The 57,671-nt window shown below is 42.1% G+C and carries 51 protein-coding genes (2 of these 51 running past the window's edge); 45 read left to right on the top strand and 6 right to left on the bottom strand.

Annotated elements, in window-relative coordinates:
* The 23 genes from ABID27_RS05310 to ABID27_RS05200 form a co-directional block, all read left to right on the top strand.
* Positions 1 to 546, top strand: the 3' portion of a protein-coding gene (locus ABID27_RS05310) for a GNAT family N-acetyltransferase (protein ID WP_354280760.1). 315 nt of this gene lie to the left of the window's left edge; the window shows 546 of its 861 coding nt (coding positions 316-861); the start codon falls outside the window, past its left edge; the stop codon is at positions 544 to 546.
* Positions 547 to 571: 25 nt separating this feature from the next.
* Positions 572 to 850 (top strand): DUF1905 domain-containing protein, encoded by a 279-nt coding sequence (locus tag ABID27_RS05305; RefSeq protein WP_354280758.1) that lies wholly within the window; start codon positions 572 to 574, stop codon positions 848 to 850.
* 112 nt (positions 851 to 962) lie between these two features.
* Entirely contained in the window at positions 963 to 1,778 is an 816-nt protein-coding gene (locus tag ABID27_RS05300) for a formate/nitrite transporter family protein (RefSeq protein ID WP_253364218.1), read from the top strand.
* An 84-nt stretch (positions 1,779 to 1,862) separates the two neighbouring features.
* Entirely contained in the window at positions 1,863 to 2,768 is a 906-nt protein-coding gene (locus ABID27_RS05295) for a LysR family transcriptional regulator (protein ID WP_253364220.1), read from the top strand.
* 1 nt (position 2,769) lies between these two features.
* Positions 2,770 to 3,234, top strand: a complete 465-nt coding sequence (lspA, locus tag ABID27_RS05290; RefSeq protein ID WP_253364222.1) for a signal peptidase II — start codon at positions 2,770 to 2,772, stop codon at positions 3,232 to 3,234.
* The gene (locus ABID27_RS05285) at positions 3,218 to 4,108 is read left to right on the top strand and encodes an RluA family pseudouridine synthase (RefSeq protein WP_253364224.1); all 891 of its coding nucleotides are present in this window, start codon (positions 3,218 to 3,220) and stop codon (positions 4,106 to 4,108) included. Before lspA ends, ABID27_RS05285 begins: the two co-directional genes overlap by 17 nt.
* 141 nt (positions 4,109 to 4,249) lie before the next feature.
* Positions 4,250 to 4,822, top strand: a complete 573-nt coding sequence (locus ABID27_RS05280) for a TVP38/TMEM64 family protein (protein WP_253364517.1) — start codon at positions 4,250 to 4,252, stop codon at positions 4,820 to 4,822.
* Positions 4,823 to 4,900: 78 nt separating this feature from the next.
* Positions 4,901 to 5,236 carry a zinc ribbon domain-containing protein YjdM gene (locus ABID27_RS05275; protein ID WP_253364226.1) on the top strand — a complete coding sequence of 112 codons (336 nt, stop codon included), beginning with the start codon at positions 4,901 to 4,903 and terminating at the stop codon, positions 5,234 to 5,236.
* 40 nt (positions 5,237 to 5,276) lie between these two features.
* Positions 5,277 to 5,900: a Pr6Pr family membrane protein gene (locus ABID27_RS05270; RefSeq protein ID WP_354280754.1), complete on the top strand. Its 624-nt coding sequence runs from the start codon at positions 5,277 to 5,279 to the stop codon at positions 5,898 to 5,900.
* 211 nt (positions 5,901 to 6,111) lie between these two features.
* Entirely contained in the window at positions 6,112 to 6,636 is a 525-nt protein-coding gene (gene pyrR, locus ABID27_RS05265) for a bifunctional pyr operon transcriptional regulator/uracil phosphoribosyltransferase PyrR (RefSeq protein ID WP_253364230.1), read from the top strand.
* 39 nt (positions 6,637 to 6,675) lie between these two features.
* Complete coding sequence (locus tag ABID27_RS05260) at positions 6,676 to 7,602, top strand: aspartate carbamoyltransferase catalytic subunit (protein WP_354280751.1); 927 nt, start codon at positions 6,676 to 6,678, stop codon at positions 7,600 to 7,602.
* 49 nt (positions 7,603 to 7,651) lie between these two features.
* Positions 7,652 to 8,740 carry a carbamoyl phosphate synthase small subunit gene (locus tag ABID27_RS05255; RefSeq protein ID WP_354280749.1) on the top strand — a complete coding sequence of 363 codons (1,089 nt, stop codon included), beginning with the start codon at positions 7,652 to 7,654 and terminating at the stop codon, positions 8,738 to 8,740.
* Between the two features lie 183 nt (positions 8,741 to 8,923).
* Complete coding sequence (gene carB, locus ABID27_RS05250) at positions 8,924 to 12,100, top strand: carbamoyl-phosphate synthase large subunit (RefSeq protein WP_354280747.1); 3,177 nt, start codon at positions 8,924 to 8,926, stop codon at positions 12,098 to 12,100.
* Positions 12,101 to 12,223: 123 nt separating this feature from the next.
* Positions 12,224 to 14,758: a M1 family metallopeptidase gene (locus ABID27_RS05245; RefSeq protein WP_354280745.1), complete on the top strand. Its 2,535-nt coding sequence runs from the start codon at positions 12,224 to 12,226 to the stop codon at positions 14,756 to 14,758.
* A 77-nt stretch (positions 14,759 to 14,835) separates the two neighbouring features.
* On the top strand, positions 14,836 to 15,192 hold the full coding sequence (locus ABID27_RS05240) for a DUF1304 domain-containing protein (protein WP_253364239.1): 357 nt from the start codon (positions 14,836 to 14,838) through the stop codon (positions 15,190 to 15,192).
* Positions 15,193 to 15,279: 87 nt separating this feature from the next.
* Positions 15,280 to 16,126 (top strand): IS630 family transposase gene (locus tag ABID27_RS05235; protein WP_354280743.1). Its coding sequence is split into 2 segments (ribosomal slippage): positions 15,280 to 15,587 and positions 15,586 to 16,126, totalling 849 coding nucleotides; the frame shifts between segments, so codons are not numbered across the junction.
* Positions 16,127 to 16,261: 135 nt separating this feature from the next.
* The gene (locus ABID27_RS05230; protein WP_253364240.1) at positions 16,262 to 16,531 is read left to right on the top strand and encodes a DNA repair protein; all 270 of its coding nucleotides are present in this window, start codon (positions 16,262 to 16,264) and stop codon (positions 16,529 to 16,531) included.
* Positions 16,521 to 17,099 carry a signal peptidase I gene (gene lepB, locus ABID27_RS05225; RefSeq protein WP_253364241.1) on the top strand — a complete coding sequence of 193 codons (579 nt, stop codon included), beginning with the start codon at positions 16,521 to 16,523 and terminating at the stop codon, positions 17,097 to 17,099. Before ABID27_RS05230 ends, lepB (ABID27_RS05225) begins: the two co-directional genes overlap by 11 nt.
* An 807-nt stretch (positions 17,100 to 17,906) precedes the next feature.
* Complete coding sequence (locus ABID27_RS05220; RefSeq protein WP_354280912.1) at positions 17,907 to 21,353, top strand: InlB B-repeat-containing protein; 3,447 nt, start codon at positions 17,907 to 17,909, stop codon at positions 21,351 to 21,353.
* Between the two features lie 31 nt (positions 21,354 to 21,384).
* Positions 21,385 to 22,902 (top strand): SpaA isopeptide-forming pilin-related protein, encoded by a 1,518-nt coding sequence (locus tag ABID27_RS05215; protein WP_354280740.1) that lies wholly within the window; start codon positions 21,385 to 21,387, stop codon positions 22,900 to 22,902.
* 25 nt (positions 22,903 to 22,927) lie between these two features.
* Positions 22,928 to 23,809, top strand: a complete 882-nt coding sequence (locus tag ABID27_RS05210; RefSeq protein ID WP_354280738.1) for a class C sortase — start codon at positions 22,928 to 22,930, stop codon at positions 23,807 to 23,809.
* Complete coding sequence (locus ABID27_RS05205; RefSeq protein WP_253364245.1) at positions 23,806 to 24,441, top strand: hypothetical protein; 636 nt, start codon at positions 23,806 to 23,808, stop codon at positions 24,439 to 24,441. The genes ABID27_RS05210 and ABID27_RS05205 overlap by 4 nt, the downstream gene beginning before the upstream one ends.
* A 1-nt stretch (position 24,442) precedes the next feature.
* Complete coding sequence (locus tag ABID27_RS05200) at positions 24,443 to 25,030, top strand: sortase (RefSeq protein ID WP_354280736.1); 588 nt, start codon at positions 24,443 to 24,445, stop codon at positions 25,028 to 25,030.
* 39 nt (positions 25,031 to 25,069) lie between these two features.
* Here ABID27_RS05200 and ABID27_RS05195 read toward each other — a convergent pair whose 3' ends face one another.
* Positions 25,070 to 26,557, bottom strand: coding sequence for a DUF1846 domain-containing protein (locus ABID27_RS05195; RefSeq protein WP_354280910.1), 1,488 nt, complete (start codon positions 26,555 to 26,557; stop codon positions 25,070 to 25,072).
* A 430-nt stretch (positions 26,558 to 26,987) separates the two neighbouring features.
* On the opposite strand from ABID27_RS05195, the gene ABID27_RS05190 reads away from it, so the two are divergent.
* The 5 genes from ABID27_RS05190 to nox all read left to right on the top strand — a co-directional run bounded on the left by ABID27_RS05190 (position 26,988) and on the right by nox (position 32,096).
* Positions 26,988 to 27,431 (top strand): MarR family winged helix-turn-helix transcriptional regulator, encoded by a 444-nt coding sequence (locus tag ABID27_RS05190; RefSeq protein ID WP_253364520.1) that lies wholly within the window; start codon positions 26,988 to 26,990, stop codon positions 27,429 to 27,431.
* Positions 27,432 to 27,440: 9 nt separating this feature from the next.
* Positions 27,441 to 28,169: an ATP-binding cassette domain-containing protein gene (locus tag ABID27_RS05185; protein ID WP_253364248.1), complete on the top strand. Its 729-nt coding sequence runs from the start codon at positions 27,441 to 27,443 to the stop codon at positions 28,167 to 28,169.
* Complete coding sequence (locus ABID27_RS05180; RefSeq protein WP_354280734.1) at positions 28,162 to 29,688, top strand: ABC transporter permease/substrate-binding protein; 1,527 nt, start codon at positions 28,162 to 28,164, stop codon at positions 29,686 to 29,688. Before ABID27_RS05185 ends, ABID27_RS05180 begins: the two co-directional genes overlap by 8 nt.
* 12 nt (positions 29,689 to 29,700) lie before the next feature.
* On the top strand, positions 29,701 to 30,537 hold the full coding sequence (locus ABID27_RS05175) for an SDR family oxidoreductase (RefSeq protein ID WP_354280732.1): 837 nt from the start codon (positions 29,701 to 29,703) through the stop codon (positions 30,535 to 30,537).
* Between the two features lie 185 nt (positions 30,538 to 30,722).
* On the top strand, positions 30,723 to 32,096 hold the full coding sequence (gene nox / locus ABID27_RS05170; RefSeq protein WP_253364251.1) for a H2O-forming NADH oxidase: 1,374 nt from the start codon (positions 30,723 to 30,725) through the stop codon (positions 32,094 to 32,096).
* A 22-nt stretch (positions 32,097 to 32,118) separates the two neighbouring features.
* On the opposite strand, the gene ABID27_RS05165 is transcribed toward nox, so the two are convergent.
* Entirely contained in the window at positions 32,119 to 33,231 is a 1,113-nt protein-coding gene (locus tag ABID27_RS05165) for an NAD(P)/FAD-dependent oxidoreductase (RefSeq protein ID WP_354280729.1), read from the bottom strand.
* Between the two features lie 118 nt (positions 33,232 to 33,349).
* Between ABID27_RS05165 and ABID27_RS05160 the strand changes: the two genes are divergently transcribed.
* From ABID27_RS05160 to ABID27_RS05085, 16 genes are all read left to right on the top strand, one after another.
* The gene (locus tag ABID27_RS05160) at positions 33,350 to 33,787 is read left to right on the top strand and encodes a hypothetical protein (RefSeq protein WP_354280727.1); all 438 of its coding nucleotides are present in this window, start codon (positions 33,350 to 33,352) and stop codon (positions 33,785 to 33,787) included.
* Between the two features lie 121 nt (positions 33,788 to 33,908).
* A complete protein-coding gene (locus tag ABID27_RS05155; protein WP_354280725.1) occupies positions 33,909 to 34,487 on the top strand; it encodes a hypothetical protein in 579 nt (192 codons plus the stop codon).
* A gap of 196 nt (positions 34,488 to 34,683) precedes the next feature.
* Positions 34,684 to 37,980: an SPM autocatalytic domain-containing protein gene (locus ABID27_RS05150; protein ID WP_354280723.1), complete on the top strand. Its 3,297-nt coding sequence runs from the start codon at positions 34,684 to 34,686 to the stop codon at positions 37,978 to 37,980.
* A 69-nt stretch (positions 37,981 to 38,049) separates the two neighbouring features.
* Positions 38,050 to 38,841, top strand: coding sequence for a calcium-binding protein (locus ABID27_RS05145; RefSeq protein ID WP_354280721.1), 792 nt, complete (start codon positions 38,050 to 38,052; stop codon positions 38,839 to 38,841).
* A gap of 69 nt (positions 38,842 to 38,910) precedes the next feature.
* The gene (locus tag ABID27_RS05140) at positions 38,911 to 41,049 is read left to right on the top strand and encodes a peptidase domain-containing ABC transporter (protein ID WP_354280719.1); all 2,139 of its coding nucleotides are present in this window, start codon (positions 38,911 to 38,913) and stop codon (positions 41,047 to 41,049) included.
* Positions 41,039 to 42,148, top strand: a complete 1,110-nt coding sequence (locus ABID27_RS05135; protein ID WP_354280717.1) for a beta-barrel domain-containing protein — start codon at positions 41,039 to 41,041, stop codon at positions 42,146 to 42,148. The genes ABID27_RS05140 and ABID27_RS05135 overlap by 11 nt, the downstream gene beginning before the upstream one ends.
* 450 nt (positions 42,149 to 42,598) lie before the next feature.
* Positions 42,599 to 43,225 (top strand): GDSL-type esterase/lipase family protein, encoded by a 627-nt coding sequence (locus ABID27_RS05130; protein ID WP_354280715.1) that lies wholly within the window; start codon positions 42,599 to 42,601, stop codon positions 43,223 to 43,225.
* 56 nt (positions 43,226 to 43,281) lie between these two features.
* Positions 43,282 to 43,824 carry a signal peptidase I gene (lepB, locus tag ABID27_RS05125; RefSeq protein WP_354280713.1) on the top strand — a complete coding sequence of 181 codons (543 nt, stop codon included), beginning with the start codon at positions 43,282 to 43,284 and terminating at the stop codon, positions 43,822 to 43,824.
* A gap of 171 nt (positions 43,825 to 43,995) precedes the next feature.
* Positions 43,996 to 45,807: a glutamine--fructose-6-phosphate transaminase (isomerizing) gene (glmS, locus tag ABID27_RS05120; protein ID WP_253364263.1), complete on the top strand. Its 1,812-nt coding sequence runs from the start codon at positions 43,996 to 43,998 to the stop codon at positions 45,805 to 45,807.
* A gap of 96 nt (positions 45,808 to 45,903) precedes the next feature.
* Entirely contained in the window at positions 45,904 to 46,545 is a 642-nt protein-coding gene (locus ABID27_RS05115) for an amino acid ABC transporter permease (protein WP_354280711.1), read from the top strand.
* An 8-nt stretch (positions 46,546 to 46,553) separates the two neighbouring features.
* Positions 46,554 to 47,186, top strand: coding sequence for an amino acid ABC transporter ATP-binding protein (locus ABID27_RS05110; RefSeq protein WP_253364266.1), 633 nt, complete (start codon positions 46,554 to 46,556; stop codon positions 47,184 to 47,186).
* 10 nt (positions 47,187 to 47,196) lie between these two features.
* Positions 47,197 to 48,036, top strand: coding sequence for an amino acid ABC transporter substrate-binding protein (locus ABID27_RS05105; RefSeq protein ID WP_354280709.1), 840 nt, complete (start codon positions 47,197 to 47,199; stop codon positions 48,034 to 48,036).
* 316 nt (positions 48,037 to 48,352) lie between these two features.
* Entirely contained in the window at positions 48,353 to 50,098 is a 1,746-nt protein-coding gene (locus ABID27_RS05100) for a PTS mannitol transporter subunit IIBC (RefSeq protein WP_354280707.1), read from the top strand.
* A gap of 33 nt (positions 50,099 to 50,131) precedes the next feature.
* Positions 50,132 to 52,084 (top strand): BglG family transcription antiterminator, encoded by a 1,953-nt coding sequence (locus ABID27_RS05095; RefSeq protein ID WP_354280705.1) that lies wholly within the window; start codon positions 50,132 to 50,134, stop codon positions 52,082 to 52,084.
* A gap of 1 nt (position 52,085) precedes the next feature.
* A complete protein-coding gene (locus ABID27_RS05090) occupies positions 52,086 to 52,523 on the top strand; it encodes a PTS mannitol transporter subunit IIA (protein WP_253364270.1) in 438 nt (145 codons plus the stop codon).
* 15 nt (positions 52,524 to 52,538) lie between these two features.
* Positions 52,539 to 53,684 carry a mannitol-1-phosphate 5-dehydrogenase gene (locus tag ABID27_RS05085; protein ID WP_354280703.1) on the top strand — a complete coding sequence of 382 codons (1,146 nt, stop codon included), beginning with the start codon at positions 52,539 to 52,541 and terminating at the stop codon, positions 53,682 to 53,684.
* 29 nt (positions 53,685 to 53,713) lie between these two features.
* Here the strand turns inward: ABID27_RS05085 and ABID27_RS05080 are convergent, their stop codons facing one another.
* The 3 genes from ABID27_RS05080 to ABID27_RS05070 all read right to left on the bottom strand — a co-directional run bounded on the left by ABID27_RS05080 (position 53,714) and on the right by ABID27_RS05070 (position 56,450).
* Positions 53,714 to 54,910 (bottom strand): cation diffusion facilitator family transporter, encoded by a 1,197-nt coding sequence (locus ABID27_RS05080; protein ID WP_354280701.1) that lies wholly within the window; start codon positions 54,908 to 54,910, stop codon positions 53,714 to 53,716.
* An 89-nt stretch (positions 54,911 to 54,999) separates the two neighbouring features.
* Positions 55,000 to 56,136 carry a DUF4097 family beta strand repeat-containing protein gene (locus ABID27_RS05075; RefSeq protein ID WP_354280699.1) on the bottom strand — a complete coding sequence of 379 codons (1,137 nt, stop codon included), beginning with the start codon at positions 56,134 to 56,136 and terminating at the stop codon, positions 55,000 to 55,002.
* Entirely contained in the window at positions 56,133 to 56,450 is a 318-nt protein-coding gene (locus tag ABID27_RS05070; RefSeq protein WP_354280697.1) for a PadR family transcriptional regulator, read from the bottom strand. Before ABID27_RS05070 ends, ABID27_RS05075 begins: the two co-directional genes overlap by 4 nt.
* Positions 56,451 to 56,593: 143 nt before the next feature.
* Here ABID27_RS05070 and ABID27_RS05065 point away from each other — a divergent pair, with 143 nt between their 5' ends.
* A complete protein-coding gene (locus ABID27_RS05065; RefSeq protein ID WP_354280695.1) occupies positions 56,594 to 57,508 on the top strand; it encodes an AEC family transporter in 915 nt (304 codons plus the stop codon).
* Between the two features lie 23 nt (positions 57,509 to 57,531).
* Here ABID27_RS05065 and pepT read toward each other — a convergent pair whose 3' ends face one another.
* Positions 57,532 to 57,671, bottom strand: the 3' end of a protein-coding gene (pepT, locus tag ABID27_RS05060) for a peptidase T (RefSeq protein WP_354280693.1). 1,087 nt of this gene lie beyond the right edge of the window; 140 of the gene's 1,227 nt are visible here — the last part of the coding sequence; the start codon falls outside the window, past its right edge; its stop codon occupies positions 57,532 to 57,534.

Here is a 57,671-nt window from a genome sequence, read left to right as displayed (position 1 = left end):
GATTATTTTGCGACAGAATCCGTTTTTGTGGAGCGTCATCCAGACCTGATGAAGGCTTGGTCCTTGCTGCAGACTGAGGATATTGAGCTGCTTATGGAGAGACAGCGCCAGCCGTTTTCCATAGAAAAAAGAGAAGATATTGAGGTTTGTCTAGCCAGTCAAGAGCATGTGGCTGCCATTGCAGAAGTGAAAACACAGGCCTTTGGTGCGGGAGAAGGTGATGAGCGTCTGCGTTATGTGAGAGAGGCGCTAGCTGATCCAAACAGTTATCTCTACATTGCTGTGAAGGACCAAAAAGTCGTCGCGACTTGCACCGTAGATGTGTCGACAAATGAGGACTACATTTTTGGTCTAGCTGTGGAAGAAGCGGTGCGCCAGCAGGGAATTGGCTCCTATCTGGTCCAGTCTGTGGTCAATGACCGCATTAAAAATGGGCAAAAACGTGCTTTCCAACTCGCAGTTGATAAGGACAATGATGTAGCACGAACACTTTACGAAAAATTGGATTTCAAAGTAGTAACTGAAATTTGTTATTATACGGCTTGAATTAGATGCATGTAGACTGAAAGAGGTGAACTATGCGTGTCATACGGAAATTGTTGAAACATCGGATAATGGCGGTGCCTATCTCCGCCTGCCTTGGGATATCAGGAAAGAATTTGGGAAAGGCAGGCTAAAAGTAGAGGCAACCTTTGACGGTGTTCCTTATCACGGCAGTATTGTCAATATGGGCGTCAAGCATGCTGATGGCAATATTTGTTATATCATCGGCATTCCTAAAAAAATTCGAAAAGCCATCGGAAAATCGCATGAAGACATGGTACATGTTCGCATAGTGATAGCAGAGTAAACTTTTTTTGAAAAAAGAGACAAAAACTAAAAGTAAGCCTTTTCTTTTTTTGAAAATCTGATATACTAATACAGTACGTGATAAAAATCACAAATCTGTATGAGGTAAGAAAATGATAGACTATCCAGAATCCAGCAGTCCCTTGCTGACAAGCTTAGACAAGAGCATCAAGAAAAAGGCAGAGTTGATTGAGACCAACTACGGCGCCTATGCTGTACGTGCCATGCTAGCTACGCTTTATCTGACCCTAGGATATGCGATTTCAGTTGTTGTCATGGACAAGCTCAATCATTTGGTCGATGGCTGCGGAAAATTTGGCTACGCCTTCCTATTTGGCTGGGGCCTGACCATGATTGTCTATATGAATGCGGAACTCGGCACGTCCAATATGATGTACATGACAAGTGCTGTTCACCGCAAGGTGATTCCGACCAAAACGGCTTTGAAAATTCTCTTTAGCTGTATCGCCTTTAACTTCCTCGGAGCGGTGATTACCTGCTATTTCTTGTCGCTGACCAGTCCATTTCAGCCAGGTCATGTCGAGGCTCACAGTGCTATACTTGAAATGGCCACTCTGAAATTAAGCAAAACACCGCTGACACAATTTGTAGAAGGGATTTTTGCCAACATCGTGGTGAATATTTCCGTTCTTGCAGCCCTTCGCATGAAAGATGATGCTGGGAAAATCATAGCGACCATTTGTATCATTTTCATCTTCGCTTTTCTTGGTTATGAGCACGTCATTGCCAATTTCTCGACTTTCTCACTAGCCTATTTTGTCAATGGAGGACCGGTTGAAGGGATGACACTTCTGTCAGTCTTATCGAATTTCCTTTTCTCAGGACTTGGGAATTTTGTTGGCGGCGGTCTAGTTATGGGCCTGACCTATAGCTGGCTCAATCAAAAAAGTAAATTGTATTTGGATTAAATAAAAAAGTAAGAGACTTCCTGTAAGTCTCTTTTTTCAGTGCAATATGGTATAATGATGAAGAATGAAAAAAGGAAGAATGCTATGAATATTCAACAATTACGTTATGTTGTGGCCATTGCCAACAGCGGAACTTTTCGGGAGGCTGCTGAGAAAATGTTTGTCTCTCAACCCAGCTTGTCGATTTCAGTTCGTGATTTGGAAAAGGAGTTGGGCTTTAAGATTTTTAGTCGGACCAGCTCGGGTACTTTTTTGACACGTCGCGGCATGGAATTTTATGAAAAGGCCCAGCAATTGGTCAAGGGATTTGACAGTTTCGAACACCTCTATTTGCAGTCTGAGGAAGAGCGACCAGAGTTCTCGATTTCCAGTCAGCACTATGATTTCTTACCACCTTTGATGACAGAGTTTTCGGAAAATTTTCCTGAATACCGTAATTTTCGGATTTTTGAGTCTACAACGGTGCAGATTTTGGATGAGGTATCTCAAGGTCATAGTGAGTTGGGCATTATCTATCTCAATCCGCGTAATACCAAGGGAATTATGCAAAAGTTGACTAAGCTGCATTTGGATGTGGTGGAGATGATTCATTTCCAAACGCATATTTACATCCGCAAAGGTCATCCGCTAGCCAGCCGGAAAGAGATTAAATTAGAAGACTTGAAGGGTTTGCCAACGGTACGATTTACGCAAGAAAAAGAGGAATACCTCTACTATTCTGAAAATTTCTTTGATACATCGGATTCATCGGTGACCTATGATGTGACTGACCGAGCTACCTTGAATGGAATCCTGGAGCGGACAGACGCCTATGCTACGGGTTCTGGATTCTTAGACAGTGAAAGTGTGCACGGTATTACAGTTATCCCGCTTGTTGATGAAATGGAAAATCGTATGGTTTATGTCAAACGCGAAGATGCTGATTTGAGTCAATGTGCCCAAGATTTTGTGGCAGCCATGCAGGAATATTTTGATAAGAAGAAAGGGTAAGATGAGAAAATTTAGCTTTCCAGTTTTAATAGCTGGTTTGATTGGCCTCGATCAGCTGGTCAAATGGTGGACGGTAAGCAATGTTGAATTGGATACCAGCCGGGAATGGATTTCTGGTTTTATGAGTTTGGCTTACCTTAGAAATTATGGAGCAGCTTACTCAATGCTGCAAAATCAGCAATGGCTCTTTACCATCATTACGCTCGTTGTGATGACAGCAGCCATCTGGTATTTTATCAAGCAGATTGATGGCAGTCTCTGGCAACTGTTTGCCCTGTCTTTGATTATCGCAGGTGGTCTTGGAAATTTTATCGATCGCTTGAGATTGGGTTATGTGGTGGATATGTTTAAGACAGAGTTTATTGATTTCCCAGTCTTCAATGTAGCAGATGCTTGCTTGACAGTCGGAGTTGCGGTATTGTTTATTTGTATCCTAAAAGAGGAGGAATATGGAAGTAAAAATTAAAAATGGTGGTGTTCGTCTAGACAAGGCCTTGGCAGATGAGACAGAATTATCACGCCCCCTTGCCAACGAGCAAGTCAAACTTGGTCAAGTCTTGGTTAACGGTCAGGTAAAAAAAGCCAAGTACAGTGTTCAAGTAGGCGATATCATCACCTATCAATTACCAGAAATCGTAGAAGTAGACTATGTGGCAGAAGACATTCCTTTGGATATGGTCTATGAAGATGCAGATGTTGCAGTGGTCAATAAACCACAAGGCCTGGTTGTTCATCCATCTGCGGGGCATCCTTCTGGTACCTTGGTCAATGCGCTCTTGTATCATGTCAAAGACCTATCAGGTATCAATGGAGTTGCGCGTCCAGGAATTGTCCACCGGATTGATAAGGATACATCTGGCTTGCTCATGATTGCTAAAAACGATGAGGCACATACAGCTCTGGCAGAAGAATTGAAAGCTAAGAAGTCTTTGCGCAAATACCTTGCTATCGTTCATGGGAATCTACCAAATGACCGTGGCGTCATTGATGCACCCATTGGTCGTTCGGAGAAAGACCGCAAGAAGCAAGCAGTAACGGCTAAAGGAAAAGATGCGGTGACACGTTTTCAAGTAGTGGAACGCTTTGGAGATTATACCTTGGTGGAGCTCACCTTAGAGACAGGGCGTACCCATCAAATTCGTGTTCACATGGCTTATATTGGTCATCCAGTAGCAGGAGATGAGGTCTATGGCCCACGCAAGACATTGAAGGGGCATGGTCAATTTCTCCATGCACAGACGCTCGGTTTTACACATCCAAAAACAGGCGAGCTTGTGACCTTCACAGCACCAGCGCCAGCTATTTTCCAAGAAACACTAGAAAAATTAAGAAAAGATTAAAAGTCAGGTGTTCCCGTCTTTTTTCTATAAACTGTTTTATCTCAGCCTAAAGACCGAGGTTCTTGTCCTATAGCTATGGTACAATGACTGTAGAGGAAAGTAAGTATGTTAAAATCTGAAGAAAAATTAAAAAGAATTCGTATGGTCGTGAGGGGCATTGGCTGGATTATGCTGATTTTGACAACGCTCTTGGTCGTGCATCTCTTTTTCCAAGGCTACTTAACGGATGCTCAAAAATTGAAGTCTGTTGTCCATAAAGCGGGTATCTGGGGTCCATTGCTCTTTCTAGCTGTTCAGATTGTGCAGGTGGCTATTCCCATTCTGCCAGGTGGCGTGACAACTTTAGCAGGTGTGCTGATTTTTGGGAATTTTTGGGGCTTTGTATGGAATTATATCGGTATTTGTGCTGGTTCTGTTTTGGGCTTTCATATCGCTAAGACCTTTGGTCGTCCCATTTTACATGCCTTTTTCAGTCCCAAGACCATTGCCAGTTATGAAAAACACACCAATTCTGACAGTAAGTTTACCAAGTATTTTGCCTGGGCCATCTTTTTGCCGGTGGCGCCAGATGATTTGCTCTGCTATTTGGCAGGGACAACCAGCATGAGTTATAAGACTTTTACTTGGATTATTTTACTTGGAAAGCCCGCTTCCTTGTTGATTTACAGCTTGGGATTGACGACCGTACTTAAGCATTTCTTCGGAATCGTTTAGTATGAAACCATTGTCATCTTGCCCAAATATTCCCTTCATGCTATACTAGAGTCTGTATTATTTATTGAAGGAGATGACATGGAAACTTTACCAAATTGTGTAAAATGCCAATCAGAATATGTATATGAGGATGGGGCTCTCTTAGTTTGCCCTGAGTGTGCCTACGAATGGAACCCAGCTGAACTTGCTGAGGAAGATGCCATTCTTGCAATTGATGCAAATGGAAATCGTTTGGCAGATGGTGATACAGTGACATTGATCAAAGACTTGAAAGTCAAAGGTGCACCCAAAGACTTGAAACAAGGTACGCGCGTGAAAAATATTCGTATCGTTGAGGGTGACCACAACATCGATTGCAAGATTGATGGCTTTGGTGCCATGAAACTCAAATCAGAATTTGTCAAGAAAATTTAATCCAAAGAGACAAATGTCTCTTTCTTTTTAGGAGTATACTATGAGAATCAAACTATTATATTTGTCGAGATGTCTGCTAGCCTTATTGGCGGTTGTGGGAACGAGCATGGAGATTGCCAAGTACGGCATCGGCATGTTGATGTATTATACAGTACAGTCCAATTTATTAGTGGCGCTGTTTTCGCTCTATATGGTTTATGTCATGAGTCGAAAATTGGATATGCAGTCACCTAAATTTTTACGGATAAAAGCAGCGGTTACCATGTCTATCATGATTACCTTTGTCATTTATCATTTGCTGTTGGCGCCGATTGCGACAGATTTTTGGCGCGTTGAAAATATTCTCTGCCATTACATTGTACCGCTTTACTTTTTCGCGGATACCTTGTTCTTTGATAAGCAAAAGCAGTACAAGTGGTTTGACCCAATCTGGTGGACGTCGCTTCCCTTGCTTTATATGATTTTTGGCTTGGTCAACGGCCTCTTTATCAAGATTCCAATTCCTGATGCTAAAGACAGTCCCTTTGCCTATTTCTTCCTAAATGTGACCAAATACGGCTGGAATTTTGTATTGACCTACGCCGGCACCATCTTTGTCGTTTATTTAATCGCAGGATTTGTCTTACTAGGTATCAAATCCATTTCCTTTAAGAAAAGAGCCTGAGAACACGAATTATTTCCTGATTTTTAGGTAAATATTTGTCAGAAAAAAGAAGTTTTGCTATACTATAGTCAATGAATCCTTTAAGAACTGTCCCGTGAGACAGACAAGGAGTAGACGTAGAATAGGGAGACAGTCTGTCTGCCTACATTTTGCTGAAATCTCCTTGAAAAGGGAGATTTTTTTCTTGCCTAGCAAGAGTTTGGAGGAAGACATGAAAACCAAGGAAATTGTCGATGAAATGACAATGAAACGCGCCATCACGCGTATTACTTATGAGATTATCGAACGCAATAAACAGCTAGATAAGATCGTCCTGGCTGGAATTAAGACACGTGGTGTCTATATTGCTCGCCGCATTCAAGAACGCTTGAAACAGCTGGAAGGTATCGATGTTCCAATCGGTGAATTGGATACCAAGCCTTTCCGTGATGATGTCAAGATGGAAGAAGACACGACGCTGATGGAAGCGGATGTGAATGACCGCGACGTTATCCTTGTCGATGATGTACTTTATACTGGACGTACCATCCGTGCAGCCATTGATAATGTGGTTTCACTTGGGCGACCTGCTCGTGTAAGTTTGGCAGTCTTGGTAGACCGTGGTCACCGCGAATTGCCTATTCGAGCGGACTATGTTGGGAAAAATATTCCAACCAGTCGATTGGAAGAAATTGTTGTCCATGTCACAGAAGTGGATGGACAAGATCAGGTTCTTCTAGTAGAAGTAGCACAGTAAGTTTCAGTAGATTCATCAATAAAAAGGTAGGTGTTCGTCATGACAGTTACGAATGGTAAAGTTTCACTCAAGCATTTGGTTACAATGGAAACTCTCTCCAATGAGGAAGTTTTTGGCTTGATACAGCGTGGTCTAGCCTTCAAACGAGGACAAGCAGATTTCCAAACCGATCGGCAGTACTTTGCATCTAATCTCTTCTTTGAAAATTCAACTCGGACGCATAAGTCATTTGAAATGGCAGAGTTAAAACTTAGAATGGGAATGATTGACTTTGATGCCAAAACTAGCTCGGTCAATAAGGGAGAGACGCTTTACGATACCATTTTGACCATGAGTGCCTTGGGAGTGGATATCTGTGTGGTTCGCCATCCGGATGTGGACTATTATAAGCAGCTCATTGATAGTCCGACCATCCAGACTTCTATTGTTAATGGAGGAGACGGATCGGGGCAGCATCCCAGCCAGTCATTGCTTGACTTGATGACCATTTATGAAGAATTTGATGGCTTTGAGGGCTTGAAAGTGGTCATTGCAGGTGACATTACACACTCTCGTGTGGCCAAGTCAAATATGCAAATTCTCAAGCGTCTTGGAGCAGAGATTTACTTTGCCGGACCAAGCCAGTGGTATTCTGATGAGTTTGATGTCTATGGGCAGCACATTGCCATTGATGACATGATCGAAGAAGTAGATGTTATGATGCTCTTGCGTGTGCAGCATGAGCGTCATGATGGAAATGAAAGCTTTTCAAAAGAAGAATACAATCGTTGCTACGGACTGACAGATGACCGATACAAACGCTTGAAGAGTACAGCCATTGTGATGCACCCTGCGCCTGTCAACCGGGATGTGGAGATTGATGACCACTTGGTAGAGGCACCAAAATCGCGGATTGTCCGTCAGATGACAAATGGTGTCTTTGTCCGCATGGCTATTCTCGAAGCTGTTTTGAATGGCAAAGCCTAGCAAGAATCAACGTTAAAGAACTCCAGAGAGGGTTTACGAAAGGAAATACATGACCAAACGATTATTAATTTTAGAAGATGGGACCATTTTTGAAGGTCAGGCATTTGGCGCGGATATTGATGTGACGGGAGAAATCGTCTTCAATACAGGGATGACCGGCTACCAAGAATCCATTACAGACCAGTCTTACAATGGGCAGATTTTGACCTTTACCTATCCCTTAATAGGGAATTACGGTATCAATCGTGACGATTACGAGTCCATTAAGCCGACCTGCAAAGGGGTAGTGGTTGCTGAAAATGCCCGCAGAGCTAGCAACTGGAGGAACTACCTATCACTTGATGAATTTCTCAAGTCCAAAAATATTCCCGGGATTTCAGGGATTGATACACGGGCTTTGACGAAAATTATTCGCCAACACGGCACGATGAAAGCTACTATAGCAGATGAGGGCGACAGTATTGAGCACTTGAGCGACCAGCTCCGTGCAACGGTCCTTCCGACAAATAATATTGAGCAGGTGTCTACCAAGACGGCCTACCCAGCACCCGGTGTCGGTAAAAATATCGTCTTGGTTGACTTTGGGCTCAAGCACTCGATTTTACGTGAATTTTCTAAGCGAAACTGCAATGTGACTGTAGTGCCATTTGACACAAAAGCCGAGGAAATTCTCCACCTTAATCCAGACGGAGTGATGTTGTCGAACGGCCCTGGTAACCCTGAGGATGTGCCGGAAGCTTTGGAGATGATTCGTGGAATTCAGGGGCAAATTCCTATATTTGGGATTTGTATGGGACATCAATTGTTCAGTCTGGCAAATGGTGCGACAACCTACAAAATGAAATTTGGTCACCGTGGCTTCAACCATGCAGTCCGCGAAATTGCGACGGGGCGTGTTGATTTTACTAGCCAAAATCATGGGTACGCAGTTGATCGTGAGACCTTGCCTGAAGAGTTGATTGTCACACATGAAGAAATCAACGACAAGTCAGTCGAAGGGGTACGACACCGTTATCTACCAGCTTTTTCTGTGCAATTTCACCCAGATGCAGCACCTGGTCCGCACGATGCTTCCTATCTTTTCGATGAATTTCTCGAAATGATTGATGCCTTCCAACTGGAAAAAACACGTTTGTAGTATTTAATGTCACCCCGCGAGGTGACGAATAGGAAAGGAGAAAAAGAGGGGGCGTATTTAATTTTTGTAATTGAATACGGGCTACGAACTGTGACAAAAAGATAGATTTTCCTAGAATCAATGGATTCTTCGTCAAATCTCCTATTTTGTCTTTGTTCACTAGACGCCCTTTATATCTTAAACATGCCAAAACGTTCTGATATTCATAAAATTATGGTGATTGGGTCTGGTCCGATTATTATTGGTCAGGCTGCTGAGTTTGACTATGCGGGAACGCAAGCTTGTCTTGCTTTGAAGGAGGAGGGCTACAGTGTTGTTCTGGTCAATTCAAATCCCGCGACGATTATGACCGATAAGGAAATTGCAGATAAGGTTTATATTGAGCCGATTACGCTGGAGTTTGTGACGCGTATTTTGCGCAAAGAAAGACCGGATGCGCTTTTGCCAACGCTTGGTGGTCAAACAGGTCTCAACATGGCCATGGAATTGTCCAAAAATGGGATTTTGGATGAATTGGGCGTGGAGTTACTTGGAACCAAGTTGTCTGCTATTGATCAGGCCGAGGATCGTGACCTCTTCAAGCAGCTCATGGAGGAGCTTGAGCAACCGATTCCTGAATCTGAAATTGTCAATACCGTTGAGGAAGCTGTTGCTTTTGCGGCGACGATTGGTTATCCAGTCATTGTCCGTCCAGCCTTTACCCTTGGTGGTACGGGTGGCGGCATGTGTGCCAATGAGGATGAGTTACGAGAAATTGCTGAGAATGGGCTCAAGCTGTCACCGGTGACTCAGTGTTTGATTGAGCGTTCCATTGCAGGCTTTAAGGAAATCGAGTACGAGGTCATGCGTGATGCCGCGGACAATGCCCTCGTAGTTTGTAACATGGAAAACTTTGACCCTGTTGGGATTCACACAGGAGACTCCATCGTATTTGCTCCAATGCAAACTCTTTCAGACATTGAAAACCAAATGCTGCGCGATGCCAGTCTCAAAATCATTCGAGCTCTTAAAATCGAAGGTGGCTGTAACGTTCAGCTGGCGCTTGACCCGCATAGTTTTAAATACTATGTCATCGAAGTTAACCCACGGGTGTCTCGCTCATCAGCCCTTGCTTCCAAAGCGACAGGTTACCCAATTGCTAAATTGGCGGCGAAAATTGCTGTTGGATTGACTCTGGATGAGATGATTAACCCTGTTACAGGGACGACCTACGCCATGTTTGAGCCAGCGCTTGACTATGTCGTAGCTAAAATTCCGCGTTTCCCATTTGATAAGTTTGAAAACGGTGAGCGTCGTCTGGGGACCCAGATGAAAGCCACCGGCGAAGTTATGGCTATCGGGCGCAACATTGAAGAAAGTCTTCTCAAGGCTTGCCGTTCGCTTGAAATCGGTGTCCATCACAATGAAATGCCTGAGCTGATTCAGGTGACTGATGATGCCCTTCTTGAAAAAATTGTAAAAGCACAAGATGACCGTATCTTCTATCTTTCCGAAGCCATTCGCCGAGGATTTACCATTGAGGAATTAGCTGACTTAACAAAAGTTGATATTTTCTTCCTGGATAAATTGTTGCATATCTTTGAAATTGAGCAGGACTTGGCTAGCCATCCTAAGGACGTCTGGTCTTTGAAGGAAGCTAAACGAAATGGATTTTCTGACTGTAAAATTGCTGAATTGTGGCAGATGACGGCAAAAGAAGTACGCGTCTTCCGTCATGCTTACAAGATCTTACCAGTCTACAAAATGGTAGACACCTGCGCAGCTGAATTTGAATCAGCGACGCCTTATTTCTACTCGACCTACGAATGGGAAAATGAGTCTATCAAATCCGATAAAGAATCAGTTATCGTTCTTGGTTCTGGTCCAATCCGTATCGGCCAAGGTGTGGAGTTTGACTACGCGACCGTTCACTCAGTAAAAGCTATTCAGGCTGCGGGCTATGAAGCCATTATTATGAATTCAAATCCTGAGACAGTGTCGACAGACTTTTCCGTTTCAGATAAGCTCTACTTTGAACCATTGACGTTTGAAGATGTTATGAATGTCATCGAGTTGGAGCAGCCAAAAGGAGTTGTGGTCCAGTTTGGAGGACAAACAGCGATTAACTTGGCAGAAAGTTTATCTCAGGCAGGTGTGCAAATTCTTGGGACACAGGTTGCTGATCTTGACCGTGCTGAAGACCGTGACCTCTTTGAACAAGCTTTGAAAGCTCTAGACATTCCACAGCCACCAGGTTATACGGCGACTAATGAAGAAGAAGCCGTTGAAGCGGCTCGTAAGGTTGGCTTCCCAGTACTTGTGCGTCCATCCTATGTCCTCGGCGGACGGGCTATGGAAATCGTTGAGAATGAAGATGATCTTCGTTCCTACATGCGGACAGCGGTTAAGGCTAGCCCAGACCATCCAGTTCTCGTTGACTCTTATATCGTTGGCCGTGAGTGCGAAGTAGATGCTATTTCGGACGGAAAAGATGTTCTGATTCCTGGGATTATGGAGCATATCGAGCGCGCAGGCGTTCACTCAGGCGACTCCATGGCTGTTTACCCACCGCAAGGATTGTCCCAAAAAGTCAAAGATACCATTGCAGACTACACTAAGCGTTTGGCTATCGGTCTCAACTGTATCGGTATGATGAACATCCAGTTTGTCATAAAAGACGAAGTGGTCTATGTGATTGAGGTAAACCCACGTGCCAGTCGTACGGTACCATTCCTCTCAAAAGTGACCAATATCCCAATGGCGCAAGTTGCAACCAAGTTGATTTTGGGCGAGAGCTTGGCAGAGCAAGGTTATGAAGATGGTCTCTATCCTGAAAGCAATCTGGTCCATGTCAAGGCCCCTGTCTTCTCCTTCACCAAGCTGGCTAAGGTTGATAGCCTCCTAGGACCGGAAATGAAGTCGACAGGTGAGGTCATGGGAACAGACACAACGCTTGAAAAAGCCCTATACAAAGCCTTTGAAGCGACTTATTTCCATATGCCGGAATTTGGAAATGTCGTCTTTACCATTGCAGATGATACCAAGGAAGAGGCTTTGCAACTCGCAAAACGTTTTGATAGAATCGGCTATGCCATTTTTGCCACAAGTGGAACAGCAGCCTTCTTTGCAGAAAACGGCTTAGAGGCTTGCTTAGTTGGAAAAATCGCAGAAAGCGAAAATGACATCCCAAGCCTCGTTCGCTCAGGTCAAGTGCAAGCCATTGTCAATACCGTTGGAACCAAACGGACTGCTGACACGGATGGTCAAGTCATCCGAAGTTCGGCGATTGAACAAGGAGTTCCCCTCTTTACAGCCTTAGATACGGCTGAGGCAATGGTGCGCGTTCTAGAAGGACGTAGCTTTACTACACAAGCTATTTAAAATAGCAATTAGAACCCCAAGAAAAACGAGTCTTTTGACTTGTTTTTCTTTCACCTAATTTCTGAAAAAAATCTCTATCTGTGGTAGAATAAGAGAAGAATTTACGGAAATAAAGGAGAAATAATGAATTCTGTAGCTCGTTTAATTGAAGCATTTGTCCCAGAAAACTACAATCTTTTCTTGGATTTGAATCGTACTAATAAGACTTTTTCTGGTCTGGTTACCATTACTGGTCAAGCCTTGAAGGAAACTGTTGCCTTGCACCAACGTGATTTGTCGATTTCATCTGTCAAAGTTGCTGGTCAAGAAGTGAATTTCCAAGTGGATAATGAATTGGAAACTGTTGCATTTTCAGTAGCCAATCTTGGTGACACAGTCCTTGAAGTGGCCTTTTCTGGAAATATCACAGACAACATGGATGGTATCTATCCTTCTTACTACACACTTGATGGTGAGAAAAAAGAACTCTTGGGAACACAGTTTGAAAGCCATTTTGCTCGTCAAGCATTCCCATCTATTGATGAACCAGAGGCGAAAGCAACCTTTGATCTTAGCTTGAAATTTGACCAATCTGAAGGAGAAATCGCCCTTTCGAACATGCCAGAAATCCAAGTTGAGAACCGCAAGGAAACTGGTGTTTGGACATTTGACACGACACCACGCATGTCATCCTATCTCTTGGCATTTGTTTGTGGAGACTTGCAATGCAAAACGACACATACTAAAAATGGTACTTTGGTTGGTTCTTACTCAACCAAGGCTCATTCCATGGAAAGTCTTGATTTCTCATTGGAAATTGCAGTCAAGGCCATTGAGTTCTATGAAGATTACTTCGGTGTAGCCTACCCAATTCCACAGTCTCTCCATGTCGCTTTACCAGACTTCTCAGCTGGTGCCATGGAAAACTGGGGCCTTGTGACCTACCGTGAGGTCTACTTGGTTGTTGATGAAAATTCGACCTTGGCAAGCCGTCAGCAAGTGGCTCTTGTTATCGCTCACGAAGTGGCTCACCAATGGTTTGGTAATCTCGTTACTATGAAATGGTGGGATGACCTTTGGCTCAATGAATCATTTGCCAACATGATGGAGTACGTCTGTGTCAACAGCATCAAGCCTGAGTGGGAAATTTTTGACGATTTCCAAACGTCAGGTGTACCTTTGTCACTCAAACGAGATGCGACGGACGGTGTCCAATCCGTTCACGTTGCGGTTCATCACCCAGATGAAATCAATACACTCTTTGACCCTGCTATCGTTTATGCAAAAGGAAGCCGTCTCATGCACATGTTGCGCCGTTGGTTAGGGGATGCGGATTTTGCAAAAGGCTTGGGCGCTTACTTTGAAAAACACAAGTATGGCAATACTGTCGGAACAGACCTTTGGAATGCACTTGGAGAAGCTTCTGGCCGTGACGTTGCAGGCTTTATGGATTCATGGTTGGAACAACCAGGTTACCCAGTATTGACAGTCTCTGTAGAAAATGACACTCTGAAAATTCATCAAGAGCAATTCTTCATTGGTGAAAATGAAGACAAGGGTCGCATCTGGCAAGTACCGCTCAACAGCAATTGGACTGGTCTTCCAGACACATTGACAACTGAAACCTTGGAAATTCCAAACTACAGCGCTCTGGCTGCACAAAATGAAGGTGCCCTCCGTTTCAATACTGAAAATACAGCCCACTATATTACCAACTATCAAGGCGAGCTTTACCAAGCTATCGTTGACGAATTGGCAGGTTTAGACAAGGTATCTAAGTTGCAAATTCTCTTGGAACGCAATCTCTTGTCTCGTGGGGGTCGTGTGTCCGTAGCCAGTCTCTTGGACTTATTACCAAGTTTAGAAAAAGATACAGAAAATATCGTTCTCGTTGCCGTGGCAGATATCCTTGGTGCAGTTGAGACAGTTATTGATGAAGATTCTGAAGAGGAAAAAGCCTACAAAGAATTGGTCAAGTCAACTCTTCGTTACAACTACGAACGTCTTGGATTTGAAAAACGTGAGGGTGAAGCAGAAGAAGATGAAAAATCACGTCAAATGGTCTGGTCATGGATGATTTATGCAGGAGAACAATCTGCTATCGATGCAGCTGCAAACTTGTATAAAGAGTATGACGGCAAATTGTCATCATTACCAGCTGCCCTTCGTGCTCTCGTCCTTGGCAACCAAGTCAAAAACTTTGAAAGCAAGGAAGTGACAGACACTTACCTTCAAGAATACATTGCAACCAATGATGGGAACTACCAACGTCAACTCATGGCTGCCCTCTCAAATACCAAAAACCAAGAAACGGTTGAACAGCTCTTGGTTAATTGGCAAGATAAATATGTGGTGAAACCACAAGACTTGTCTATCTGGTATTTCAATTTCCTTGGTCATGACTTCACACAAGGAACTGTATGGGCTTGGGCACAGGAAAATTGGGATTGGATCAAGTCTGCTCTTGGAGGCGATATGAGCTTTGACAAGTTCGTCATTTACCCAGCTGGCGCATTCAAGACTACTGAGCGTTTGGCTGAGTACAAAGCCTTCTTTGAACCTCAATTGACAGATATGGCGATTAGCCGAAATATCAGCATGGGAATCAAAGAAATTGCAGCTCGTGTTGACTTCATCGAACGTGAAAAATCAGCTGTTAGCCAGGCTCTTCTCAAATAATATAGAAAAACCAGAATGATTTTCTGGTTTTTTTCTGAAAATTTTGCTACAATCTAGGGCGAGAAAAGGAGGACTTTATGTCTATTATTACAATTATTTTAGGAACTCTTGTCGCACTTGAATTTTTCTATATTTTTTACCTTGAAACGATTGCGACGACATCTACAGCAACTGCGCGTGTCTTCAATATGAGCCAGGAAGAGCTGCAAAATAAAAACGTTACAACTTTATTTAAAAATCAAGGTGTTTACAATCTCTTGATTGGTCTACTTATCTTGGTTGCGCTCTATATTTTCCCAAGCGTTACTTGGTTGGCGGTGTTGTTGGTCTACATCATTTTGGTGGCTATTTACGGCGGTATGACTAGCGATAAGATGATTATTTTGAAACAAGGTGGATTGGCTATTCTGACCTTGTTGACGCTTTTATTTTAGATTGATTTTCTAGCAAGATGTACTTGCTAGTTTTTTTATTTATATTATTTTGAATTTACAATAGTACAAATGTGTTATAATAGAATTATGGCATATTCAGTAGATTTTCGTAAAAAAGTTCTCGATTATTGTGAACGAACAGGTAATATTTCAGAGGTTGCGATTGTGTTTGGTCTTTCTCGCAACACTATTTATGGATGGAAAAAGTTGCGGAAGCAAACAGGAAAACTTGAGCATCAAGTCAAGGGGACCAAGCCTCGCAAAGTTAATCGCGAGCGGTTAAAGTCCTTTATCGAAGAGCATCCAGATGCCTATTTGGATGAGATTGCTTTGGAATTTGATTGTCATCCGAGTGCAATTCACTATGCACTTAAAGCCATGGGCTACACTCGAAAAAAAGAATTGTACCTACTATGAGCAGGACCCAGAAAAAGTAGCTGTTTTTCAAGCCGCTTTTGAAAAACTATGTCACTTACCCACAGTTTATATTGACGAAACAGGTTTTAATACCTACTTTTATCGAGAATATGGTCGTTCCCCTTGTGGTCGGATGATTGAGGGAAAGGTTTCAGGTAAGAAGTATCAACGTATTTCTCTGGTCGCAGGTCTAGTTGGCGATAGGATTATTGCTCCCATGACTTATGAATCCACCATGACAAGTGAGTTTTTTGAGGCCTGGTTTAAGGAGTTCTTGTTGCCTAACTTAGATAGCCCTTCTCTGATTATCATGGATAACGCAAGGTTTCATCGAATGAGGCAGCTAAGGATATTATGTGAGGACAGAGGACATATAGTATTACCTCTTCAACCCTATTCCCCAGAGCTGAATCCCATCGAGAAAATCTGGGCTCATATTAAAAAGCATCTTAGAAAGGTATTGTCAACTTGTAATACCTTTCTAGATGCTCTTTTGTCCTATTCTTGTTTCACTTGACTATATATTAAATTAAGAAAAGATAAATGTTTAAAAAACATGGTATTGTAAGGGTTTTTGAGAGCTTATTTGTTTGACTTTAATCTTTTTTAGTGTTAATATACCCAATCAAGTATACTAATTGAAATTAGGGAAATGAACACAAAAGAATTAAAATTTTTACGAAGAGCACAATTGTTAGAATTGATGCTGGAACAGCAAAATGTGATTGAAGAGCAGCAGGCTCGGATCAATGAATTAGAAAAAGAGCTCGCGAATCGTCATTTAAAAATGGAACAAGTAGGGTCCATTGCGGAGGCTTCTTTATCGCTGACAAGAATTTTTGAAGAGGCTCAAGCAGCTGCAGACTTGTATTTGGAAAATGTACGACGGATTGTTGAAGAGAAAGAAGAAAATGGAATCTGAAAAATTAACTTCAAGGGATGTTGCAAGAGAATTAGAGCGAGTTCGGTATCAATCCAGCTTTTGGATGATTGTGAGAAATACGCTCTTTACACTTCTTGCAGTTGTATCACTTGCAATATTGGTGGCAGTCTTATGGCTGCCTGTTTTGCGAATTTATGGTAATTCTATGAACAAGACCTTGCAGCAAGATGATATTGTTCTGACTGTCAAGGAATCAAGTGATAAGGTTGAAACGGGTGATGTTTTGGCTTTTTATTATAACAACAAAGTGTTAGTGAAGCGAGTCATTGCCAAGTCAGGAGATTGGGTGGATATTGACTCGGAAGGGACAGTCTATGTTAATCAGAAAGAATTGGCTGAACCTTATGTTGATAAAAAGTCTCTCGGAAATAGCAATATTACCTACCCCTATCAGGTACCGGATGATCAGATTTTTGTATTGGGAGATAATCGTGAAGTATCGATTGACTCACGGAATACGTCTATCGGGACTGTAACAGAAGAACAAGTGGTCGGAAAAATTGTTTTTAAAGTTTGGCCGCTGAAATCATTTGGGGCTATCAAATAAATGAAAGGATAAGTTTTGAAGGATATTTATAGAATTATTTATGATTCTATCCAATATGGTCGTCACAAAGGAAAATGGAAATTTTTCCTGTGGGCTACCATGTTACTCTTAACATTTACAACAACTTATTTCTTAATTCTGCCAGCCATTACCATTGAAGAGGATAAGGCTGAGGAGATTGCTCTAGTCGTTGAGTCATCTTCAACGACTGGAAGTGAGGAAACATCTTCATCAAGTGTTGAACAAAGTTCAAAGACAGAAACGAGTTCTAGTTCGGTAGAAACAGAGCAAGTGACTGTAACTACTGGTGGAGAATACTTGGAAGATACCCTCTATGATAAAACAGAAGCTTATACCGTTTCTGTTCGTGTTACGAAAGATGCAAGGATTCCTAAAAGTGCGACCTTAAAAGTAGAAGAGTTAAAAGAAGAAGCTCAAGACTTTAATGATTACAAGGGTCAAGTTGAGAATCAGATTGATACAAAAATTAAGAGTTTGAAGCTATACGATATTACCATTATAGTAGATGGACAGGAAGTCGAACCTGCATCTGCTGTGCAGGTGGAAATATCTTATAGCCAGCCGATAGAATCAAGGGACGAAGAGGTCAAAATTGTCCATTTTAAAGATGATGGACAAATTGAAGTTCTGAGATCAAAAGATACAGAAGAAACGAAAAATGCAAGGAGTGATATTGCCTTTAAAACAGACTCGTTCTCTATCTATGCGATTGTACAAGGTGATGTGACAGTTCCGCGTGCTACTTACCATTTTGAAAATGCAGATGGCACAGATTATACGTTTTTAATGTCATCTGGTAAGGCGGTGCATGAGCAGGTGCTGAAGAATGGTGAAAGTTTGAAAGGTGTCGGTATTCCGATTGTCAGTAGTAACCAGCACTTTAATGGCTGGTATCTCTATGATAAAACGACAGGTCGATTCGGTGATAGGATTGAATTTGATGTGCCGATACCTGTGACAGAGACAAAAGATATTTATGTTCGTCCTAGCTACGGTAAGATTGCTTATGTGACCTTATATGATAGTCCAGATGGTGGAGCCATTTTAGATCGCCATGAGTTTGTCTTGAATAGTAATGGTGATGGCCAGATAGATTTGACAACGCATGACGTGGAGGCTCCGACCTCAGATTTGAGTTTTGCGGGTTGGTCATTAACACCGCACGGAGCCATTATTGATGCCGAGCTTGCTAAAAATTATCCGATTACAGGCAATATCTCCCTTTATCCCGTCTTTAAACAGGCTAAAAAGATTGAATTTTTTACGGGAGATCTGGCTTCTGGTGCGACTTATATAGCACCGAGACGAGTCTTTGAGGGAGAAACAGCAGCAAGGGTAGAGCCTAAAGAAGAGCCGACGCGTCCAGGGTATACATTTGTAGGGTGGTATACTTCTGAAACAGGAGGCTATCTTTATAACTTTGATGAAGTTGTGACAAGTGATATCAAATTGTATGCTAGCTGGATTCCAGCCCAGACAAGCTATACTGTGGTTTATTGGCAACAATCCGCAAATGACTCCCAAAATGCCCCAGACAGTCAAAAGACATATGACTATCTGGGGCAGGAGACACGAGCAGGGACGACGGGTAGTTTAGTCTATACTACCGCCTACGATCGTGTGACCAAGGTTCCTAATGGTTTCCAATTGAATAACAGAAGAACAGAATATTCCAAGGTTGTTCAACCAGATGGCTCAACAGTATTGAATGTCTACTATGACCGAAAACTGATTACAATGAGGTTTACATTCCGAGATGGTACAAGAAAAATATTTACAGGTTTGTATGGAACTAGTTTAGCAGCAAATGGATATACTTGGCCTAGAACAAATTACGCTTGGAGCTATTATTCAGACAATGGTATAGGTGGTATGAGTTACTTAGGCGACTTTATTCTTCCTGATACAGTTGCGGAGCGAACTGGTACTGTTATTGAACTTTTTCCAGGTGGTGGAAAAACGCAAGAATATCGTTTCTTTAAACAGAACATTGATGGCAGCTATTCAAATGCTCCAAATGATATTGGTGCAGGAAGCAATGCACAGCGATTTACTTTCTCTGAAAAATATACAGGTTTCAAAGTAGCATATGCTCAGAGATACTATAATAGTGGTAGTGTATATGATTTATCTGCGAAGAGTGTCGCTTCTGGACAATGGGTATCATTGCTGGATTCGTATTATGGTAATTATCTAAATCTAGCCATTTGGTACGAACGCAAGTCCTTCAAGATTCATTATTTAGATCCTTTTACCAATCAGGAATTAAGTAATTTCCCAGAAAAATCAGCCTTGTATGAAGAGAATTTATCGAAATACGCGCCTGATACAACTACCATTAAGCCTGTTCCGAGCCTGCCTGGTTATGAATGGGATGGAAAGTGGTACAAAGACCAGGCTCGTACTACAGAGTTTGATTTTAATACAAAAATGCCTGACCATGATGTGAAAGTATATGCTGGTTGGCGCAATATAAAATATAAAGTCACTATCGAGCCAGATGGAGGAGCCTTATCAGCAGGTGAATCCACCTACTTCAATGTGAATTACGGTGAGAAAATTAGTGAATACTATGACATTAGCCGTGATTATGTTGAAGATCCAGATGGTGCTTACTATTATCGCTATGATACGCGGGCTAATGCAACTGCGGTAACAGAAACGCAACGTTATGCCCGTTATACGACAGACCCAACAGAGCCAAATGTAGATACAAGTAAGAAGTATCGCTTTGAGAAAGATGCATACAAATTAGTAGGATGGTATTATGTCAATAAAGACGGAACGGTTAGACCATATGACTTTTCGGGTTCGGTAACAACCGACATCACCCTTCGTGCAATTTGGCGGCGTGTCGGTGAGTACCATATCAAGTATTCAGACGATGCAGTTGGTTTGGATGGCAAGCCGGTCCTGAAAGACGGCGCACAGGTCAAAACGTCAGAATCACCGGTTGACACCAATAGTTATGATGACCAGTCTCACTCGGCTTTACTGAGTCGCCCGCAGATTCCAGAGGGCTATCGATTCCGAGGATGGTGGTATAACGGTAAGTTATACAATCCCTACGACTACATACCGGTATTAAGTAAACTAGCCAATACTAATAAGGATATTATGATTTATCCAGCACTGATTCCTATTGAAGCTATTACCTTAGAAGATACTTTTATTAAATTTAACGGTAATGGTGGTAAGCGAATTGGGGAGAGTGGTGTAGAAGTAGAAGAGACACAGCTCAGTCACTTAGAATTAAATACTAAGATGAATGTACCTGATACGACTTACTTTGTTCGTGAAGGTTATGACTTGGTGGGATGGAATACAGACAAGATTCAAGCTAACTTGAGAGTTGTGCAGTTCCAATCAAATGAAGAAATTGGGGTTGATAATCAAGCCAATGTCTCCAATACTCTGTATGCGGTATGGAAGCCGAAAAAATACACAGTGACCATTTCCAAGAAAGTAATTGGAGTGGAAAGTGATAAAAATAAAGACTTCACATTTGACCCTAGTGACAGTCTGCAAGCGGAAAATTTCTTCTTACAAGATGGACAGTCAAAAGCATTTACGGTTGAATATGGAACGACGATTAGTATTGATGAACAGGTTTATGCAGATTTTAATGTCGCTGAAACTATTACAGAGAAAAATCTAGCAGATCATTCAGCAGATAAGACCTATCCTGCTAATAATACACCATCACTTGTTGTTAAAGGTGATGTGGATATTGTCTTTACAAACACACGGAACAAACAAAAATTGCGCGTTCAAAAAGTGGATATTGAAAACTTTAACAATACACTTTCAGGGGCAATATTTGATGTGTATACCATTGATGAAAATGGAAATCGTTCTGCTACACCGTCCTATGAAAATATTACGTCTGACGGCAATGGTTACCTAGTTGGTAAGAGTACAAATTATTTGTCTATTCCAGTCGGTAAGTACGCGATTGTTGAAAAGAAAGCTCCAGATGGTTACTTACTTCCGCAAGAAGCAATGACTCTTCAAGTCACAAGTACAAGTGTCAGCTTCCTGCAAAATGGAAATGCTGCCGCGGTTACAACTGCGACATTAGAAGATGGAGAAATTTTCTTCCAATACAAGATTACCAACTCCAAAGGTACAGAATTGCCAAGCACTGGGGGAATGGGTGAACACATCTATCTTATTTTAGGCTTACTCCTAGTCTTACCAGCTAGCTATATTTTATACAAAAGAAAAACATAGTATTGATACACAATACTAGAAGAAGGAAACTATGAAAAAACAAATCTTAACCACTATGCTGTTGTCAACAATCGCACTCGGCAGCCTAGCACCAGCTGCAACTAGCACCGTACTTGCGGCGGATAATGGAACGATAACTATCGAAAGTACGCAAAAAGGAGCAGTATATTCTGCATACAAAATTTTTGATGCAACTGTGGCTGATCCAGCTATCAATAATGGTGCTATATCTTATACTGTTCCAGCAGATCGTGTAGATACGTATAAAGCAAGTGCCAATTTTGATACATTGTTTACCCTTACTACCAATGGTGGTGTAACTTATGTAACGAAAAAAGATAGTGCAACGGATTCACAAATCGCCGAGTGGGCTAAAAGTGTATCTGCGGGTCAAACACCAGCTAATACTGTTACAGAAGATGCAGCAGGTACGGCAGAGTTGTCAGTACCATACGGTTACTACTATGTCGGTACGACTGCAAACAATGGTGCAACTATTATGGTGACATCGGCTTCACCAAATGCAACTATTCGCGAAAAAAATAATGAACCTACATGGGGTGATGCGGATAACCAAGGTAAATCAGGTAAATCTGTAGACGATAAAGTAAAAGCGGTTGGAGAAACCGTTACCTATACGCTAAACTATACAAACGCAACATATTATACTAAAAGTAACAAGGTATACCAATATGTTGTCAAGGATGCCCTTCCAACAGGTGTTGATTTCAATGAAGGCTCTGTAAAAGTCGAAGTCAATGGACAGGTTCTTACAGAAGGAACAGGAAAAACAACTTATATCTTAAACCAATCCGATAATGGTTTTTCAGTGACAATTCCATGGGCAGCAACTCAAACTGCTACAACAGCTACAGGAGATGTAGTAGGAAATCAAACAACAGCTGCTACACTTGGGGATAAAGATGATTTTTACTATAATCCAATCTCAACTATCAAAGTAACTTATACAGCAACAATGTTGAAAGCTGCTTCAGAAGGCTCAACAGAAACAGATACCAATAAAAATACTGCTTATATCAATCCTAATGAATTGACAACTGATAAAGGTTCGTCAGCGACGGTTTATGATGGACAAATTACGATTGACAAAGTAGCAGCTGGTACAGATAAAAAACTGAAAGCTGCAAAATTTGTTTTGCGTAAAAAAGGTACAGAAGAGTATTTGAAGTTAGCAGATACTACTGAAAATGTGACTTGGGTAGGTCGTGATACAGCTCAAGTATTTACAACAGATACTCAAGGAGCAATCACTATTTCTGGTTTGGATGAGGGTGAGTATGAATTGCTTGAAACTGAAGCACCAGCTGGTTACAATCTTTTGAAAGAACCAGTTGCAGTCAAATTGGCATTTGATGAAAATACAGCAGATGGAGATACGCTTCTTGTCACTTCTAAAGTAGCCAACAAACAAGGTGCTGAGCTTCCATCAACTGGTGGTATGGGAACGAAGATTTTCTACACACTTGGTACCGTTCTTGTTATCGGTGGTAGTGTTGTCCTAATCGCGCGTCGTCGTGCAAGAAACTAATTAAATGATAGAAGAGGAGGGAATTGTGACAGAGAAAAAAACAAAGCGTTTGACGGATAAAGCAATTTCCTTCTTTTTGGTTGCCATTATCGTGGCAGGTGTGGTGTTGCTGAGCTATCCGTCTGTGGCAGATTATTGGAATTCTTTCCACCAGTCGCAGGCTATCATGGATTATCAGGAGAAGGTGACAACTTTAGATACTAGCCAGTACCAAAAGATGATAGCAGATGCTGAAGTTTATAATGCAGAAATGGCAAAAACTGGCATCAATTGGCACATGAACAAGGAGGAGCGGAGCCGGTACAATTCGCTTCTGTCCATTGATAATACGGGTAATATGGGCTATGTTTCTATTCCAAAAATCAAGGTCACACTGCCTATCTATCATGGAACGACCGAAGAGGTATTGCAAACGTCTATTGGGCATTTGGAGGGAACTAGTCTACCAATTGGTGGGAGTGGTACCCATTCCGTTTTGTCGGGTCATCGTGGCTTGCCGTCAGCGCGACTGTTTTCGGATTTGGATAAATTGCGAGTTGGAGATCGTTGGACCGTCCACATTCTCAATGAAACCTACACTTATGAAGTTGACCAGATTCGTGTGGTCTTGCCACAAGATTTGAGCAATATTCAGATTGAAGCTGGAAAAGATTACCAGACTCTATTGACCTGTACGCCTTACGGGGTCAATACGCATCGCTTGTTGGTGCGGGGGCACCGAGTGGCGAATGAAGATGGAGATGCCTTGGTTTTGGCTGATGCCATTCAGATTGAACCAATTTACATTGCGCCGTTTATCGCTATTCCTCTCATTCTATCCTTACTCATGCTCTTCCTATTCTCAACGAGACAGCAACAGAAACGCAAGCAATTAGTCGAAAAAATCAAAAAAGGAGAAGACAAATGACTGTCAAAAAATTAAGTTATTTAGCAGGAATCGTGTTCCTTCTTTCTTGTTTTTTTCAGCTAGCTGTATTTGCCAAGTCTCCAAGAGGAAGTATCACGATTAGTCAATCTTATGAAGGCGAGGTGAGAGCTGGTGGTGATTTGAAATTGTATCAAGTTGCCAGTCTGCAGGAAGGAAATATGGTTTCAACGCCAGTATTTGCCGATGTTGCAGCTACTATGGACTTAAGCGCAAGCAGTATCGCTGTCAACAATCGCAACTACAGTCAACAATTAAAGCAACTTGCCCTCGCTAGCAGCCCGCTGCAAGAAGTAGCAGACATCCCGCTTTCAGGAGCGAAGTTTGAAGATTTGGAAGCAGGAGTTTATCTCATTATCCAGACTAAATCAGAGGATGGATTTGAACCACTCAGTCCAGTTTTAGTGGCCTTGCCAACAGATGATAATTACATTTTGTCAGCGACCGAGAAAATGAGCTTGAAAAAAGAGACAACTCCTTCGACTGTGATTGATGACAGCAAGGTTAAGAAACAGACGGAGCTTCCCTTTACAGGTCAATTGTGGTGGCCGATTCCGGTCTTGTTTGTGGTGGGGATGGCTTGCATCTATGCTTCTCGAAAGAAAAGAGGCTAGCATGCAGAAGAGAGACTTAAGAAGTCGGTTGCTTTTAGCTCTGGGCTTGCTTTGTATCCTGCTTTCTATGACATGGTTGGCGTGGAATTTGGTTGAAAATTATCAAGTGAAACAGGCTTCAGATCATGTATTATCTAGTTTGAAATTAGTAGAGAAACGGGATTTTGATGCGACAGATGAAGAGCTTCCTGTTGAAAAGATTAACCAGACCAATTATATGGGTGTCCTGTCCATTCCAGATAAGAATCTCTATCTTCCTATCGCAGCGGACTATAGTTTTGAGCAGATATCAAAGAACCCAACGCGGTACATGGGGTCTTACCTGACAAATGATTTGGTCGTGTGTGGTCATGACAATGCGGTCCATTTTTTAGCCTTGCAAACGATTGCTATAGGCACAAAAATAAGTTTAGAAACAGTGAACGGTGAGAAGATTCAGTACATGGTGACCAATCGAGAGGTTATCGAGCCGACAGCTGTAGACAAGGTGTCGAAGGGAACTGGTCAAGATGATGACTGGGATTTGAGTCTCTTTACCTGTACACAAAGTGGGCTAGCGCGTGTCTTGGTACGTTGCAAACGAATTTAAATAGAAAATAAAAGAACTGGAACTTTCGTTCCAGCTCTTTTATTTTCTATACAATTTGTCTTGTTCGTAGACTGGGTCAAAGGTCACGTGGATGCCCAGTTTACGGAAGACATTTTTATCTTCTTCAGGTAGGGTCACGGTCGAATGGACTTCGCTTCCTTTGAGGTTGGCCAGTTGGTTCATAGCCAATTGAGCTTCCTCGTTATTCATGGCAGTGATGGCAAGAGCCATGAGAATTTCGTTTGAGTGGAGGCGTGGATTTTTGCTTCCAAGGTGTCCAATTTTGAGATTTTGGATTGGTTTGACATATTCAGGTTCAATCAAGTGAGTCGCCTTGTCAATATTGGCTAATTTCTTGATGGCGTTAATGATGACAGCGGCAGATGGTCCGAAGAGTTCGGATGTTTTACCCGTTACAATTTCGCCAGTTGGCAATTCGAGTGCAAGGGCAGGATGATCAGTTGTTTCTTCTTTTTCGCGCGCCACAACGGTCACTTTGCGATCGGCAGGTGTTACGTTGATGTCATTCATGAGCAGTTTAATCTTCTTAACAGCAGTTTCAGGTACACGTTCTGCCTTGAAGTCAACGAGGGTTTGGTAGTAACGGCGGATGATTTCTTGCTTAGATGCTTCGATAGCTGCTTCGTCGTCCACGATGGCAAATCCAACCATATTGACACCCATATCAGTCGGTGATGCATAAGGAGACTTGCCAAGGATACGCTCCAACATCCGTTTTAATACTGGGAAAATCTCGATGTCACGGTTGTAGTTGACAGTTGTTTTACCGTAGGCTTCTAAGTGGAATGGGTCAATCATGTTGACGTCGTCCAAGTCAGCCGTTGCAGCTTCATAGGCCAAGTTGACAGGGTGATGCAATGGTAAATTCCAAACTGGGAATGTTTCAAATTTGGCATAGCCAGAAGTCACCCCGTTGATTTGGTCATGGTAGAGGTTGGACATACAAGTCGCCAATTTACCTGAACCAGGTCCGGGTGCCGTCACGACAACGAGCTTGTGGCTGGTTTTGATGTAATCATTTTTTCCGAGACCATTTGGAGAAATGATATTGTCCATATCGGTAGGATAGCCGTCGATTGGATAGTGGAGGTAAGATGGGATACCGTTTTTCTCTAATTGCTTACGGAAGGCATCTGCCGCAGGCTGACCGCTGTATTGGGTAATGACAACTGAACCGACAAAGATGTCCAAGTCTTTGAATTTATCAATCAGACGGAAAACTTCTTGGTCATAAGAGATACCAAGGTCGCCACGTGATTTTGAATGCTCGATATTGCTTGCGTTAATGGCAATGACAATCTCGACTTGCTCTTTCAATTCTTGGAGTAGTTTAATCTTGTTATCAGGCTCATATCCTGGCAAGACGCGCGCAGCATGGAAGTCTTCCAGCATTTTTCCACCAAATTCAAGATAGAGTTTGCCTTCAAATTGATTGATACGCTCTAAAATGTGGTCACGCTGCAGATTGAGGTATTTTTCTGAGTCGAATGCGATTTTTTTTGTCATTGGGAAATAGCTTTCTGTTTTCTTGGTAGTTTGAGCAGTTGCTTGAGTAGCCATTGTTTCTTTGTCAAAAATTTCTGGCTTCAATCCTAAAATTTTACAAATCTTAAAGACGGTGTCTGCTTTGGCATTTAAGATACCACGTTCAAGGATAGAGCGGATGGTTGTGTAGGGAATGTCGTTTTCAATCGAAAAGGCACGTACACTGCCGTATTTTGCTTCAATTAGCTTTTTTAATTCTAGTTCGGTCATGATGTCCTCCTTGCTAACTAGTATACTATACGAAAAATCATTTGTAAAATAAAAAAACAAAAAATGTATACGAAAAAATGTAAATAAGTTACTTTCGTAGCAATTTGTTGAATAAAATAGTTCCATATGGTAGTATATGTTTCAAGTTGTAATTCTATATAGAAATAAATGGTGGCATATGATTGAAAAAAGTAATGGTGGCTATTTAAACATGCGAGTGCATTTGCTTAATGGTCGGCTTTTCCAAAGTCTGCTCAACAAGGAGCCGGGTGTTCTGTATCGCAGTGAGCAAGGCAAGATTTTATCGGCTCTCTGGTCTAGTCAGGGGAGTATGACGGCTACGGATATTGCCCTAAAGACGGGGTTGGCTAATAATACGCTAACCAGCATGCTAAAACGGCTGGAGGAACAAAGCTTGATTGCTTTTGAGAGCCATCCTCTCGATAAGCGGAAAAAATTCGTTAGCTTGACAGACTTGGGCTGGTCTCAGGAGAAAATTGGCGACAAGGTCAGTCGGGAATTGGCGGATATTTTCTATAAGGGCTTCTCGGAGGAAGAAATGGGAGAATTCGAGGCTTATCTGGAGCGAATTTTAGAAAATTTACAGGCAGCTTCTGTGAAATAAGGAGAAGAAATGATTGAATTTAAAGATGTAAAAAAGACCTATGGCGAGGGAGATATTCTCAAATCTATTCAGTTGCAGATTCAGTCTGGAGAATTTATGGTTTTGGTTGGGCCGAGTGGTTCAGGGAAGACAACCTTGCTGAAAATGGTCAATCGGTTGATTGAACCAAGCGCGGGCCAGATATTCTTAGATGGCCAGGAATTAACTAGTCTGCCTTTACGAGCTCTCCGTTTGTCTATCGGTTATGTTTTGCAGCAGATTGCTCTTTTTCCAAATCTCACGGTGGCCGAAAACATTCTCTTGATTCCAGAGATGAAAAAATGGAAGAAAGGCCAAGCTCAGGAGCGGATGGAAGTCTTGATGGAGAAAGTTGGGCTACCGTTTTCTGAATATGGTCACCGCTATCCCAAAGAATTATCTGGTGGTGAGCAGCAACGAATTGGCATTTTACGGGCGATTATTGCACAGCCAAAGATCTTGCTCATGGACGAACCCTTTTCTGCCTTGGACGCTATTTCCCGTAAGCAATTACAGCTGTTGACCAAGGAATTGCATGAGGAATTTGGCATGACGACCATTTTTGTGACGCACGACACGGATGAGGCTTTGCTTTTGGCTGATAAGATTGCTGTTCTTCATGAGGGAGAGATTGTGCAACTGGCTAGTCCGACAGTTATTTTAGAAAGTCCTGTCAATGACTTTGTGAGAGATTTATTTGGAGGAGGTCAGGATGACTAGTCTCGTATCAACTTTTGAAAATCGATTTGGCGACTGGGTCACAGCACTTGGTCAGCATTTGCAACTTTCGCTGGTGACGCTTTTAATCGCCATTGTACTGGCATTGCCACTTGCAATCTTGCTCAGTCCGCATCGAAAAGCAGCAGAAGCTATCTTGCAAATTGCTGGAATGATTCAAACCATTCCTTCGCTGGCGATTTTAGGACTGCTGATTCCAATGATGGGAATCGGAACCTTGCCAGCCTTGACTGCCTTGGTCTTGTATGCTGTTTTTCCTATTTTACAAAACACTTTGACCGGTCTAGCAGGGATGGACCCTAGTTTGACGGAAGCAGGGGTGGCATTTGGGATGACCAAGTGGGAACGATTGAAGAAATTCGAGTTGCCCCTGGCCATGCCTGTGATTATGTCCGGCATTCGAACAGCGGCGGTATTGATTATCGGGACGGCGACTCTGGCTGCCTTGATTGGGGCTGGCGGACTGGGTTCTTTCATTTTGCTGGGAATTGACCGCAACAATACGAGCTTGATTTTAATCGGAGCCTTGTCTTCAGCCGTTTTGGCAGTGGGTTTTAATTTCCTTTTAAAATTTTTAGAAAAGGCACGTTCTCGGACGATTTTTGCTAGTTTTGCAGTCTTGATTCTGGGTCTGTCTGTCTCTTACGCGCCAGCCTTTTTCCCAAAAATGCAAGAAAAGGAAATCATTACTGTTGCTGGTAAATTGGGTCCTGAACCCGAAATTCTCATCAATATGTACAAGCTCTTGATTGAGCAAGATAGTAGTAAGTTAAAGGTTGACCTGAAGCCGAATTTTGGCAAGACGACTTTCCTGTACGAAGCATTGAAGTCAGGGAAGATTGATCTTTATCCAGAGTTTACGGGGACAGTCACGGCATCTTTGCTACAGCCTGCACCGTCTGTCTCAAATGATGCGGAACAAGTCTATGAAGCAGCCCGTGACGGTATTCTCAAGCAAGATAAGTTAGTGTTGCTCGAACCGATGCGCTATCAAAATACTTATGCTATCGTTGTTCCTCGGAAAATTGCAGAGCAATATGGGCTCAAGACGATTTCGGATTTGAAAGCTGTCGAGCAAGAATTAAAGGCAGGCTTTACCTTGGAATTTAACGACCGCGAAGATGGCAACAAAGGCCTGCAATCCTTGTATGGGCTCCAGTTATCTGTTTCCACTATGGAACCTGCTCTCCGATATCAAGCTATTCAGTCAGGAGATATCCAGATTACAGATGCATACTCGACCGATGCAGAAATCGCCAAATATGACTTGGTCGTATTGAAAGATGACAAAAAGCTCTTTCCACCTTACCAAGGTGCGCCACTTTTATCCCAATCTTTGTTGAAAAAGCATCCAGAATTGAAAAAGATTCTGAATCAATTGGCGGGTCAGATTAGCGAAGAAGAAATGAGCCAAATGAATTATCAAGTTGGTGTAGAAGGTAAATCCGCTAAAAATGTAGCGCGTGCCTATTTAGAAAAGAAAGGACTACTGGAAAAGTAGTGGTAGATTGATATGACAACTATTGCAATTACAGGCGTGACAGGTCATTTAGGTGGCTATGTCGCTAAAAAAATCTCAGAAGCAGGAATTGTTGCGCGTCACTTGGCACGCAGTCCAGAGCGTGCGATTCGTTTTGCTAATGCAGAATTGGTTCAGGCTTTTTACGAATACAGCCCGCAAGCCGTCCAGGCTTTGACAGGTGTAGAGGCCCTGTTTATGGTTTCTGGGAAAGAACACCCAAACCGTCTCCAACAGCATTCTGACCTCATTGATGCCGCTAAGGAAGCTGGGGTCAAGCATATCATCTATACTTCCTTTTATAGTGCTAGTGATGAGGTGACCTTTACCCTCTCACGCGACCATGCAAAGACGGAAAATTATATCAAGGAAAATGGTTTTACTTACACATTTTTGCGGGATAATTTCTACATGGACTTTTTTGTCGAACTATGTCAGGAGTATGGGGAGGTCCGTGGACCTGCAGGACAAGGCAAGGTTTCAGCTGTCGTGCGCCAAGATGTTGCAGACGTGGTAGTGGAAATCCTGAAACACCCTGCAAAATGGGAAAATCAGACACTGGACATGACTGGTCCAGAAAATCTAAGCATGGCAGAACTTGTTCAGGTTGTCGGGCAAGCCTGGGGAAAGAAAATCAATTATATTGATGAGACGGTTGAAGAAGCCTACCAATCGCGTAAGGTCTGGCCAGCTGAAGACTGGGAATACGATAGCTGGGTTTCGACCTACACAGCCATTAAAGCTAGCGAGCAAGAAGGCCTTTCGTCAGATATTGAAAAGGTATTGGGCCGACCAGCGACCTCATTGGTAGAATTTTTAAAAACAAGATAAGGAAAAAATAGGACTATCGCAAGTTCTGTTTTTTGGTATGAATCTGATTAGTTGAAGTTTCGAATTTTTGTCGATATTTCCTCAAATAAATATTTTGTGAAATAATGAGCATATTTTTTGTAATCGGTAACAGAGTCAGTTATAATGTATGGTATAAAATAATATTTTGAAAGCGAGATTTTTCTATGGCAAAAATCGTTGTTGTTGGTGCAAACCACGCCGGTACTTCAAGTATCAATACACTTTTGGATAACTACGGTGCACAAAATGAAGTAGTTGTCTTTGACCAAAACTCAAACATCTCTTTCTTGGGTTGTGGTATGGCTCTTTGGATTGGTAACCAAATTTCTGGTTCAGAAGGTCTTTTCTACGCAAACAAAGAAATGCTTGAAGCAAAAGGCGCTCGTATCTACATGAACTCACCAGTTCAAGCAATCGACTACGATGCAAAAACAGTTACTGCCCTGGTAGACGGTAAAGAACACGTAGAAAGCTATGACAAGTTGATCTTGGCTACAGGTTCACAACCAATCTTGCCACCAATCGCTGGTGCAGAAATCAAAGAAGGCTCACTTGAGTTTGAAGCAACACTTGAAAACCTTCAATTCGTTAAATTGTTCCAAAATGCACAACAAGTTATTGATAAATTGGAAGACAAATCAAACGACATCAAACGCGTAGCAGTTGTTGGTGCGGGTTACATCGGTGTTGAATTAGCAGAAGCTTTCCAACGTCATGGTAAAGAAGTCATCTTGATCGACGTTGTAGATACTTGCTTGGCTGGTTACTATGACCGCGAGCTTTCAGACATGATGAGCAAAAACATGGCTGACCACGGTATCGAGTTGGCATTTGGTGAAACAGTTAAAGCTATCGAAGGCGACGGTAAAGTTGAACGCATCGTAACTGACAAAACAAGCCGCGATGTTGATATGGTCGTTCTTGCAGTAGGTTTCCGTCCAAATACATCTCTTGGTGCTGGTAAATTGGAAACATTCCGCAACGGCGCTTACCTTGTAAACAAAAAACAAGAAACAAGCATCAAAGACGTGTACGCAGTTGGTGACTGTGCGACAGTATTTGACAATGCTATTAACGATGTGAATTACATCGCTCTTGCATCAAACGCTCTTCGTTCAGGTGTAGTAGCTGGTCACAATGCTGCTGGTGTTGAAGTTGAATCACTTGGTGTACAAGGATCAAACGGTATCTCAATCTATGGCCTTAACATGGTTTCAACTGGTTTGACAGAAGAAAAAGCAAAACGCTTTGGCTTCAATCCAGTTGTTGTTGAATCAACTGACCTTCAAAAAGCTGCCTTCATCGAAGAAGCAAACCACGAAGTAACAGTGAAAATCGTTTATGATAAAGATACTCGTAAAGTTCTTGGTGCACAAATGGTATCACGTGAAGACATGTCTATGGGTATCCACATGTTCTCATTGGCAATCCAAGAAGGCGTAACAATCGACCGCTTGGCGCTCCTTGACTTGTTCTTCTTGCCACACTTCAACCAACCATTGAACTACATCGCAAAAGCTGCCATCTCAGCTAAATAATCATCAAAAAAATCGACTAGTTTTAGTCGATTTTTTTGATATATTTACTGGGTGAGTAGGGACTACGGTCGAAATGGGGATTTTTGTCGAGGATTTCTTGGGCAATTTGCCAACCGATAAAAGGACCAGATGTAAGTCCTGAAGAACCTAGACCGCTAGCGACCCATATGTGTTCTTGGTCAGAAAGGTTGCCGTAAAATGGGGAGTAGTCTGATGTGTAGGCGCGTATTCCCACCCGTCTAGCGCTAATAGGCAACTCAGCTAGTTCAGGGATGAATTGGCTAGCCGTTTCTTTCATTTTTTCAATCTTGTCATCATCCAGCGTCAAGTCAAAGCCCATATCGTCTTCGTGGCTCGCACCGATGACCAGTTTTCCATTTTCAAAAGGCAGGATATCAATCTCGCCGTGCAACATGCAACCAGACCACTCATCAGTAGTAAAGTCTGTTTCGATTTCCAGCAGTTGACCTTTCTGTGGACGGACATCCACAGTATAGTCTAGCGGAGTAAGAAGTTGTGGTAACCAAGCTCCCACAGCTAGGATGATTTGGTCGGTCTTCAGCACTTGCTGGTTGATAGAGATAGTCTGCTCATCCATCAACTCGGCTTTCCCATGGAGTAGTCTTCCACCATTTTGCAGAAAGGCTTCTTGTAAATGATCTAGCAAAAGATTGCCGTCCACACGGCCACCCCCACTTGCTAAAATAGCACCTTGCTCCGTTGATAGTTGAGGAATGATTTGTGTTACGGATTGTCCAGTGAATAGGTTAAGCTCCCCAATCATGGGAGCTTTTTCTCTTCTTTCAAGAGCTATATTTTCTAATTTTTTCAGGAGCTTTTCCTTGTTTTTAAAGACCAGTGTCCCAGTCTGCTTGTAAGCAGGGTTCGAAAATCCAACCTCTTGCAAATCCGACATTAGTTGCGGATAAAATGCCGCTCCGCTAGCGGTCAAATGATACCAATCTTGATTGCGACGTTGCGACAGCCAAGGGCAGATAATTCCAGCGGCAGCACGTGTCGCCGTACCAGTACCTTCATCAATCAAGGTCACCTGACAATCTTTTTCTTGTGATAGATAGAACGCGGCTGTCGAACCAACAATTCCCCCTCCGATAATGACTATTTCTCTTTTCATAGGAATATTATAGCATAAAATAGAGAATTTTTTTATCTGCTTGTACATGATACAATAAAGAGAAGAGAAAAATAGCACAAAAAAACAAAAGCATAAGAAAAATGAAAGAAGTTTCAAAATGGAATTTAAATTAAAAATGTGGGTAACCCAAGAAGAACAAGACTATATCAATGGAGTAGTTGGCTATTTTTTGGAAAAAGAGAAGGATTACTTAATTTATTCTGAAACCGAGAGGATTTATCGCCTAATTATCCAATTTTATAACCCAAATCCTGATTGTCCTCAAGATGAGATCCACATTATTCTTTATAAGGGAGCTATTATCAAATTAACCTATAGCTATTATAAAGAAGGTGATGTTATTTCAATCTATTACATATCAATAATAGTACCTTTTGAGGTTCAGGATGAAGAAGATAAGATTATTGAAATAATAAAGGATACGGAAGATGCTATAGAGGCTGATGAAGATGGCACACCAAGTCAGGACACTATCACTTACCCGAATGGTTTCCCACTAACCTACAGTGATGAGATCACAATTCCAGTGATTTGAGTGATGAGGTAGACGAATGTATAAAACAAAAGCGGAGATTATTGCATGGGTAGAAAATTATCCTAATCCAAAAGCAAATTTAGAACAGTTCGCCCTAGATTTTGCGGATCAGATCCGCCAGATGTCATTTGACTTGCCTGAGGGGAATAGGGTTATCTTCTATTCGGGAGGCTTCACCGGAGCAGATTCTTCTTCTGCAGGTCACATGTTTCAATCGGTTAGTAGACACATTCAGGCCAGTCAGGGAAGGCTAGCTTTTATCAACAATGTCGCAGAAAACATCTTAAATGATTTAGAATTAGATAAAGTTATTCGAGATAGGATAAAAAGCGATACTGCAAGATTACTCCACGGCGATTGGACCGACAACACTCGACAAAAGACGGTTTTCGGAGACAAGGCCTTGTCTTTGGATGATGTGATTTCAGAAATGCTGGTGCAAAAGCATGCCAAGGGGGATGTGGCTGTGGTGATGGGTGGCAATGCCCATGCCAATAGCGTCTTCGCCCAGACGGAGCTTCCGACACTGATGGCTAATGAGCGAGTTACTCATATTAATGGCATCCCTAAAGAGGAGTTGGCTGGTCTTTCCAGCGACTTGGAGCGCTTCAATCGCATTAAGGCGGAATCAGTAGCACAGTTGTCAAAGGCAGGTTGGGGATCAAGAGTTTTTACGGGTCAAGGATGGATATTTCAGTGATATTTTCAACTATGAAACTTTTGCAGATTCCAAAAAAGTGACAGACTCCTTCGACTCTAGGGTTCGGCATCAAAATCCTGCCTGGCTTACAGATGTGGAGTTGGGTAAGTTATATAATCTAGATATTCGCAAGACAAGGCCAGAGGCTTTGCAGAAACTTCGGACCCGACATTACAATGATGCTCTAAATACAGCTATGAAGGTCGAATCAAAGGCGTTGCATGCAAGTGATACCAAGCTGGTCATTTATCCTGATGGAAGTATGGATTTGGCCTCTACCAAAAGTGCGAATAGCCGTTTACCTGAGGTCACAGTTGGCCAGCTACAAAAGTATCAGGCTGACCCAGACTTAGTCGAGAATGAAGCCTTTAGAAAACTAACTGCCCCTGAGCAAATCACGACTGAGCGGACCTATAAGCAATACACGCAGTTACTCAAGCATATCGACGATATGCCCCTGGATGAAACTGCGAAAAATATCTATGCGACAGCTACAGGTATCAGCCTAGATCAACTATCTAAGACAGATGAGCGCCTCATCAAGATCGGGGAGTCCTTAACCCTCAAGAAGGGCAACGCCTACGACAAACTCATGGAGTTCGCCAAAAACCATGAACGTCTGACCAATACCTCCAACACTTTACTACGTGGTATGGATATCGGATTTAATGTTTTGGAAGCGGGATTGGTCTTACACGATGTTTACAAGCATCTCCATAAAGGTGACACCAAGGGAGCAATAGGAGCGGCCATTGGTGGGAGTGTTGAGTGGGGTATCACCAATAAATTGGGAGCTGCCCTTACCCTTAAGCTGGCAGGTTTAGGAGCTGTTATCGCAGGTGGTAGCGTGGTTGGTCTCGTCGCAACGACCCTGGTAGCAGGGCTGATTGGATATGGTATTGCATCTTATATCGGAAGTAAGGCAGATGAGTTAATCCAGCAGTTGTTTGCCTCATCGGAGCTTGTCGCTGCACCGGTTGATCCACTGATTTTAGATATGGCTGGCAATGGTTTCCATCCGACAACCCTGGGTCAAGGAGCTCATTTTGATTTGGATCAGAATGGATTTGCAGAAAAGATGAACTGGATATCAGGTGATGATGCCATGTTAGTAATTGACAAAAATGAAAACGGCATCATAGATGATGGAAACGAAGTCTTTGGTGATCAGACCCGTCTCAAGGACGGTCAGTATGCTAAGAATGGCTTTGAAGCCCTGAGAGAGTATGATAGTAACCAGGATGGCCTTATTTCAAGTGAGGATGTGGACTTTGGCAAACTCCTCATTTGGCAGGATAACGGAAATGCCCAGACAGAAGACGGCGAACTGGTTAGTCTAAAAGAGGCGGGTATTCAGTCTATTCAACTAGAATATAGTCAATTTGGAGAAGAGTCTGACACAGGAGTAACATTTGGAAATACTGCAACCTTTACCAAGGTTGATGGTAGTCAGTTGAACATCGCAGAATACTGGGTGAAGACAGAGACCCACAATACGATTGAACACAATAAAGGTAGCCTAGTGGGAGATGATGCCCAACTTCCAAATACAGCATCCCATGGTGCCCTTCCGTCATTGCATACCGCAATTGCTATGGATACTAGTGGTCAGTTACGAGATATGCTGGCAACCTTTAAGGTGACCGAAGATGCCAAGACTCGGAAGCAACAGATTGAGTCCATCCTGCAAATCATCGCAGGTGCTACTGATATCGCAGACAATAGCCGCGGTAGTCGATTTAGTGCGAAGAAGTTGAAAGTCGTAGAAGCCTTTATGGGCAGAAAGTTCATCGGTCAGAATGGCGCGGAACCCAATGCAAATGCTGCGAAACAACTGGAAACAGCTTATCAAGAAATCCTTCAAATGTATTACCATGATTTAATGCTTCAAACGAGAGTGCAGGAAGTACTCGTTATGATAGACCAAAACGAAAAAATGATTCGTCTTGATCAAGTAAAAGAAGCTCTAGCGACAGTAATGGATGAATCCGAAACTGTACAAAAAATAGGTGAATATGCAGGAACTCTTCATTACCTTAGTAGGTATGGAGTAAAAGGGTGGGAAGAATTTAGAGATTACTATAGTTCTCAATCAGCTATTTACAGTAAGCAAATAGCCCTTTCGACTAATCAGGCAATTGTGGGGGATGACAGTGGAGAAGCGCTGACCGTAACTGCAGAAAAATCACTTATTTACGCAGGCGCTGGCAACGACACCCTCAACGGCTCCAATGGTGCCGATACTCTCTATGGCGAAGACGGCGATGATACTATCAATGGCGGTTCAGGCAATGATACTATCATTGGTGGTGCAGGAGATGATACCTTAAAAGGTGGCGATGATAAGGATGACCACGATGTCTATCTCTTCGGTCGCGGTCACGGTAAGGATTATCTCTATGACGAGTATGGTACGAGCACTATTCGGTTTACCGATGACATCGTGGCTTCCGACTTCCTCGTTCGTCGAGATGGTCAGCACATTGTCTTGATGAATCAGGTTAGTGGAGACCAGTTAACGATCGCTTATTTCGCTAGTCATTCCACACACCGTAGAGTGATTCTAGAATTCTCAGATGGAACTGTGCATACAATTGATAATCAAGATTCTATCTTCCGCAACTTAACAGGAACGGCTGCGGATGAAACGATAGACCTGTTCCTATCTGATGGAGGGACCATCCGAGCAGGCGCCGGCAACGACACCCTCAACGGCTCCAATGGTGCCGATACTCTCTATGGCGAAGACGGCGATGATACTATCAATGGCGGTTCAGGCAATGATACTATCATTGGTGGTGCAGGAGATGATACCTTAAAAGGTGGCGATGATAAGGATGACCACGATGTCTATCTCTTCGGTCGCGGTCACGGTAAGGATTATCTCTATGACGAGTATGGTACGAGCACTATTCGGTTTACCGATGACATCGTGGCTTCCGACTTCCTCGTTCGTCGAGATGGTCAGCACATTGTCTTGATGAATCAGGTTAGTGGAGACCAGTTAACGATCGCTTATTTCGCTAGTCATTCCACACACCGTAGAGTGATTCTAGAGTTCTCAGATGGAACTGTGCATACAATTGATAATCAAGATTCTATCTTTCGCAACTTAACAGGAACGGCTGCGGATGAAACGATAGACCTGATCCTATCTGACGGAGGGACCATCCGAGCAGGCGCTGGCAACGACACCCTCAACGGCTCCAATGGTGCCGATACTCTCTATGGCGAAGACGGCGATGATACCATCAATGGCGGTTCAGGCAATGATACTATCATTGGTGGTGCAGGCGACGACACTCTCAAAGGTGGCGATGATAAGGATGACCACGATGTCTATCTCTTCGGTCGCGGTCATGGTAAGGATTATCTCTATGACGAGTATGGTACGAGCACTATTCGGTTTACCGATGACATCGTGGCTTCCGACTTCCTCGTTCGTCGAAATGGTCAGCACATTGTCTTGATGAATCAGGTTAGTGGAGACTAGTTAACGATCGCTTATTTCGCTAGTCATTCCACACACCGTAGAGTGATTCTAGAGTTCTCAGATGGAACTGTGCATACAATTGATAATCAAGATTCTATCTTCCGCAACTTAACAGGGACGGCTGCGGATGAAACGATAGACCTGATCCTATCTGACGGAGGGACCATCCGAGCAGGCGCTGGCAACGACACCCTCAACGGCTCCAATGGTGCCGATACTCTCTATGGTGAAGATGGTAACGACACCATTAATGGAGGCTCAGGTAATGATACTATCATTGGTGGTGCAGGAGATGATAACCTGTATGGTGGAGACGGAGATGATATCTATGTCTTCGGTCGTGGTCACGGTAAGGACCGGATTTCAGATAGCTCAGGTCATACGACCGTATCCTTCCAAAGTGGGATTAGCGCAGATGCTCTTCGTGTCTCTCGGGAGGGATCCGACTTGGTACTTAGTAGCTCGGAAACGGATAGCATTCGCTTGTCCAACTACCATTCCTCCTCATCTGCTCGTGATGTGTCAATGCTCTTTGCGGACCAGAGCACAGCTGTGATCAATCAGACAGATTGGACCCTAAATGTGACACCAGCATCTTTGGAGGCAAAGGCGTTCTCTGTTGAAGACCAAGTACGGGGAGCTAGGGCAGTGCTAGAAGATGCAGGAAACACTGAGATAGTGGCTGACGGTATGGCGCCTACAGACTTGTCAGTAGCTGATCAAGAGGCGGCCTACAAAGCTCAACTAGCTACTCAACTCCTATCAAGCCTACCTGATAGGAATGCAGCACCAGATACTCTGAACTCAAATCTTATAGCAACTGAGGAACTCTATACAGAGCAGTTTACATTGGGGGCGTAGAAGTACAATAATGAAGAAAAATGGATGAGTGGGGAAAGTCTCCTTGCTCATCCAAATGATGGGAGAACAATGACAAAGAATGAATATTCAGAACTAACCGCATTTTTAATTTTTTCAAAACTCAAGGACATCAGTACGAACCAAGTTGAGCTGACGGAATTGGCGGAACAATTTCAAACGAGGGGGGAAGTTTTGCTCCTTCAAATCGGTAGGTACTACGGGTTAAAATGTAAGTTAGCAAGGGTGACACCGAAAAAATGGAAGAAAAAAACTGTCTCAACCCTACCTTACCTAGCCAAAGGCAAAGATGGAGATTTCTTTTTAATGTTGGCCTATCGAGAAGAATCTGTTGTCGCCCTTTTTCCAGCAGAGACAACTCCTAGGGTATTGTCCCAGGAAGAGTTATGGGAGATTTGGGAGGGAGACGGCATTTGGATGGTTAAAAAGGGAGAAAGCGCTAGTGAGCAGGCACGATTTAGCTTCCGATGGTTCATTCCTACTATTTTAAAATTTAAAAAGGAATTTGTTCAAGTTCTTTTAGCAGTCTTTCTTGTGCAGTGTTTGGGACTATTGACTCCTATTATGACACAAGTCATCATTGATAAAGTTTTGTCGCATCGGACACTTGCTACACTCTATGTTTTAGCTTTGGGAATTGGTCTAGTCTACCTTTTTGAGCTTATCTTGTCTCTAGCCAAGAACTATCTTTTTACACATACAACCAATAGAATTGATGTCTTACTGAGCTCGAAGTTATTTGCACATTTATTTTCACTCCCCTTATCCTATTTCGAAAGTAGACGGGCTGGTGAGACAGTTGCAAGGGTTCAGGAGTTAAATCACATCCGACAATTTCTAACAGGTACTCCTTTATCAACTTTAATTGATGGTCTTTTTATCACGGTGTATTTGGTAGTGCTCTTTTTGTATAGTACTTCGCTATCTTGGGTAGTTGTTGCGTCGGTTCCCTTTTATATCATCCTGTCACTGATTGTAACACCACTTTTTAGGAAACGGTTAGATGAGAAATTTTATGCAGGAGCCCAGACTTCCTCCTTTCTTGTAGAGTCCATTCAAGGGGTACAAACGGTGAAATCGTTCGCTTTAGAGCCTAAGTTTGAAAGCAAATGGGGAGAACTACAGGCAGACTATGTCAAAGCCAGTTACAAGACAGCCATGTTAGCAGGGACATCAGGCACAATCGCCCAATATATACAGAAAATGTGTGACTTAATTGTTCTATATATTGGAGCACAGATGGTAATGGCAGGACAATTTTCAGTTGGTCAACTTGTCGCATTTCGTATGCTTTCTAGTCGCATTAGTGGTCCAGTATTGCGTTTGGTCCAACTATGGCAAGAGTACCAACAAGCCTCACTATCTGTGACACGTATAGGAGATATTTTTAATTCTCCTAGAGAAGTTGAGGCAAGTTCCGCAAAAGGTCAAGTACTGAGACTCCAAGGAAGTATTGAGTTTGATCACATCACTTTTCGTTATCGTCTGAATACACCAGAAATCTTGCGGCAACTAAGTTTTTCCATAGAACCTGGTCGTATGATTGGAGTTGTTGGTCGGAGCGGTTCTGGCAAGAGCACTATTGCAAAGTTGATTCAAGGCCTTTATCGACCGGAGATGGGCAGAGTACGGATTGATGGTATGGACACCTCTTTATTAGATCCAAAACAATTGCGTAAGCAAATCGGAGTTGTCTTACAGGAAAATTTTATTTTTAATGGAACAGTGAGAGATAACATTGCCATCCACTATCCCACAGCTAGTGTAGAAGAGGTTATTTTAGCAGCAAAACGTGCCGGAGCCCATGATTTTATCTTGGCTTTGCCAAATGGCTACGATACGATAGTCGGAGAAAAGGGGCAAGGCTTATCGGGTGGTCAAAAACAACGCTTAGCCATTGCACGTGCAATTATTGCAGATCCACCTATTTTGATTTTTGATGAGGCAACCTCGGCTCTTGATTATGAATCAGAAAGTATTATCCAACAAAATCTCAAGGCTATCTGTCAAGGTCGAACAGTAATCATGATTGCGCATCGACTATCCACCTTACGTGATGTGGATGCGATTATGGTGATTGATAATGGTAGAATAGATGCTTTTGGCTGTCACGAAGATTTGCTGAAGCAAAAAGGGCTTTATGCTTCTCTATATGAGAAGCAGGTGAAAGGAGAGGTTGATGCTGGATAATAAGAAAGAAAGTATGCTGAGTCGCTATATTCAACGAACGAGCCAGATGAAAGAAGAACGGTTGCGCTATGATTTTATGCCCTCTTTACTTGAAATTATAGAGCGGCCTAGCCACATCGCAGGAAGTGTAATTGTTTTGACAATCTTCACTTTAGTTATTGTAACTGGAATCTGGGCATCAGTTTCGCGTATTGATATAGTTGTCAGGGGGACAGGAACCGTACAGCCTAGCAAAGAGTCTTCAAAACTTTACTCGCAATCCACTGGATTTATTGACTTGGTTCATGTCAAAGAAGGTGACCGTGTGGTAAAAGGACAGACAATTTTGAGTTTGGATCAGACGGTTATTTCTACTCAAGTCCAGCAGATACAGCAGGAAGTCTCACAACTTGAGACGCAAATAAGCGTCTATCAACAGCTGATAAGCGATGTTTTTCAAACGCTAGACTTATCCAGCTATAAAGAAGGAGAGCGTTCTAGCATTGATGCTATTATTAGTGAACAGACTTATTACCAAGAGTTATGGAGACGGGAGGGGGAAACAATTCGTAATCAGTACGCGGCAATGATACGAGAAAAAATTCTCACTTTCGAAAACAAACTAAGTCTTTCGAAAGTGTCTTTAGAACAAGCAAAATACCAAATGGAGCACTTAATTTTGAAAGCTCCTATTAATGGTAGGGTCCTCTCATTGGCCCAACACCATACAGGAGAGTTGCTAACTCAATCTTCGCCAGTTGCAGTCTTGCTGCCTGATGATGTTCCGTATACATTTACCGGATATTTATCTGATAAGGATATGGCTGATGTGGCTGTTGGTGATGCTGTTGAAATTAAGCTATCTGCTTATCCTTATGCTGACTACGGCTCCATAGCGGGTCAGATTAGTAGTATTGGCTCAACAGCTATAAAAGTAGAAGGTCATGGGATGGTCTATGAAATCGTGATTGATCCGATAATGAAAAAACTCCCAAAGGGTGTTCAGTTGAAATCAGGATTATCAGGGAGTTTTGAAATCAAACAGGGAAGTAGAACTGTACTAGAATACTTTTTGGATCCCATCGTAGGAGGATTAGATGATAGCTTAAAAGAAAAATAAGTTATTAAATATAATTAGTTTTGAAAAGTAGAAGTCCTTCACAATAAACAAAACAGGAATAACTTGACCTCTCTTATCAAGAGAATAAATGCTCCGACTTGTTTGAGACAGACGAAAATTTGATAAATAAAACTTGATAAATTCAATTATTGCTTACAACTTGTTTGAATCTATGTCTGTTTTCAAGCATGTCTATTACTTTTTTTATAAAATGAACGTAATACCAATAAGAACCTGTATTTAAAACCCGGTATTTTTGATTAAAATTTTTTCTTAATCATTATCATCATAATGGGAGTCAATGTTCTTCTAAAAAATATATTTATCATCAAAAAATGCTTTCCTATCTTAGATGAATTTCACTTATAGATTTCCCAAAATAAAAATTCGCTCATTTAGAACTGATTTTGCTATAATGAAGTCATCGTTTTATTTTTTAAGGAGAGAGAAATGACAGATGTGATGTATCCAGATGTCCTTGTCAAGGGAGCTGGAGCCATAAAGGTTGCGACAGTTGGTGATAGTTTAACTTACGGATATGGCTTGGAAAATCGGGAACAAGATGCCTACCCATCTATTTTAGCGGATTTGCTAGGAAGTCATTATCAAGTTAGCAATTTTGGGCTTAGCGGTCGTTCCTTGCAATCAACAGCTGATTTTCCTTATTTTAATGAAAAAAATGCACAACTTTCTTTAGAAAGCGATGCGGATATTGTTATCATTATGATTGGCAGTAATGACAGTCGAGGTCCCTATTGGAATAAGGAAAGATTTGTCAGCGAGTACCGAAAAATGGTAGAGCGTTACATAAACTTACCAAGTCATCCAGATGTTTTTTTGGTCGTGCCACCCTTTGTGCCAACCAGTCGATTTGGGCTGAATAACGTCATTATCAGAGATGAATTGCAAGAGATTATTCCGAAAATTGCCCAAGAATTTGACCTACCCTTTATCAATCTTTATCCCTTAACGGATGGGAAAGAAGCCTATTATAGTGATGGTCTGCACCTCACACCCTTGGGAAATCAGCTAGTGGCACAGACAGTGTTTTCTCATTTATTAGGGGAAAAGGCCTGAGATTTTTCTCGAAGATTATGCTATAATGTTAGGAAAGGAAATGTTTAGGAGAGATTATGGTAAAGCGAGATTTGATAACGCAGATTGTAGTAGGACTATTGTTGGTAGTGGGATTCGTGGTGTTGCGCGTGTGGTTTTTTGAACCAGTCACAATCAATGGTCAAATGGACAATCAATACTTGAAAAAAGATAGTGTCGTACTGGCTTCAAAAAATTCAGATATTACTTATGGAGATTTTGTTCTCTATCAAGTTGATGGAAAAGAGTATGTCGGACGCATTGTTGCGGCGCAAGGCGATACCGTCACTTATATGGACGATGTCCTTTATCGCAACAATAAAATCATTGACGAAAACTATCTAAAGAGAACCAATAAATCGGAATACTATACAGAAGATATGACCATTGCAACATTGACGCAAGGTGAGCATGTCTCTGTCCCTAAAAATGAATATCTTTTGCTCAATGACAATCGTGCAGACAAGCGAGATAGTCGCCAATTTGGCTTAATTGCCAAAAAAGATATTATCGGGCAAGTCTTTTTCCGTATCAGCCCACTCAAGCAATTTGGATTTATCGATACAGGACTGGCAGAGTAATGCTAGTCTTTTTTAGATATCTATTTGCAAAAATAGACTATACCAATTTATTTCTTGACAAGTAAAAAAACTTGTAATATACTGTAATCGTTCGGGTCTAAAGAGTTTTAAATGAACTAGACCAATTTAAAAAAAGAAACGAAAGCAACCTCAAGGTTGAAGGTAATAAATATGTGTGGGATTGTTGGTGTTGTAGGAAATACAAATGCAACGGAAATTTTGATTCAGGGACTTGAAAAGCTGGAGTATCGTGGATATGATTCTGCGGGTATCTTCGTAACAGGAGCTGGTACAGGTCGTTTGGTCAAGTCAGTTGGACGTATTGCTGATTTGTCAGAAAAAGTTGGTCAACATACAGAAGATACGATTGGTATCGGCCACACACGTTGGGCAACTCACGGCAAACCGACCGAAGACAATGCGCATCCGCACACATCTGCAACAGGACGTCTTGTTCTCGTTCATAACGGTGTGATTGAAAACTACTTGGATATCAAAAATACCTACCTTGCAGGTCACAGCCTTAAAGGTCAAACAGATACTGAAATTGCTGTGCATTTGATCGGTCAATTTGTAGAAGATGGCTTGTCAGTTTTAGAAGCCTTCAAAAAAGCTCTTCATATCATCCAAGGTTCATATGCTTTTGCCTTGATTGATGCAGAAGATGCAGAGACAATTTACGTCGCTAAAAATAAATCACCACTCTTGATTGGTCTTGGCCAAGGTTACAACATGGTCTGCTCAGATGCCATGGCTATGATCCGTGAGACTAGCGAATATATGGAAATCCACGATAAAGAATTGGTTATCGTGAAAAAAGACAGTGTTCAAGTGATGGACTACGATGGAAATGCTATTGAGCGTGGTAGCTACACTGCTGAACTTGACTTGTCTGATATTGGTAAAGGGACTTATCCTTTCTACATGCTCAAAGAAATTGATGAGCAGCCAACTGTTATGCGTAAGTTGATTTCGACATATGCTGATGAAGAAGGCAATATGACAGTTGATGCGGACATTATCAAGGCAGTTCAAGACGCAGACCGCATTTACATCTTGGCAGCAGGTACTTCTTACAATGCTGGTTTTGCTTCTAAAAACATGCTAGAAGCCTTGACAGATACACCAGTTGAGTTGGGTGTTGCTTCAGAGTGGGGGTACCACATGCCACTGCTCAGCAAAAAACCACTTTTCATCCTCTTGACCCAATCAGGTGAAACGGCTGATAGCCGTCAAGTATTGGTAAAAGCAAATGAAATGGGTATTCCAAGTTTGACCATTACCAATGTACCTGGATCAACTCTTTCTCGTGAAGCAACTTACACCATGCTCCTTCATGCAGGACCAGAAATTGCCGTGGCTTCAACTAAAGCCTATACAGCACAAATCGCCTCCCTTGCCTTCCTCGCAAAAGCTGTCGGTGAAGCAAATGGCAAACAGGAAGCACTTGACTTTAACTTGGTACACGAATTGTCATTGGTTGCTCAGTCAATCGAGTCTACTTTGTCAGAAAAAGACGTGATTGCAGAAAAAGTTGAAAAATTATTGGCAACCACACGCAACGCATTCTACATCGGACGTGGAAATGATTACTACGTAACCATGGAAGCAGCCTTGAAGTTGAAAGAAATTTCCTATATCCAAACAGAAGGTTTCGCAGCTGGTGAATTGAAACACGGTACTATTTCCTTGATTGAAGAGGGAACACCGGTTATCGCTCTCCTTTCTGCCAATGAAAAAGTTGCAGCCCATACACGTGGAAATATCGCGGAGGTAGTATCACGTGGCGCTCATACTCTAGTAATTGCAGAAGAAGGTGTCGAACGTGAGGGAGATGACCTCGTCTTGAACTCCGTACATCCTTACCTATCAAGTATTTCGATGGTTATTCCAACACAATTGATTGCTTATTATGCATCACTTCAACGAGGCTTGGACGTTGACAAGCCTCGTAACCTTGCTAAAGCAGTTACCGTTGAATAGAAAACCAAAGAGAGCAGCAGCTCTCTTTTTGCATATATATACAAAAAATGAGAGAAGTGTGATATAATAAAATTTGTATAAAATGAAGAGGTTATTATGGATTATATTTTAGATGTATTACCGAGATTATTGAGTGGTGCAGGGGTGACAATCCAAGTATTCTGTATGGTTTTGGTGCTTTCCTTGCCATTGGGTGCAGTTGTCGCTTTCTTGATGCGGATTCATTTTCCGCCCCTACGCTGGTTGCTTAATCTCTATGTTTTGATTATGCGTGGTACGCCCTTGCTCTTGCAGTTGATTTTCATTTATTATGTGTTGCCAACGATTGGAGTGACCTTTGACCGGATGCCAGCTGTCATTATCGCTTTCACGCTCAACTATGCGGCTTATTTTTCAGAAATCTTCCGCGGAGGGATTGATGCGATTCCTGAAGGTCAGTATGAAGCGGCCAAGGTATTGAAATTTACTCACCTGCAGACCATACGTTACATTATTTTGCCACAAGTCGTGAAAATCGTTTTACCGAGTGTGTTCAATGAGGTCATCAATTTGGTCAAGGATACCTCTCTGGTATACATCCTTGGTGTTGGAGACCTCTTGCAGGTTAGTAAGACAGCAGCCAACCGTGATGCCAGTCTGGCACCGATGTTCATTGCAGGAGCAATATATCTCATCATGATTGGAATCACTACACTTGGTTCTAAGTGGATCGAGAAGAAGTTTGATTATTACAAATAGGAGGAAATATGTTAGAATTACGAAATCTATCTAAGAAATTTGGCAATAAACAGATTTTCTCTCATTATGATTTGTTGATTCCTGAGGGGAATATCATTGCCATCGTGGGGCAATCTGGTGGCGGAAAGACAACTCTGCTCCGTATGCTAGCTGGACTAGAGACAATCGACGAAGGCCAGATTTTATACAACGGTGAGGAATTGTCACTGGATGAGCTAGAAAAACGAAACTTACTTGGTTTTGTCTTTCAGGATTTTCAACTCTTCCCGCACTTGTCTGTCTTGGAAAACTTGACCTTGTCGCCGATTAAGACCATGGGTTTGTCATCTGACGAGGCAGAAAAAAAGGCTAAGAAGTTGCTGGAAAAATTGGGCTTGGCTAATCATGCGACTGCCTATCCATTTTCATTGTCAGGTGGGCAAAAGCAGCGGGTTGCCTTGGCGCGTGCCATGATGATTGACCCAGAGATTATCGGTTATGACGAGCCGACTTCAGCGCTTGACCCTGAGCTGCGTAAGGAAGTGGAAAATCTTATCCTCAAAAATAAGGACACGGGAATTACTCAGATTGTTGTCACTCATGATATGCAGTTTGCAGAAAATATTGCAGACCAGATCATCAAAATTGAACCAAAACACTAGGAGTTTGCTTATGAAACTGAAAAAAATGTTACTAGGAGCGACTGTGCTTCTTGCAGGTCTTGCATTGACAGCTTGTGGAACGAGCAAGAAAACGGAAACGAAAAAAGACAGTTGGGACAGCATTAAATCTGCTAAAAAAGTTACGATTGGTTTTGACAATACCTTTGTACCAATGGGATATGAAGATAAGTCAGGAAAAAATGTCGGCTTTGATATTGACCTAGCAGAAGCGGTTTTTGCCAAATATAACGTCAAAGTTGAATGGCAGCCAATTGACTGGGATTTGAAAGAAACAGAACTCAGTAATGGCAACATCGCGCTCATCTGGAACGGCTATACTGCTACAGCTGAGCGCGAGAAGAAAGTGCTCTTTACGGATAATTACATGGCCAATGCTCAAGTCTTGGTAACGAAAAAGTCTTCAAAAATTGATACAGTGGCGGCTATGAAGGGTAAAGTTTTGGGAGCCCAAGCTGGTTCGTCTGGCTACACGGCTTTTGAAAATCAAGCAGACATTCTCAAAGACATCGTCAAAGACAATGATGCAACGCAATACTCAACTTTTAACGAAGCCTTGATTGATTTGCAAAATGATCGGATTGATGGACTCTTGATTGACCGCGTTTATGCAAATTATTACTTGAAAGAAGAAGGAATACTTGCAGACTACAATGTCTTAGATGCTGGTTATGACAGTGAGGCTTTTGCAGTCGGTGCACGAAAAGCAGATAAGACCTTGGTTAACAATATCAATAAAGCCTTGAAAGAACTCTATGCAGATGGCAGTTTCCAAAAAATCTCTGACAAATGGTTCGGAGAAGATGTTGCTGCGGATGATATTAAGAAATAAATAGAAACCAGACACGGTCTGGTTTTTTTGTATGTTTGTGACAAAAAAATCTTGGCACAAAAACTGTGACAAAGTTTGAGTGTTTTTGACAGAGGAAGCAAGTTATAATAGACTTATTAAAATGAGTGAGCAAGATAAAAGTTCAATTCTAATTAATCGAGTTTTATACGGTCTCACATCTTAGGGAATTGAGTTCGCCCTAAACTCTTTGGAAAAAAGATAAATCTTCCAAGTATTGACCATACTTTGTCAGGCTTTCTATTTTTCCTTCGAGTTTTATACGGTCTCACATCTTATATTTAGGAGGAGAGAAGACATGGAAAATGGTTCTTCTTGGAAAGTACGGGTTCAAAAACTCGGTACGACGTTATCAAACATGGTTATGCCTAACATTGGGGCATTCATTGCTTGGGGTGTCTTGACAGCACTCTTTATTGAAACAGGTTGGTTGCCAAATGCCCACTTTGCAAAAGCGGTTAGTCCAATGTTGACATATGCTTTGCCACTCTTGATTGGTTATACTGGTGGTCATGCCGTTTACGGTCAACGTGGTGCGGTAGTTGGTGCTATTGCAACATTTGGTGCTATTTCAGGTTCATCTGTTCCAATGTTTATCGGAGCAATGGTTATGGGTCCTCTTGGTGCATGGTGCATTAAGAAATTTGATGAAAAATTCCAATCAAAAATCCGTGCAGGGTTTGAAATGTTGGTTAATAACTTCTCAGCAGGTTTGATTGGTTTTGCCCTTCTCTTGATTGCCAATAAATTGATTGGTCCAGTTGTAGCAAGTTTGACAGAAGCGATTGGTAACGGAGTACAAGTTTTGGTTGACCTCCATCTTTTGCCACTTGCAAACATCTTGATTGAACCAGCTAAAGTTCTCTTCTTGAATAACGCCCTTAACCACGGTATCTTTACACCTCTTGGTACAGAGCAAGTTCTTCAAACAGGTAAATCAGTTCTCTTCCTTTTGGAAGCAAACCCTGGTCCAGGTCTTGGTATCCTCCTTGCCTTTGCAGTCTTTGGTAAAGGTTCAGCTAAATCTTCTTCATGGGGTGCTATAATCATCCACTTCCTTGGTGGTATCCACGAAATCTACTTTCCATACGTTATGATGAAACCAGCTCTCTTCCTTGCAGCTATCGCAGGTGGTGTAGCAGGTACATTTACAAATGTTCTTCTTGGCTCAGGTTTGTCTGGACCAGCTTCACCAGGTTCTATTATCGCTATTGAATTGATGGCTCCTAAAGGTGTGTGGCCACACGTGAATGTATTCCTTGGTGTTCTTGTCGCAGCAGCAGTTTCATTCCTTGTCGCAGCCGTTATCTTGAAAGCAGATAAATCTGAAGGTGATGATTTGGCAAAAGCGCAAGCAGCAACAAAAGCAGCTAAAGCAGCTTCAAAAGGTCAAGCTCTTCCAGTTTCAGCAGAAATTTCAACAGACGCTGTTAAACAAATCATCTTCGCATGTGATGCAGGTATGGGTAGCTCAGCAATGGGCGCATCTCTTCTTCGCAAAAAAGTACAAGAAGCAGGTCTTGATATCCCTGTAACAAATAAAGCTATCTCAACACTTGAGGATACTGATTTGACATTGATTGTCACACAAGAAGAATTGACACTACGTGCACAACAACGTACACCACGCGCCATCCATGTTTCAGTAGATAACTTCTTGACATCACCAAAATACGATGAAATCGTAGCAAAATTGGCAGACAAGGCACCAGCTGAAAAAAAGTCTGAAGCCGTAGGCCAAGCAACAAGTCACGCTAGCCTCGTAGGTGTAGAAAAAGTGGTATTTGCCTATGATAAGGCACAGGGTTCAGCGACTATGGGTAAAGAAACCTTGAAAGCTATTTTCAAGAACAAGAACATCACTATCCCAGTTGAAACAGTTGCCTACACAGGGTTGGCTCAATTAAACAATCCAGCTATCTTAGTGGTTGTTACTGCAGATAAAGCAGCAGGTGTAGAAGCTATTGCACCAGCAGCTCGTATCCTTGCGGTAGATAGTCTTGTTACTACACCAGACTACGACAAATTGGTCGCAACAATCTAAGACTTAGCAAACAATTTATAGTATAATAAGGCTATGCTATTAACCAAACGTGAAGAACAATTATTGAAAGCTTTCCTACAAGTGGGAAAGCTTTCGTTGAAAGAAATGGCTGAAATTTTACAAGTTTCCAGTCGGACGGTCTATCGCACCTTGTCAGATTTGACGGTAACCTTGGCGGATGAGGGGATTCTCATTATCAAGGAGGGAAAGAAATACCATCTGTCTGGAGATTTGGATAATGTGCAGCTGGATTCATCTTTAGAAGAATTTTCAGTTAGTGAACGTCAGTTACGGATTGCTTATAGTCTTCTGACCAGCTCCTCTCCCATTACCAATGAACAGTTGCAAGATATTTTTCTTGTTTCCAATGTCACCATTATCCAAGATATGGCTGTTTTAGAGAAGCGCTTGAGTGATTTTGGATTAGAATTGGTGCGGGCAAAGGGCTACAGTATTGGAGGGTCTGGAGCGAATCGTAGACGTTTTCTAGCAAATCTTCTAACAAATGCTATTTCGGTGCATGATTTTTGGCATGATAACATCGCAGAGTTTACCATTCTCAATCCAGAGATGACAGGTGTGATTCGGCAGGTTTTTGAAGAACACCAAGCCAGTCTGGGTGAACTGGATGCCAAGCTAAAAGAGTTTTTGATGATGTTGTTGAGTTTGGCGGACAATCAGGGAGACTTGTATTCACAGGTCAATGTCTCCAAGGACGCGCTGGATATTTCACAAAAATTGTTTGCGGATTTGGCCAAGGCGACAAAGCATTTTTACAACATTCAAGAGATTATTTATTTTGCAAATATCTTGGATGAGGTGATCTTGAAGCGGCAGGAAGTCCCCCTTTTCCGGGAAAAATTTGACAGTGAGTTTTATTACAATGTATCTCAGTTGGTGGATTCGGTGTCGTGCTTTACCAAGATTGATTTCGTCAAGGATAAGATGCTCTTTCAGTTATTATTCAATCACTTGAAGTTGAGTTTGGCAGTGCCGCAGCTCTTTCCGGAGCATTCCCTGTCAAATGTAGCTCATCTAGCAACGCAGAACAATCAATTCTTGCATAGTCTAGTTAGCTTGCTCATGAAGGATATTTTTCCACCATTTTTACAAAATGAATACGAGTACGAGCTGGTAACGTTGCATTTTGCAGCGAGTCTGCGTCGCAGTCCGGATATTTATCCTATTCGCATTCTTTTGTTAACGGATGAGCGTCCGCTGACGACGAGTGTCCTGGTGTCTAAAATCAAAAACATTGCTCCATTTGTCGAGTTAATCGATGTGAAAAGCACAACGGATTTACCTCATTTACAGCTGAAACAGTATGATTATTGTCTGTCTACGAACCCCCTTTCGCATGAGGGAATTGACTTGATTTCAACTTTTCCAAATACGCAGGAAATCTTAGAATTACAGGAAACCTTGCAGTGCATCCAAGAAAATCGAACCATTTCTGCGCGTGAAGATATTCGCCCAGAAGTTTCCTATGATTTGCAAGCCTACATCCAGTCGTCAAGCCAACTCTTGCAACATTTTGACTTTGACATGATTGACAATCCAGCTGGTTTTGAAGCAACCGTTTATCAGATTATCGAAAACTTATCTGTCGTGACGGACGGTGATTATGTGGCTAAGAAGATTTTGGCACGATTTGAGACCAGTCCATTAGCCATTCCAAATACCAATTTGGCGCTTTTGCACACGCAATCAAGCAAGGTGAACTCAAGCCAATTTATGGTGGTTGAATTATCTCAACCTGTTCAAGCCTTGTCCATGAATTACCAACAAGAAGAAGTCAAACGGATTCTGGTCATGTTGACAAAATTGGATGAAAACCAAGAAATGCGTGATTTGATGACAGCCATCAGCCAGTCGATTATCGAAAATAAATTGTACACTGAAATTTATCGAGCGGGAAATCGGGACATCATTTACCACCTGCTCAATACCATCTTTACTGAAAAAATTAAAAAATTGGAGAACTAACATGGAATTTCAAAAAGAACTTATCAAATTAAATCAAACATTTGCGACAAAGGAAGAAGCCATTCGTTTCTGTGGTCAGCAATTGTTTGAAGCTGGACATGTCAATGAGGCTTACATCGAAGCCATGATTAAACGTAACGAAGAATTGTCAGTCTACATGGGCAACTTCATTGCGATTCCTCATGGAACAGACGATGCGAAAAAAGAAGTCCTTTCATCAGGTATTACGATTGTACAAGTGCCTGCTGGTGTGAATTTTGGAACAGAAGAAAATCCAAATACAGCAACTGTTCTTTTTGGGATTGCAGGACTTGGCGATGAACATTTGGAAATTATCCAAAAAATTTCAATCTTTTGTGCGGATGTTGACAATGTTGTCAAATTGGCAGATGCCCAATTAGCAGATGAAGTGATCGCTTTACTCGATAGCGTTGCCTAAGAAAGAAGGAAGAAAATGAAAAAAGCAGTACATTTTGGTGCCGGAAATATTGGTCGTGGATTTATCGGAGAAATTCTCTTTGAAAATGGTTTTGAAATCGCCTTTGTGGATGTCAATGAAAAAATTATTGATGCCTTGAATGAGCGTGGTTCATACGAGATTGAAATTGCAGAAGACGGCCAACGCCACATTGCCGTTTCAGGCGTTCGTGGGATTAACAATGCTAAAAATCCTGAAGATGTTGTGGCAGCTATTGCAGAAGCAGACTTGATTACAACCGCCATCGGTCCAAATATCTTGCCTTTCATCGCAGGCTTGATTGCACAAGGGATTGAAGCGCGTAAGGCTACTGGCAATCAACAACCAATTGATGTGTTGGCTTGTGAAAATATGATTGGTGGATCAGCTTTCCTTTATGAAGAAGTGAAAAAACACCTTTCAGAGGAAGGTTTGGCATTCGCAGAAGAATTTGTCGGTTTCCCAAATGCAGCTGTTGATCGTATCGTACCAGCCCAATCACATGAAGATTCCCTCTTTGTAGTCGTTGAACCATTTAACGAGTGGGTGGTTGAGACAAGCCGCATGAAAAATACAGAACTTCAGTTAAATGGTGTTCACTACGAAACTGACTTGGAACCATTTATCGAGCGGAAACTTTTCTCAGTAAACTCTGGACATGCGACTTCAGCCTATACAGGTGCTTACTACGGTGCAAAAACAATCCTTGAAGCCCTTCAAAATGTCACCGTTAAAAACACTGTAGAAGCTGTTTTGGCAGAAATCCGTAGTCTTTTGATTGCGAAATGGAACTTTGATGAGGCAGCCTTGGTTGAATACCATAAGGTCATCATTAGCCGTTTTGAAAATCCATTTATCGTGGATGATGTCACACGTGTGGCTCGCACACCAATCCGTAAGCTTGGCTTTGACGAGCGCTTCATTCGCCCAATCCGTGAATTGAAAGAATGCGGACTGCGCTACGATAATCTTCTCAATACAGTGGCTTATGTTTTCCAATACCGTGATAAAGCAGATGAGCAGTCTGTTCAATTGCAAGCTCTCTTGGCTGAAAAGTCATTGACAGAAGTCGTCCAAGAGGTGACTGGTTTGACAGATGCAGACTTGATTGCTGAAATCGTAAATGCGGTAGAAGTCGCTTAATAAATCAAAAAAGAGCCCTTGAGCTCTTTTTATTGATCGTTTTTTTTAGAAACTTGGTGGAAGACGATTTGCCAGACTTCCTTTCGACGCCAAAGCGATGTATGAACACGATTATCCAGCTCGAAGGTGACGAGTTTTGATTTTTGACTAATGGATGTCATCTGGTAGTTGTGCATCTGTCCCTGCGGAAGTTGCTGAATGGCTAAAGCTTGTACCTTGTCCATGTAACGGCCGTCGGATGTGATAAAGGTGTAGTTGTCAGCGAAGAAATCTTCGAAACCTTTTTCTTGTGCCAGTATCTGTCCTTCGAAGCGGTAAAGTTTGTCATAGACATGCTCGTACATTTCGTCGTGGGGAATGGCAGACGGTTCTACGTGGATATCAACATCGAAGACCCCGTATTTTAGCTTGAGGAGTTCTTCAACATGCTCGGTAATTTCGTGGCTTTCATAGACAGAGAGGTCGGGATTCATTTCCAGGACAATGTCGAGGTAGATATTGGCTCCGTACGTCCGGCCTCGTTGTGATTTGACAGAAACGATTTTGGGGAGTTTTAAGATATCTTCTTCATACTGGTGGAGGAGATTTTCATCAAAACCATCAGATAAGGTAAAGAAGCTTTCCATAAAAATCTCATATGCCGTTTTGAGAATGAAAAATGTGATGATAATAGCTGCAATCTTATCAATAATGGTCCAACCCATAGCAGCTGCAAATACGGCGATGGACGTTCCGATTGAGGTAACAGCATCCGATAAATTGTCCTTGGCAGCTGCTTCTAGAGCACGAGAACGTGCTTTTTTGGCGAGTCGCTTGTTGTACTCGTAGACGCCCAGCATGACGATGGCGGAGACAACTCCGACAATGGCACCCATTTTATCGATCTCGACGACTTGGTTGTTGAGGATTTTTTGAATGGTGCTGGCCAAGACTTGGAAACCAACCACAAACATGATAAAGGATGTGATGAGGCTGGCCAGATCTTCCATTTTCCAGTGGCCAAAGCGATGGTCGGTATCCGCAGGTTTTTGTGCCATGCGGAGTCCTAGTAAGACGGCGACATTCCCAATAATGTCAGAAATGTTATTGAAAGCATCGGCAGTTAGGGCATCAGAGTGGAAGAGATTTCCTGCTGCTAGCTTGCAGCCAGACAGGAGGACATAGGCTGCGATAGAGAGGATAGCTCCCTTCTCAGCAGCCTTGAGATTTTTCATTTGATCTTGCATGGTATCTCCTTTGTATCCATTTATTCTAGCAAAAATAGAGCTATTTTTCAAAGAAAGGAAACGAACAAAAAAGAGCCAGAGGCTCTTTTTTAGTAGATCTCAATATCTCCTGACTTCGTTTGGAGAATGAGGTCAGCATGGGATTCTGGAGCGTGGTAGGTATACCCACGTCTCGTTTTCACAAGAGGAAGATTGGTTTCACAGTCGCCAAAATTGGTTTCGATTTGAAGTGAGGTGGTCTGTGCTGCCGCAGCAAATCCATTGATTTCCATATCACCAGAAGCAGTAGTCAAACTAGATTTTCCTGAAAAATTGCAATGGTGTAGCTCCATGTCGCCACTAGCACTTTGAAGAGTGACCTGTTCAAGCTGACTTTTGTTGATTTCCATATCGCCAGCTCCTAGTTGGATTTGAGAATAGTTGATTGTGCTGTCTGTCAAGCTAATATCTCCGCTTCCAATCTGAATGATTCCTTTTTTAACTTGGCATGAACGGAGGTCCATATCACCCGATCCTGCACTTAATTTGACCTGGGTCAATTGACACTGTTTCAAATCCATATCGCCAGAACCAGTTTGAATGGTTCCAGATGTGATAGCTAGATGTCTTGTCATCACATCTCCGCTACCGAGTTGGATACTGACTTGCTCCAGTTTTTTATCTTGTGGAATGTACAGCTTAATGGTATTTCCAGAGAAGACTTCTGTCAGAATCCCTTTTATGAGAAATTCCATGTTAAAGCCAAATGAAAATTTTTCTTTTTGCTTGTTAAAGGATTGACGGATGTTAAGATGGCCATCCTTGTTTTCAATTTCAAGCTGGTTAGTGCTATCCGCAAGCAGGTAGGCATTTTTTTCCTCTGTTGGGAAAATGGAAATGTCTAGTGAGCCGAAATGCAGGGACAGTTGATTAAAGTCGTCTAGGTCTACGCGGGCTTGGTTTGAATCAGCCTCTCCTTGAGAGAATGTAGTGTCTTCCTGATGGAAATTAGAGTGATTGGAAGTATTTTCTTTTTGCTGAATGGTAGCTGGGCTAGATGCAAGTTTGCTGAGTAATTCGTTTGCGACTTCTTTTGGACTGCCTAATCCGTCTAGAATGCTGGATTCATTTTCAGGACCTGCTTCTTCAAAAAGCTCTGTAAAGTAGTCAATGGCTTCATTGTATTCTTCTCGTGGAAGTGGCTGGAGTAGCTGTGCTAATTCGTCTAAAAATTGTATCTGTGTCATTTGCGGAGGCTCCCTTCAATAATTTGGTCGATGCTTGTTTTGTAGTGTTCCCATTCTTGCTGGAGAAAGGGGAGATGCTCTTGTCCCTCGGTCGTAATCGTATAGTACTTACGCTTGCGTCCTTGGAATTCTTGTGAATAGGTGGTCAGAAATCCAGCTTTTTCCAACTTTTTCAAGATGGGATAGAGGGTGGATTCTTTGATATCGGCGACCAATTTGATGGTTTGGCTAATCTCGTATCCATAGGAATCATGTTTTTCGATGATGGATAGAACCAAAAATTCAATCAAAATGGATGAAACTGGGTAATACATCCTGTCCTCCTTATGTATAAATATTTTATATATAAATAATATACCTATACACAAATTATGTCAAGAACTATATATAAAAAAATTTTTATATTTTTTGTCCAAGAGTGATTTATGATATAATTTGCTGAGAAAGAAGAGGTTGTATGATAGCAATATTGTTGAAAGCCTTCGGTTTTATGCTGGTCATTGGCTTAGGATATTATCTAAAAATGATGGGCATTGTCGAGAAGAAGGATGTTAAGATTTTCTCAACCATTGTCATGAATGTGACCTTACCCTGTGCTCTTTTGGCGTCGGCTTCAGAAGTGAAGTTGTCTGGACTTTTATTGATTCCATTATTACTCGGTTTCGCTAGCAACCTGCTCATGGATGCTATCGGCTACTGGGAGGCTCGCAAGGGGAGCATCGTGGAAAAGGGTGCAGGTATGGTTCAGATTTCAGGTTTTAATATCGGAACCTTTAGTCTTCCGTTCATTCAGACTTTTTTCCTAGCTTCTTACCTGACCAGCGTTCTCTTGTTTGATACGGGAAATGCACTCATGGTTTTGGGTGGAAATTACACACTTGCAGCTAGTCTTAATCACGAAAAAGAGCCCATGATGCTGAAAATGATTGGAAAAAATTTGTTTTCGTCTCTTCCATTTAAAGTTTATCTCGGAACCTTGCTCTTAGCTGCTTTTCATATTTCCATTCCACAAGAGATACTCTCCATTACCAATATTGCAGGCAATGCAAATCCATTTTTAGCCATGCTCATGTTAGGAATGATGGTGGATGTGGAGGTTAACTGGAAAGATTGCAAGCGATTGATGAAGCTGTTAGCTATTCGTGTAACCATGGCTTTGGGGCTGGGAGTAGCCTTCTATTTTCTTTTGCCTATTCCACTTGACATGCGGCAAATGCTGATTATCTGCGTGGCCTCTCCAATTTCAGTCGTGGCTCCAGTTTATGTCATGCAGCTGGATGGGAATGCGTCAGAAGCAGCCAATCTTAACTCACTGAGCATTCTTGTCAGTTTACTGGTCATGACGGCGCTCATGGTTTTGTTTAGAGTATAATAAAAAGCCTGATAGCAGGCTTTTTATTGTTTGTCATAAGCAACAATACCAAGAATCACGTCAACAGCTTTTTCCATGGTTTCGACTGAAACGAATTCGAAGCGGCCGTGCATGTTTTCCCCACCTGCAAAGATGTTTGGTGTTGGAATTCCCATAAAGGAAA

Origin of the sequence: Streptococcus gallinaceus, from assembly GCF_040545695.1 — a bacterium.
GTDB classification, from domain to species: Bacteria; Bacillota; Bacilli; order Lactobacillales; family Streptococcaceae; genus Streptococcus; species Streptococcus gallinaceus.
This window is presented reverse-complemented; position numbering and strand designations above follow the sequence as displayed.

Bases quoted from the DNA above. Each gene is read 5' to 3' on its own strand.
- ABID27_RS05255 (WP_354280749.1), top strand. From the start codon at position 7,652: ATGACCAAACGATTATTAATTTTAGAAGATGGGACCATTTTTGAAGGT.
- ABID27_RS05065 (WP_354280695.1), top strand. From the start codon at position 56,594: ATGATAGCAATATTGTTGAAAGCCTTCGGTTTTATGCTGGTCATTGGC.
- ABID27_RS05090 (WP_253364270.1), top strand. From the start codon at position 52,086: ATGGAATTTCAAAAAGAACTTATCAAATTAAATCAAACATTTGCGACA.
- ABID27_RS05280 (WP_253364517.1), top strand. From the start codon at position 4,250: ATGGTCGTGAGGGGCATTGGCTGGATTATGCTGATTTTGACAACGCTC.
- ABID27_RS05195 (WP_354280910.1), bottom strand. From the start codon at position 26,557: ATGACAAAAAAAATCGCATTCGACTCAGAAAAATACCTCAATCTGCAG.
- ABID27_RS05240 (WP_253364239.1), top strand. From the start codon at position 14,836: ATGTCTATTATTACAATTATTTTAGGAACTCTTGTCGCACTTGAATTT.
- ABID27_RS05260 (WP_354280751.1), top strand. From the start codon at position 6,676: ATGACAGTTACGAATGGTAAAGTTTCACTCAAGCATTTGGTTACAATG.
- ABID27_RS05160 (WP_354280727.1), top strand. From the start codon at position 33,350: ATGGAATTTAAATTAAAAATGTGGGTAACCCAAGAAGAACAAGACTAT.
- ABID27_RS05180 (WP_354280734.1), top strand. From the start codon at position 28,162: ATGACTAGTCTCGTATCAACTTTTGAAAATCGATTTGGCGACTGGGTC.
- glmS (WP_253364263.1), top strand. From the start codon at position 43,996: ATGTGTGGGATTGTTGGTGTTGTAGGAAATACAAATGCAACGGAAATT.
- ABID27_RS05095 (WP_354280705.1), top strand. From the start codon at position 50,132: ATGCTATTAACCAAACGTGAAGAACAATTATTGAAAGCTTTCCTACAA.
- nox (WP_253364251.1), top strand. From the start codon at position 30,723: ATGGCAAAAATCGTTGTTGTTGGTGCAAACCACGCCGGTACTTCAAGT.
- ABID27_RS05270 (WP_354280754.1), top strand. From the start codon at position 5,277: ATGAGAATCAAACTATTATATTTGTCGAGATGTCTGCTAGCCTTATTG.
- ABID27_RS05220 (WP_354280912.1), top strand. From the start codon at position 17,907: ATGTCATCTGGTAAGGCGGTGCATGAGCAGGTGCTGAAGAATGGTGAA.
- ABID27_RS05075 (WP_354280699.1), bottom strand. From the start codon at position 56,136: ATGACACAGATACAATTTTTAGACGAATTAGCACAGCTACTCCAGCCA.
- ABID27_RS05215 (WP_354280740.1), top strand. From the start codon at position 21,385: ATGAAAAAACAAATCTTAACCACTATGCTGTTGTCAACAATCGCACTC.
- ABID27_RS05150 (WP_354280723.1), top strand. From the start codon at position 34,684: ATGAAGGTCGAATCAAAGGCGTTGCATGCAAGTGATACCAAGCTGGTC.
- lepB (WP_354280713.1), top strand. From the start codon at position 43,282: ATGGTAAAGCGAGATTTGATAACGCAGATTGTAGTAGGACTATTGTTG.
- ABID27_RS05175 (WP_354280732.1), top strand. From the start codon at position 29,701: ATGACAACTATTGCAATTACAGGCGTGACAGGTCATTTAGGTGGCTAT.
- ABID27_RS05230 (WP_253364240.1), top strand. From the start codon at position 16,262: ATGAACACAAAAGAATTAAAATTTTTACGAAGAGCACAATTGTTAGAA.
- pyrR (WP_253364230.1), top strand. From the start codon at position 6,112: ATGAAAACCAAGGAAATTGTCGATGAAATGACAATGAAACGCGCCATC.
- ABID27_RS05205 (WP_253364245.1), top strand. From the start codon at position 23,806: ATGACTGTCAAAAAATTAAGTTATTTAGCAGGAATCGTGTTCCTTCTT.
- ABID27_RS05110 (WP_253364266.1), top strand. From the start codon at position 46,554: ATGTTAGAATTACGAAATCTATCTAAGAAATTTGGCAATAAACAGATT.
- ABID27_RS05155 (WP_354280725.1), top strand. From the start codon at position 33,909: ATGTCATTTGACTTGCCTGAGGGGAATAGGGTTATCTTCTATTCGGGA.
- carB (WP_354280747.1), top strand. From the start codon at position 8,924: ATGCCAAAACGTTCTGATATTCATAAAATTATGGTGATTGGGTCTGGT.
- ABID27_RS05200 (WP_354280736.1), top strand. From the start codon at position 24,443: ATGCAGAAGAGAGACTTAAGAAGTCGGTTGCTTTTAGCTCTGGGCTTG.
- ABID27_RS05135 (WP_354280717.1), top strand. From the start codon at position 41,039: ATGCTGGATAATAAGAAAGAAAGTATGCTGAGTCGCTATATTCAACGA.
- ABID27_RS05130 (WP_354280715.1), top strand. From the start codon at position 42,599: ATGACAGATGTGATGTATCCAGATGTCCTTGTCAAGGGAGCTGGAGCC.
- ABID27_RS05070 (WP_354280697.1), bottom strand. From the start codon at position 56,450: ATGTATTACCCAGTTTCATCCATTTTGATTGAATTTTTGGTTCTATCC.
- ABID27_RS05245 (WP_354280745.1), top strand. From the start codon at position 12,224: ATGAATTCTGTAGCTCGTTTAATTGAAGCATTTGTCCCAGAAAACTAC.
- ABID27_RS05105 (WP_354280709.1), top strand. From the start codon at position 47,197: ATGAAACTGAAAAAAATGTTACTAGGAGCGACTGTGCTTCTTGCAGGT.
- ABID27_RS05285 (WP_253364224.1), top strand. From the start codon at position 3,218: ATGGAAGTAAAAATTAAAAATGGTGGTGTTCGTCTAGACAAGGCCTTG.
- ABID27_RS05295 (WP_253364220.1), top strand. From the start codon at position 1,863: ATGAATATTCAACAATTACGTTATGTTGTGGCCATTGCCAACAGCGGA.
- ABID27_RS05115 (WP_354280711.1), top strand. From the start codon at position 45,904: ATGGATTATATTTTAGATGTATTACCGAGATTATTGAGTGGTGCAGGG.
- ABID27_RS05080 (WP_354280701.1), bottom strand. From the start codon at position 54,910: ATGCAAGATCAAATGAAAAATCTCAAGGCTGCTGAGAAGGGAGCTATC.
- ABID27_RS05165 (WP_354280729.1), bottom strand. From the start codon at position 33,231: ATGAAAAGAGAAATAGTCATTATCGGAGGGGGAATTGTTGGTTCGACA.
- ABID27_RS05185 (WP_253364248.1), top strand. From the start codon at position 27,441: ATGATTGAATTTAAAGATGTAAAAAAGACCTATGGCGAGGGAGATATT.
- ABID27_RS05275 (WP_253364226.1), top strand. From the start codon at position 4,901: ATGGAAACTTTACCAAATTGTGTAAAATGCCAATCAGAATATGTATAT.
- ABID27_RS05100 (WP_354280707.1), top strand. From the start codon at position 48,353: ATGGAAAATGGTTCTTCTTGGAAAGTACGGGTTCAAAAACTCGGTACG.
- ABID27_RS05300 (WP_253364218.1), top strand. From the start codon at position 963: ATGATAGACTATCCAGAATCCAGCAGTCCCTTGCTGACAAGCTTAGAC.
- lspA (WP_253364222.1), top strand. From the start codon at position 2,770: ATGAGAAAATTTAGCTTTCCAGTTTTAATAGCTGGTTTGATTGGCCTC.
- lepB (WP_253364241.1), top strand. From the start codon at position 16,521: ATGGAATCTGAAAAATTAACTTCAAGGGATGTTGCAAGAGAATTAGAG.
- ABID27_RS05085 (WP_354280703.1), top strand. From the start codon at position 52,539: ATGAAAAAAGCAGTACATTTTGGTGCCGGAAATATTGGTCGTGGATTT.
- ABID27_RS05140 (WP_354280719.1), top strand. From the start codon at position 38,911: ATGACAAAGAATGAATATTCAGAACTAACCGCATTTTTAATTTTTTCA.